This is a genomic window from Rhodoferax sp. LS1R11 (genome assembly GCF_056521395.1).
This window is the reverse complement of the sequence record NZ_JBWMAW010000011.1, coordinates 1-57,671: the sequence shown is the minus strand read 5'-3', so window position 1 is coordinate 57,671 and position 57,671 is coordinate 1. Positions and strand designations below refer to the sequence as shown.

Sequence of the window (57,671 nt, the reverse complement as noted above, 5' to 3'; positions counted from 1 at the left end):
ACGGTCGACTGGCGCATTACCTTTGCGAGCAAGCTGCGGCTCATCTGGCACGCCATGAGCCCGCAGAAGCGCTGCCGCTGCTGCAGCAGGCAATTGCCACAGCACCGACGGCACCACGCCCCCGGCTTGACCTTGCCCGCGTGCTGAATAGCATGGGCAAAGTGCAGGAGGCGTATCAGGTGCTTGGACAAGCGCTCGAAACGTCCGCTTCCGCCACGCCACTGCTCGCGGGACCGCTGGTCGAATACGCCGTAGCGTCCGGACATGCGGCTGAAGCGTTGGAACTCCTGAAAATCAATTACGAACAGTCCCACTCGCTCGACGTTCTTGATGCCATCGTCGCGCTTGAAGCCAATGTTCAAGGTCCGTCGCCCAGCGCGCGCGATTGGTACGTGCGCCATCTGGAGCAGGAACCGTCGCTCGTTGCTGCAGCGAAATGGATTGCTGGCGAAAAATTGGAACACGAACAATTTCACCCCGTGGTCCAGCGCGCGCTGGACCACGCTGTCAAGCCTTTGACCCGTTACCGCTGTGCGGCTTGCGGGTTTGAGGCCAAACAGCACTTCTGGCAATGCCCTGGCTGCCAGGCATGGGACAGCTACCCGCCCAGGCGGGTAGAAGAGCTTTGATGCACACATTGACTTCATGACTATCTCAAAAGAAAAACTATCCAAAGCACGCGTACTGGTTGTTGGCGACGTGATGCTGGACCGCTACTGGTATGGCGCCGTAGACCGCATCTCACCCGAAGCGCCCGTGCCCATCGTGCGCATCACCCGCGAGGAAGAGCGCAATGGCGGTGCGGCCAACGTGGCCTACAACGTGGTCACACTGGGTGCCCAGTCGTCGCTGCTCACGGTAGTGGGCGACGATGAAGCCAGTCACAAACTGGAGGCCCTGGTGGCCGGCACAGGCATCAGCACCCACTTCGGCCGCGATGCAGATTTGAAGACCACCGTCAAGCTTCGGGTCATTGGGCGCCAGCAACAATTGCTGCGTCTCGATTTCGAGAACACACCCAAGACAGAAGTACTGGCCTCACAAACGGCAACTTTTGCCGACCTCTTGCCGGAGCATGACGCCATCCTGTTTTCCGACTATGGCAAAGGCGGTCTGGCCCACGTGAGCGACATGATCGCGCGGGCACGGGCTGCGGGCAAACCGATTTTGATTGACCCCAAGGGCACAGATTTCTCGCGCTACAAGAACGCCAGTGTGATCACCCCCAACCGCGCTGAACTGCAACAAGTCATCGGGGCCTGGGCAGACGAAGCCGATCTTCGCAGCAAATGCCACAACCTGAGGGAACACTTGGGGCTTGAGGCGGTCTTGCTGACACGCAGTGAAGAAGGCATGACACTTTTTGATGCCCAGGGCGAGTTGCATGTCAGCGCACAGGCCCGTGAAGTGTTTGACGTCACGGGCGCGGGTGACACGGTCATTGCCACCATGGCAGCCATGGTCGCCGCCGGCATGAGCATGCGCGAAGCCCTGCCACTTTCCAACCGTGCAGGCGGGCTGGTGGTGGGCAAATTTGGTACGGCTACGGTATCTTATGAGGAGTTGTTTGCATGACCCGAATCGTTGTGACCGGCGCCGCCGGCTTTATTGGCAGTAACCTGGTCAAAGGGCTGAATGCCCGGGGCATTACCGACATCATCGCGGTTGATGACCTGACACAAGGTGACAAGTTCCGAAACCTGGCCGATTTGAAGATTGCCGACTACGTGGACGCATCAGAGTTCTACGAGATGTTTGCGTCGGGCTCTTTTGGCCAGGTCGAAGCCGTTTTTCATGAGGGTGCATGTAGCGACACGATGGAAAGCAACGGCAAGTACATGATGGACAACAACTACACCACCTCGGTCAGCTTGTTCCAGACTTGCCAGAAACGCGGTTCGCGGCTTTTGTACGCCTCCAGCGCGGCCACCTATGGTGGCTCCGACACCTTTCGGGAAGACCCGGCATTCGAGCGACCACTGAACGTTTACGGCTACTCCAAGTTGTTATTTGATCAGCGCATGCGCCGCGAATGCGGCAACGACTTTCAACGCTCAGTGGCCGGCAAGACCGGACAGGTGGTGGGCTTTCGATACTTCAATGTTTACGGACCGCGCGAACAGCACAAAGGCCGCATGGCCAGCGTCGCCTTTCACCAGTTCAACCAATTCTCGGCTGAAGGAAAAGTTAAATTGTTTGGTGATTACGGCGGGTATGAAGCTGGCGCACAAATGAGAGACTTTGTCTTCATTGATGATGTTGTCGCCGTCAACTTGTGGTTCTTTGATCATCCCGGCCTGTCCGGCATTTTCAACCTCGGAACGGGCCGGGCGCAACCGTTCAACGATGTGGCCAGCTCGGTGGTTAACGCCATGCGGGCCATCAAAGGTGGGGCGCCGCAGCCGCTGGAAGCCATTACGGCTGATGGGTCAATCGAGTACATCCCTTTCCCGGACGCCTTGCGCGGTAAATACCAGAGTTATACACAGGCCGATCTGACGGCATTGCGCGCCATCGGTTGCGATCATCAGTTTGCCGATGTGCAGACCGGTGTGACCCAGTACGTCCAATGGATGGCAGGCCAAGCGTGAGAAAAATCACTTTTCAGGAAATTCGGACCGCAGGTATCTTTGCAGGTCAACGCACCCTACGCTAATCTCGTTGTGTTGATAACCTCGTCAATTGCGAGGGGTCGTTTCTTTGTGTTGATCTTTTAACTTTCAGGAGCTTATTCATGTTGAAGAAAATTCTGGTCCTCGCGACCATGCTGTACGCCGCGGTCTGCTTTGCTGCTGTGGATGTGAACAAGGCCAGCGCGGCTGATCTGGATGGCATCAAAGGCATCGGCCCAGGCATTTCGACCAAGATCCTGGATGAACGTAAAAAAGGCAATTTCAAAGACTGGAACGACTTCATTGAGCGCGTCCAAGGTGTGGGCGAAGGCAACGCAGCCAAGTTCTCGGCAGAAGGCCTGACCGTTGGAGGCGCTGGCTTCAAGGGCATGGCTCCAGCAGCGGCACCTGCTGCCAAAAAAGAGGCCGAGAAAAAGGCCAAGGAAGAAAAACCAGCAGTCAAAGCTGACGCGACCAAACCAGCTGCCAGTGCTGCCAAGAAGTAATTACTCGGCACATAAAAAAACCCGCCCAGGCGGGTTTTTTTATGTGCGACTCAATACAAGCTCATCAGCCCGGTTGACTTGCATTCGTACATGGCGCGATCAGCAACGTAAAGCAATTCATCCATGTTGAGGCCGTCACGAGGGTACAAGGCAAGACCCAGACTCGCGCTTCGATGAATGATCACACCCGCCTCCATGGCAATGGGAGCGGCCAGCGACTCAATCAGCTTCTCGCCAATCAGAATCAATTCCTCGGCCTCGTCCACAGACTCAATCAACAAAATAAATTCATCTCCGCCGAGACGCGCAACCGTATCGGATGCACGCACGGCACCCAGCAACCGCCGGGACATGGCAATCAAGACGGCATCCCCGGCCGCATGACCAAAGCTGTCATTGACCGATTTGAAATCATTCAGATCAACCATCATGAGCGCAAATGACTTTTGACTGCGTTTGGCGCGCTCGACCGCTAAGCGAAAGCGATCCGACAGGAGCAGGCGATTGGCCAAGCCTGTCAGGTCATCGTGGTGGGCCTGTACCTTCAACACAGACTCCTTGGCCCGCAACGCATCAATTTCCATATGCATGGCTCTGATATGCGTTTTTGCGCGTTGCAACTGCTTTCGTGAGGATAGGAAAATCAAGAACAACGCCATCAAACAGACCGCCAACACGGCAAAAACCAGCAGGCCAGCCAAACCGTACAGCATCCACCCCAGCACACAGAAGCCGGGCGTGAGCAAAACGCTCAACGCCAGCCTATTGCGCCTTATGAAATTTTTCTCGGATGAGCGCGCCACAAGGGTCGGCATGGTTTTCTCCAGAATCCAGACACAAGGGGCGCCCAGACAATTTGCATATTCCAACAACGAAAGAGTCGCGCTGAACACGCGGCAATTCTCTGCCCCAACGCGCACACCGTCTATCCCACAAATGGGGGAGACAGTTTGCGGCCACGCCCATAAATTCAGCTTAGACAAATGACCATGGCAGGTCGCTGATATTTATCAACGCAGGTGCCTGGGCTTGTCACTTTGGTGTTCCTCGCCAAAAAGCCTGCCTTATCAATCAACGGTGCCGCACCGATCGATCCGCGGCTGCCCGTAGGATGGACCCATGATGACGATGTGTTTCGCCTCAAGCGTAGCCATTGCAGCGAACTGAACGTCGAGGATGCCCGGCGCTATATGATGAACGCACCATGATCTCAGTCTTCGCAATTTGTATCGGCGCCAGCATCGGCGCACTGGCCCGTTGGGGCTTGGGGCTTTGGCTTAACCCCGGTGCCGTGATTCCTTTGGGCACCCTGGCCGCGAACCTTATCGGAGGCTACCTGATCGGCCTTTGTGTGGCCGTGTTTCAGGCGCTGCCCAACCTGGATCCGGTGTGGCGTCTGGCATTGGTCACGGGGTTTCTGGGCGCCCTCACCACGTTTTCCAGCTTCTCGGCGGAAGTGGTTGGCATGCTGGGGCAGCAGCGCTACGCCATGGCGTTTGGCACGGCCGCCCTGCACTTGTTTGGCTCGCTGCTGCTGACCGTGGCCGGCATCAGAAGCGCTATGTTTTTTATAGCTGCTCGCGCTTGATTGACGGGGGCTAGAGCCTATTTTTATATAAATTTCGTGCCAACTCAACCGCCGCCGCGCTGCATGTACAGATCAAACCGCTTCATGAACAGGTAACGCTGGGCATCGTCCAGTCCCTTGAATCGAAAACTCACCAGCAAACGGGGAATACGGACCAGGGCGATGACTCGTGGTTCACCGGCACGCCAACTCAAGTTCAGCTGGCCATCACCAATGTGCACCAGCGCCACCTGGGCCAGCACCTGGCTGGCATGCGTACCGATGGCATTGGGCAGCCACATGAGCCATTCTCGCTCGGTGCAGCCCATGTCACGGTCAAAGTTTTCGGCGTAAAAAGACTGCACTCAACCGCCCGCGATGGGCGGCCAGATGGCCAACACGTCGCCTTCCACCAAGGTCTGGGTCAGGCGTTTGTCGGGTTCGATGTACTTGCCATTGATCAACACCAGGTGCACCAGTTTCGGGGGCAGACCATAGGGTTCGATGATCTGGCTGATGGTGGCATCCGGCGCAACATCTAGCGCCAGCACATTGGTGTAACGCGCCTCCACCGGCAGGTAATCGGTGAGCGAGGCAAACAGTTTGAAGGTGATTTTCATTCGAAATAATTTCTATCGTCGGCGTTCATCCTGCGCCCCCGACCAGCTGCTTTGGGCCTGGGCGCTGGCGAGGTAAGCATCCATCAATTTGGTGGGATCTTTCATGAGGGTCTGCTTCCATTCGCCGAGTTTGACCTGGCCCTCCACCAGGCCGCGCATCACGCCCACGTGGTCGGTCCAGCCAACGCTGTTGCAGCCTACCAGTACATCATCCTTGAACTGCAGGCTGAGGTGGCGACCGGCGTCCAGGTCGGTCAGCTCCACGTGCTCGCCACCGGGACGGCCTTGCCAGTCACCGAAGCTGGTGGAAATGAGCCCCAGCGTGTCCAGCACGTTGATTTGCGTCACGCCCTTGAGGTTGGCCATAGGCACTTTTTTGCGCCCAAAAGCCACCATGTTCATGGCGGCCACGCGCGCCTGCTCGGCGGCATTGGGCTGGATGGCGCTGACGATGGTCTTGCCGCTGACCTTGTCAAAGGCCTCGCAGCAGTCCCCTGCCGCGTAGATGCCGGGCACGTTGGTTTGCAGATGTTCGTCGGTCAGCACACCCAGCAGGCAGGTGATGCCGGAGTTCTCCAGAAAACCGATGGCGGGGCGCACACCGGCCGCGCTGATCACCAAATCAGCAGACATGTGTTTGCCGTTGGACAGGTGCACGGTCAAAGGGGCGCCGGGCTCGATGGATTCCACGCGCGTACCGGTAAATACCTCCACACCCTTGGCCTCGCACCAGTCGCGAATCATGCCGCCTGCGGTGGGCCCCATCATGCGCGGCACCATGCGGTCGCCCATCTCGACCACGCTCAATTTCACGCCCCGCGCGGCCAGCGCCTCCATGATGATGCAACCAATGAAACCGGCACCGAGTTGCAGCACCCTGGCCCCCTTGGTGGCCAGTGCCATGATGTTGCGTGCGTCCTCCAGCGTCCAGCAGGGGTGCACACCGGCTGAGTCAATGCCGGGAATAGGCGGACGCACGGGGTGCGATCCGGTGGCAATCAGCAACGTGTCGAAAGCAAGGACGTTGCCGTTGTCCAGCACTACACTTTTAATAGCTGTATCCACACGCTGGACGCGGGCTTGGAGCACATTTACCTTCAAATTCTGGAAATGCGTCGGGCTCTTGCGCAGGTAGGTGCCATGCTCGTCAATGTTGCCCATCAACAGGTAGGGAATGGCCATGCGCGAATAAGACGGCTCCTTTTCATCGCCCACGATGGTGATGGCATCAAGCGGCGCGTGTTTGCGAATGGTTTCGGCTGCGATGACGCCCGCGGGGCCGGCACCGAGAATGAGGTGGTGGGTCATGTTTCTCTCCAAAAAGAAAAGCGGCCACCGAGGACCGCTACTTCGTGATCAATGTCGCTGGCGGCTCGCGCTTACAGCTCCAGACGCGTGCGGGTTTCAGCGGTGGGGCGGCCTTCCGTGTCCCAACCGCGCACGGCGTAGTACTTGGGCATCATCTCGGCCAGCATGTTGACCTTGCCTTTGGACGGGCCGGTTTTGCAGGCTTCAGTGAGCAGACGCTTGGGCAGGCTGTCGTCCTTGGCGGTGAAGCCAGCACGGTTGTTGAATTCGCGCTCCATGTTCCAGATGCGCTCACCTATTTTCTCCAACTCTTCGGTCGTGTATTGGTCGCCGCAAGCCGCCGAGATTTGTGGTGCCAGGTCCGCCAGGCCCCAGGCAAAGGTCGTGAACACACACAGGCCGGATGAGTCAAAAGCAGCCGTCGCGTCCTGGAAGGCTTTGACCAGTTCAGGCTTGCCTTCGTGCTCGAGCGGATCGGTCTTGACCGGAATGCCCAACACTTCGGACGCAATGGTGTAACCGCGCAAATGGCAGCCACCCCGGTTGCTGGTGGCATACGCCAGGCCGATGCCCTGAATGGCACGGCCGTCATAGGCCGGAAACTCCTGGCCCTTGCTGGTCATGCTCAGGTCCGGCTGGCCATACTTGGCCGTCAGGCGCTTGGAGCCCTGGCCAATTTCCACGCCAAAGCCCCGGCCGTAGATCGTTTCTTCGGTCAAAAACGCCAAGGCCTGGGCCGAGCCAAACGGGGCCTCAATGCCAATCTGCTCCTTGGTCAGCACGCCCATTTCATACATTTCCATCACGGCGCCCACGGTGGCGCCAAAGCTGATGGGGTCAATGCCTTCCTCGTTGCACAGCATGGTGGCGTATTGCAGGGCTTCCAGGTCTTTGACGCCATTGGCCGCACCCAGCGCCCAGGCCGCTTCGTATTCCAGGCCGCCGGATGCCCCCCAATACTGGGGCTTGTTGGCCACCGTGAAGTGGCTCTCGTCCATCTTGCTGATGCGTCCGCACGCAATCGTGCAACCAAAGCAGGCCTGGTTGGTGACCAGTTGCTTTTTGCCGTCGGTCTTGCGCGGCGTGGCCATGGCTTCGGCCGAAATGTCCTTGGCGCTTTCAAACGCGTTGTCACGGTGATTGCGGGTGGGTAGCGCGCCCATCTCATTGATGACGTTCATCAACACTTGCGTGCCATAGGCCGGCAGGCCCTGACCGGTGACGGCGTTCTCGGCGAGAATTTTTTTCTTCTCGGCAATGGCTTTCATGAACGCCTTGGGGTTCTGGATGTTGCCCACGCCTTTGGTGCCGCGCACCGCAATCGCCTTGAGGTTTTTGCTGCCCATGACGGTGCCCACGCCCGACCGACCGGCGGCACGGTGCAGGTCGTTCACCACACTGGCGTACAAAACGCCGTTTTCACCGGCTTTACCAATGCTGGAGACACGGGTCAGCGGGTCTTGCAAGCTCTTCTTGAGCATTTCTTCGGTCTGCCAGACGCTCTTGCCCCACAGGTGGGCGGCATCGCGCAGCTCCACGATGTCGTCATTGACATAGAGGTACACGGGCTTGGCGCTCTTGCCTTCAAAAATCACCATGTCCCAACCGGCCATCTTGAACTCGGCACCCCAGTAACCACCGGAGTTGGAGCAGGCAATGGTGCCAGTCAGCGGACTCTTGGTGATCACCGTGTAGCGACCGCCTGTGGAGGCCATGGTGCCGGTCAGCGGCCCGGTGGCCCAGATGATTTTGTTGTCAGGTGACAGGGGATCAACTTTGGCATCGACCTCCTCCACCAGGTACTTGGAGCCCAGCCCACGCGAGCCGAGGTAAGCGTGCGCCCAATCCATATTGAGTGGCTCGGATTTGACGGTACCTGCGGTCAAATCAACGCGAAGAATTTTTCCTGCCCATGACATGATGCTTCTCCTTAAACAGCCGAAGGCTGGTTGCCAAGTTTGTCTGCCCACTGCGCCATCTTGCCCAGACCGGTCCAGTTGGCGTCAATGAAGGTGATGGCGCCGGTGGGGCACGCATCGGCACAGGCTGGCTCGCCACCGCACAGGTCGCACTTTTGCACCTTGCCGGTTTCCTGCACGTAATTGATGGTGCCAAAGGGGCAGGCAATGGTGCAGACCTTGCAGCCGACGCAGGTTGATTCATTCACCACCTTGGCGCCGGTGGCCTTGTCCACCGTGATGGCTTCTACCGGGCAGGCATGCAGGCACCACGCCTCGTCGCACTGGGTGCAGGTATAGGGTACTTTTTTGCCGGTGTGGTGAAAGTCAAATACCTTGATGCGGGATTTGGCGGTAGCGAAAGTGCCGTAGTTCTCGAAAGAACAAGCCATTTCGCATTGCAGGCAGCCGGTGCACTTGTCTGCGTTGATGTGCAACACTTTTTGCATGTATCTCTCCTGTGGGTAGCGGCACGCCCTATGCAATGCCTTGCCTATGAATTTAAATACATAGCGATTGTTGGACGGACACGGACTAAATCTTTCAGGGATAACCCTAGTCATGTAAGGGCATACGCATGAAATTCTCAATTTGAAACACGGCCCGGGTCAGTCCGCATCAAACCGGGCGTTATGCAGATGTTATGTACCCGTTGTGTACGAGAATTGCAGGGCATCGGCAAAATCGATGTAGCGCGAACCATGAACCCTACCGAGACACTCCACACCATGGCAGGCTCAACAGCCCCCGGCTCCTCCCTGCGGCTCGCAGGCATCGAACGCGCCCGGCGCGCTTTGATGCAGGACCACGCCCTGTTGCCCGCCGGCTGGATTGCTCCGTGGATTGAGCGTTCATGGCAACGCTGCATGAGTCTGGGACTTCAACCGCATGAACCGGTCTCGTTTGACCTGGTCACCAACCAGCAGATACGTCGCACCAACGAAGCCAACCAACGACTGGTCCAAACCGCCAAGCCGATTCTGGAGGGATTGGGACGGGCCATCGTCAACACGCGTTACTTTGCGATTCTCACCAACAGCGACGGTGTCGTGGTCGACGTGAGTGGCCCGATCGACCGCTCGGACCCCCGCGCCAACAACATCACCCGCATTGGGGCCGACCTCTCGGAACGCAGCGTGGGCACGACCGCGATTGGCACCGCCTTGACCGAATTGCAGCCGGTGTGGTTGCACCGGGGTGAGCATTTTTTCACCAGCACATCGGTCTACAGTTGTGCGGGCGCACCCCTGTTTGGTCCCGATGGTACGTGCGTGGGCATGCTGGATCTGACCGGCATTGACGCCGCAGAGCGCCCTGAACTCAAACACCTGGTAACCCAATCCGCACTGAAAATAGAAAACGCTTTGGTGCTGGGACAAACCCACAGCCTCATGGTGCGTTTGAACTGGCCCGCAAACGCATTGGGGAGTGAAGCGGACGGCATCGTCTGCCTGGATGAGGACGGCATGATCACCGGCGCCAACCCGATTGCACGCCAGATGGTGCCCCATCTCGCCGCGCCCGGCGAACCGGCGGTCCATGTGAGCGACGTCTTTGGCATTCCCTATCAGCTGCTTTTTGACGCGGCGCGGCGTACTGATGCGGTCCTTGAAATTCCGCTGTGGAATGGTTTGCGATTGCAGGCTCTGCCCATTGAGCGCTCGCGAGAGGAGTTTGCCATTCAGCCCGACTTGCGAACGCGCCGGGGTGACAACCTGCCACTCAAAGACATCGAAACCGCCTTGATTCTCAAAGCGGTTGACCAAGCCAGGGGCAATGTTGCCGACGCGGCCCGCGCCTTGGGCATCAGCCGCGCCACGGTCTACCGCAAATTGGGGCGACGCCCAGGGCAAGGGGCATGAGGAGACCTCCGGCGACCTTGCCCGCAAAGGGCTCTGAGATGTCGGCAATTCAAGCCCGATTCCGCCTTGACTGGCCTGGTTTCACACTGGACGTTGATCTGGACTTGCCCACCCGCGGCGTGAGCGCCTTGTTCGGTCCATCGGGCTCCGGCAAAACCACCGTGTTACGTTGCATCGCCGGCCTGGAACGGGTTCCCAACGGCACGGTCAGCCTGGCAGGCCAGGTCTGGCAGGACGAGCGGCAATGGGTGCCTGCCCACCAACGGTCACTGGGGTATGTATTTCAGGAGGCCAGCCTCTTTGCGCACCTCTCGGTGATGGGCAATTTGCGTTATGGCATGAAACGAACGCCCGACGGTGACGCGTCGGGGCTGGAGCAAGCCATTGAACTGCTGGGCATTGCGCACCTGCTTGATCGCCAACCCGAGCACTTGTCGGGCGGCGAACGCCAGCGCGTGGCCATTGCGCGGGCGCTGGCGGTCCGGCCTCGGCTGCTGCTCATGGATGAACCACTGGCCGCGCTGGACATGAAACGCAAGCAGGAAATCCTGCCCTATCTCGAGCGTCTGACCCGCGACCTGGACATCCCGATCATCTATGTGAGCCACTCCATTGACGAAGTCGCGCGGCTGGCCGACCATTTGGTGCTGCTCGATTCGGGTCGGGTCACAGCCAGCGGGCCTACCGCAGAACTCATGACACGTCTGGACTTGCCCCTGGCGCATGACGACACCGCCGGTGCGGTATTGATCGCCACCGTGCTCAGTCACGATGACGAAGACCACCTCAGCACCGCGAGTTTTGGTGGCGGCACGCTCACGGTCCCGCAACAAGCTGTTGCAGTCGGCAAACCACTGCGAATTCGGGTGCAGGCGAGGGATGTCAGTCTGACCCTGCACGGGCAAACCGGCACCAGCATCCTCAACATCCTCAGCGCAAGGGTGATCGCACTGTCACCCGACAGCCCCGGTCAGGTGATGGTGGCGCTGGAGGTTGGCGGCTGCCCGTTGCTGGCCCGCATCACGTCGCGATCGGTCCGAACCTTGGGCTTGGTGCCTGGGCTGGCGGTATTCGCGCAGATCAAGGGCGTCGCGATTCTCGGTTAATCGCCCTGCTTTTTGGGCTTGCCGCTGTCAAGCGCCCTGCGCACATCGCGCTGGTCCATCCCGTACATGTCAGCAAACTCTTCCAGCGTCTTGCCACTGCCTTCAAAGGCGCGACGCAACGCTTCGTGCTTGGCGAGTTTTTGATCAAGCTCGGCAAATGCCTCTGCCAGCAGTGCGTTGGCATCCACATCTTGGGTCTGCACCTTGGCCAGGTACTCCAGACGGTCCAGGCCGGAGGCTTCATAAGCCGCCATCAGCTGGCTGCGGAATTTGGGCCGCAAGTCGTCATTGGAGCGTCCCTGACGACGCCGGAACAGTTCCAGCAAAGCCAGGTACACGTGTTCTGGGGACACATCGTCCCCCGCCTGACCTTGCAGGTCATGGCGTTTTTTGCCAGCGGCCACGCTCTGCAAATAGCGTCCTGAACGGGTATGCACCCCCAAAGCGGCCTTGAGTGTGTCGCGCTGAAAAGCATCCGGGTGAGTGGCCAGCAACTCCTGAAAAATGCCGAGCTTGAGGGGAAGGAATTCGGCCCCGAACAAATGCGGATACAGCGCAAACAACTGCTCAAGCACCGGCTGGACAGTTTGTGAACGACTGGGCTTCTTGTTGGGCTCGCCGGATGGCGCGGCGTCAACGGTCTGGGCAGGTGCTTCTGGTGTGGTACTGGTCATGGAATTAAACGTTTGATCAACCCATGATTGTCGACGAAATGGCTGACGTGACCCGTGTGGGTCTAAACGCTTGGGGCGTCCAGTGATTTACGGAGCCTGACCAGGTTTTCAGTCGCATGGTTTTCCAACTCCCTCCACCGACCTGCACTGGCCTGCTTCATGTCGGCAAGACTCCCTTCTGCCGCCCTCAACTGAAACAGAACATTGACCGCCTGAGCTTCCAGACGGGTTTTGAGGTCACCCGCCGCGAGCAAGGCCTGGCTCTGCATTTCAGCGACTCGTTCTTTCGCCTTGGTGATATCTCTTTCCGCACCGGCGATGAACTTGGTGCGCAGTTCTGCGTCACTGGTGTATTCGAAGGCGGGCATGGACTCAATGGATTGCCGGGTTGCCCCAGGCATCACGATTCGTCCTTCCTGCGCCTGAATGCGGGATATCGGAATGGCCACGTCATGTCGCCCCAGTCCGATAAAACCGCCCGCGCCAACGATGACATAGGACACGTTCCTGTCTGGCGCAATGATCAGATCTTCCACTTTGCCGATCTTGACGCCGTTGTCGTTGTACACCGCCTTGCCGAAGATGCTCTTTTTGGCGCTCCAGCCATGTGCAAGCCCACTGGCCTCGCCATGGGGCGAACTGTTGATGGTTGTACCGGCCACCTGCGCCTGGACCAACCCTGCCGCACTTGAAAACCAGACGATCCCAAGCAAAACTGCAGACAGATGAGTTTTCATAGATCGAATCCTTTGTATTTCAGCAAGGAGCTATTTGAACGAAAAAGACCCAAACGATCTGTACGGCACAACACATACAGTGACCATCCCCGCCATTGAAAGGGAAACACACCGCACAGTTGTCGTGCCGCCGTTCAGGTTTTCTCAGCTTCCTGGGCCAACAGCGATATCGATTTTGAAAACAACAGGGCCTCGTCCAGGGTGTCCATGAATTCTTTCACACGAATCGGTTTGGTGAGGTAACGAAAGAACCCCGCTTCCAGCCCTTTCTCGATATCGCGGGGCATGGCGTTGGCACTGAGCGCCACCACCGGTATGTGAGCAGTAGCAATATCCTCAGACAAGATGCGCAGCGCCGTGATCCCGCTGATACCGGGCAAGTTGATGTCCATCAAGATGACATCGGGTTGTGACTTTTTGGCCATGGTGATGCCGCTGTTGCCGTCTCTGGCCGACAGCAGGCACATGTTTGATCGGCGCTCAATCAGGTCTTCGACCAGCATCAGATTGGCAGGGTTGTCTTCCACGTACAGCAGGGTGTACATCTGCGATTCAAGTTGCGCAGGCTCTGCAATGGCTGCCGAGATTTCTGCCGCACCACCGGCGTGCCGCCGCTCGGACGTCAGGTCCATCTCGAACCAGAAGACACTGCCCCTGCCGACCGTGCTTTCGACGCCGATCACGCCACCCATCAGCTCGACCAGGCGCTTGCACACGACCAACCCGATGCCGGTTCCCTCCTCCGCATTGGCTTCTTGACCCAGCCGGTTAAAGGGTTGAAAAAGCTGCGCTATTTTTTCAGTGGTCAGGCCTTCGCCCGTATCCTCAACCGACACCCGCAGCCGACCGGACGCGAGCGCGTCAAGCGTCACCGCCACCGCTCCACCGACCCGGTTGTACTTGATGGCGTTGGACAGAAGATTGATCAGCACCTGCTTCACCCGTGTGCGGTCAGCCCGCACGAAGTAAGGCGCCACCAGCGCGGGAAAAGACACATGGATGTCCCGCTTTTGGGCCTGAGGACCCACCATGGCCTCGCACTCCTGCAACACCTCAGCCAGCGACATCGGCTCTGGCGAGAGCGACAGTTTTCCAGACTCGATCAACGCCAGATCGAGGATTTCATTGATCAATTCCAGCAGGTACCAACCCGCTTGCAGAATCTGGTTGGTACTGCGCTTTTGCGAAGGCGTAAGTGCCGGAACGCCTGACTCCATGAGTTGGGCAAAACCCAGAATGGCATTGAGCGGCGAGCGCAATTCATGGCTCATGCTGGACAGGAAATCTGATTTGGCGAGGTTGGCTTTTTCTGCGGCGGACTTGGCGCTTTTCAGTTCAACATTGTTCTCCTGCAACACCTGGTCAAGCAACTTTCTCTCGGTCACGTCGCGTGCGGCGACAAACACGCCTTGCAGATTGCGGTCGCGATCATAAAAAGTGGTGGCGTTGCAGGACACCACGGTTTCCTTGCCGTCCCGCGCGCGGGCCGTGAGCTCGTAGTTGGTCAACTTGTTTTCGTTCAACACCCGTTTGATACCGGCCTCGGCCCGGTCAGGATCGGTAAAGTAGTTCTTGAACGGCGCGCCAATCAATTCGTCACGGGTACACCCGGTGAGCGCCTCCATCTGCTTGTTGACATCTGAAATGATGCCGGACGGATCCGTCGTCATGATCGCATCGATGTTGGATTCGATCAACGAGCGTGTATAGAACTGCTGGTCACGCAAACGCTGGTCCAGCTTCTTGCGCTCCTCTTCAATTTGTTTGCGTGCCGTGTTGTCGGTGCCAATCAGCAGGTAGCCAATGATGGCATCCTGCGCATCACGCAGCGCTGTGACCGACACCACTGCCGGGAAGCGGCTGCCATCCTTGCGGATGTAGGTGAGCTCATAAATATCCTCAATCCCGCGCGAGGCCTTGAACACCAGGGCATCAAAGCCCGGGGTGATCACGGTGTCGAGTTCGGCACTCAGGGTCCTGGCGCGCGCCACCAACTCCCGAGGGTCGGAAATATCCGCAGGCGTGATCTTGTTGACCACGTCCGCCGCATCAAAGCCCAGCATGCGCTCGGCGCCGACATTGAAAATCTGGATGACGCCTTTGGCATCGGTGGCAATGCTGGAAAAGTTGGCACTGTTGAAGATCGCACTCTGCAGCGCGCCGGTCTTTAGCAGTGTCTCCTGCTGCTGGGCTTCGCTCACGCCCTCATCCTTGTCAACTTCCCCGGCAAGGACGGGATTTTTTGTTTTTGTGGGCATAACCTGTTTCTGTGAAAAACGTGCAAGGGTCCGTGTGGACAGCTGCGCTTGTCGAGCCGAAATCAGGAATGTGTGGCTTCCGCGAATAGAGGGTACGAGGCAGCGCAGGGGAATACTGAATTGATGATCCCCTTTGTGGATCGTGGCGTATGTGCGCCAGCGCACATAGGCGCCCGAAAAAGGGGCACGGCGCCCCCGCATGCCACTTACTTACCGGCGTTTGGAAAGAAGAGTTGCTCGCCACCGATCTTGTATTGCGCGATAACGGCCTGCCCTGGCACTGAGACCACCCAATCGACAAACTTCTGGGCATCAGCCGCTTTGACATGGGGATGTTTGACCGGGTTGACCACCATGACGCCGTATTGATTGAAGAGCCGGGTGTCGCCCTCCACCAGCACCGTCAAATCGCCCCGGTTTTTGAAGTTGAGCCAGGTGCCACGGTCCGCCAGCGTATAGGCGCCACTGCTGGACGCGATATTGAGCGCCGGCCCCATCCCGCAACCACACTCTTTGTAGCCACCGCCCTTGGTATCAGGCAGGTCGGCCAGCTTCCAGAAACGAAGCTCGGCCGCATGGGTGCCACTCTTGTCACCACGCGAGATGAAGCTGGCGCCATGGGCGGACAGCTTTTTGAGTGCCTCCACAATGTCTTTGCCACGGGTTTTGGCCGGGTCTGCTGCAGGCCCGATCAGCACAAAATCGTTGTACATGACGGGGTAGCGTTTGACGGCAAACTCATCGGCCACAATTTTTTCTTCAGCCGCCTGGTCGTGCACAAACAGCACATCGGCATCGCCCCGGCGCCCCATGTCCAGCGCCTGGCCGGTACCGAGCGCCACCACCTTCACGTCCAGCCCACTGGCCTTTTTGAACTCTGGCAACAAATGCGAAAACAGGCCTGATTGCTCGGTCGAGGTGGTGGACGCCATCACGATGGATTGCGCATGCGAGGCGAGAGATGCTATACAAATAATAGCTACTCCCGCAAGCTGAACAATGGCTACAGCCCTAAAAGGCATAAAAATCTTCACACTGACTCTCCTTTGACAAACAAATAGGCTGCGGGGTATCTGTTTTGCAACAAAGGCCCGCTGAAAAAATCGGCCACTGGCAAATCGGCCAACACACGGCCATGCTCCAAATAAATGACCCGGCTGGCCAATCGCTTCACCTGACCCAGGTTATGGCTTGAAAACACCAGCGTCATGTCGGAGCGACCGGCGGAAAACTCATCAATCAATGCCTCCACTTCACGCTTGGCGTGGGGGTCCAGGCTGGCCGTCGGTTCGTCCAACAGGAGCATGTGCGGGCTCAGCGCCCAGGCCCGCGCCAAGGCCACACGCTGCTGCTGGCCGCCCGAAAGCTGACGCGCGCTGCGCCAGCACAGTTCTGTCAGTCCAACCCGGGCCAAAGCAGCCAGGGCCAGCCTCTTCGCCTCGCCCCAGGGGGTTCCGCGCAGCCACAAGCCGAGGGCAATATTGCCTTGTACTGAGAGACGCAGGAGATACGGACGCTGAAAGAGCATGGCCTGGCGCACGGACGGATCCCGTTCCACCTCGCCCGCCGTAGGGGAAGCCAGCCCATGCAACAGACGCAACAAGGTACTCTTGCCACAGCCATTGGCCCCCACCAGGGCCACCCGTTCACCCGGATGAATGCTCAGCGAAACATCGGACAGTGCCCGTACGGCGGTCGCCGGACGCCCAAAATGCACATTGGCCGACGTCAGGCGAATGACGGGCCTCACGGGGTCACCCCCAACGCGGGCAAGGCCCGTACCGGGTCAGGCTCCCGCGTCGCCTGCGCGCCGTCGACCAACTCCGAGCGCTCGCGCCAGCGCCGCACCAGCGCAATCAGAACATTGAGCATCAGCACCACAGCCAGCAGGATCAAGCCCAGGCCCAAGGCAAGTGGCAAGTCGCCCTTGCTGGTTTCCAGCGCAATGGCGGTGGTCATCACGCGGGTGAAGCCATCGATATTGCCGCCCACGATCATCACCGCGCCCACTTCGGAAATCGCGCGCCCAAAGGACGCAATCACCACCGTGAGCAAGGCATAGCGCTCATCCCATGCGAGCAGCAGGCTGCGCAGAAAGGGCCTCGCTCCCAGCGATTGCAATTGTTCACCATGGGTATTTTCAGCATCTTCAACCGCCTGGCGCGTCAGGGCCGTGACCACGGGCAGCACCAGCAAGGCCTGCGCCAGCACCATCGCCTTGAATGAAAAAAGCCAGCCCAGATAACCCAGCGGCCCGGAGCGGGACAACAACAGGTAAACCAGCAGGCCCACCACCACCGAGGGCACGGCCAGAAACGTATTGAGCAACGTAAGCACCACCGTGCGACCAGCAAAGCGCACCACACCCAGCCAGGCCCCCATACCCAGCCCCACCACGCAGGCGATGGCACAGGCCAAAGCGCTGACCGACAGCGAGCGCCCGACGATCGACATCAGGCCGGGATCCAAAGACCCGATGAGTTGCAGCGCCGTACTCGCGCTGCTGGTGATGGTTGTCATGTCCGAATGCCTTGCTGAACTTGTCGCCACGCCCTGGCGCGATGGCGTCGTCCGATTGCGGTATCGTAGCTTTCGATTTAATTACCTGCGATATGAACCGCCGTGCATAGGCTCCAACTCCACTACACCCTCTCTCGCGACATCAGTCCCGCGCTGGTGCGCAACCCCTTGATCGATCTGCTGCAGGCGGTCTCGGCCCATGGATCCATTTCGGCGGGCGCCCGCGCACTCAACCTGTCGTACCGCCACGTCTGGGGGGAGCTCAAGCGCTGGGAAAAAGAACTGGGCAACGAACTCGTGGTGTGGGAAAAAGGCCAATCAGCGCGCCTGACCGAATTCGGCGCCAAGCTGATGTGGGCCGAGCGCCAGGCCCAGGCCCGCCTGGCCCCCCAAATAGAAGCCCTGCGCGCCGAACTTGAACGAACATTCGCCGTGGCCTTTGACGACTCCAGCCACGTCGTCACGCTGTACGCAAGCCACGATGACGCCCTGAGCGCCTTGCGCGAACATGCCCTGATGCAGGGCCCTCGCCAGGGCCGCGGCCAGTTGCATCTGGACATCCGTTTTACCGGGAGCGTGGACGCCATTCGCGCCCTCAACGAAGGCCGCTGCGTCATGGCGGGCTTTCACACCTTGCACAACACAGGCAGCAAAACGCTGACCGAGCGCACCTACAAACCGCTGCTGCAGCCTGGCCAGCACAAGATCATCGGGTTTGCCCAGCGCACGCAGGGACTGATGGTGGCGAAGGGAAACCCGCTGGGTCTGCAATCACTGCAAGACATCGCTCGCCAGCGCGCCCGTTTTTCCAATCGCGCCTTGGGGGCAGGCACGCGCGTGATTCTGGAAGAGTTGATGGTGCAAGCCCATTTGGCTGCCATTGACATCCATGGGTATGAGCACACGGAGCCCTCGCATGCCGCCATTGCCAATGCCGTGGCATCAGGTCAGGCCGATGCAGGGCTGGGTATTGAAGTAGCCGCCCGTCGCGCCGGCCTTGACTTTGTGCCATTGGCCGATGAGCGTTACCACCTCGTCTGCCTCAAGTCGGCGCTGGTGCAACCCTGCATTCAGGCCCTTTTGACGCTGCTGAAAACGACCGAGTGGCAGCAGGAAATCGCCAGGATTCCGGGCCATGTTGCCCTGCAAAGCGGAGAGGTTTTGTCTATGCGCCGGGTGCTGCCGTGGTGGGACTACCGACAGCAAAAAGCACATGCACACGACGAGGTCTAGCGTACTGATCTTTACCTCAATTTTGCGACACGAACCTATGAAATGACATGCCTATTGCAGGCCGCGTCATTTGTTGAGGACTGTGACAGTGTGTCTCCTTTTGGAGCAATGCCAAGTCGGCGCCTGGCGGTGTCATGCATGACAAAAGTTGTTTGAAATCAAGCGACTTACGCCTTTGCCGTGTGTTGGCACGAGACTTGATATAGAGATTGGCCCGCAAGGGAAAACTTTGAAAAATTATCAACAACGAGGACACACAATGATCTACGCAGCTCCCGGTACCGCCGGCGCAAAAATCGCATTCAAAGCTCGCTACGACAACTTCATCGGCGGCAAATTCGTTGCTCCGCTCAAAGGTGAATATTTCGACGTCATCACCCCCGTTTCTGGCAAGGTCTACACCCAGGCAGCACGCTCCACCGCCGAAGACATTGACCTCGCACTCGACGCGGCCCATGCAGCGGCCGACCAATGGGGCCGTACCTCCCCCACCGAGCGCTCCAACATTCTGCTCAAGATCGCCGACCGTATTGAGGCCAACCTCGAACTTCTGGCTTACGCAGAAACCATCGACAACGGCAAACCCATTCGCGAAACGTTGAACGCCGACATTCCTTTGTCGGTCGACCACTTCCGCTATTTCGCAGGCTGCGTGCGCGCACAAGAAGGCGGCTTGAGCGACCTCGATGGCGACACCGTGGCTTACCACTTTCAGGAACCCCTGGGCGTGGTCGGTCAGATCATTCCCTGGAACTTCCCCATCCTCATGGCCGCCTGGAAACTGGCGCCTGCCATTGGTGCGGGCAACTGCGTGGTATTGAAGCCTGCCGAGTCAACCCCGATCAGCTTGCTGGTCCTGGCCGAACTCATTGCCGACTTGCTGCCACCGGGTGTCCTCAATATCGTCAACGGTTATGGGCGCGAAGCCGGCATGCCTCTGGCCACCAGCCGCCGCATTGCCAAGATCGCGTTCACCGGTTCCACCACCACAGGCCGTGTGATCGCCCAGGCCGCTGCCAACAACCTGATTCCTGCCACGCTGGAACTCGGTGGCAAATCACCCAACATCTTTTTTGCCGATGTGATGGACAAGGACGACGGCTTCCTGGACAAAGCGATTGAAGGCATGGTGCTGTTTGCCTTCAACCAGGGCGAGGTCTGCACCTGCCCGTCACGTGCGTTGATTCAAGAGTCGATCTATGACAAGTTCATGGAACGCGTCCTCAAACGTGTTGCGGCCATCAAGCAGGGCAACCCCTTGGACACCGACACCATGATGGGTGCACAAGCCTCCAAAGAGCAAATGACCAAGATCATGTCCTACCTGGACCTGGGCAAGCAGGAAGGCGCTGAGCTGCTGATCGGTGGCGGCCAGGCTCACCTGGGTGGTGACCTGGAGGGTGGCTACTACGTGCAGCCCACCCTATTCAAGGGGCACAACAAGATGCGCATTTTCCAGGAAGAAATCTTTGGACCCGTGCTGGCCGTCACCACGTTCAAGGACGAGGCCGAAGCGCTTGAAATCGCCAATGACACCTTGTACGGATTGGGTGCCGGCGTGTGGAGCCGCAACGGCAATGTGGCTTACCGCATGGGCCGTGCCATCAAGGCAGGCCGTGTGTGGACCAACTGCTACCACGCCTACCCGGCACACGCAGCCTTTGGTGGCTACAAGGAATCAGGCGTGGGCCGCGAAAACCACAAGATGATGCTCAACCACTACCAGCAGACCAAGAACTTGTTGGTCAGCTACAGCGAGCAAAAACTCGGCTTTTTCTGATCACGGGCCACGCAACGGTTCAATCCCAAAGGGGGCGGGCAACCGCCCCCCTTTTTACATGGAGATTCACATGGTTGAAAAAGTCATTGCGACCGACGCGGCACTCGAACTGGTCGAGTTTCTCAAGACAAAACATGGCAACCTCATGTTCCATCAATCGGGCGGCTGCTGCGACAACAGCGCGGCCAATTGCTACCTGCCCGGCGAAATCACCATGGGTGCCGGTGATGTGTACCTGGGGGACATCGGCGGATGCCCTTTCTACATCGGAAAATCGCAATATGAGTACTGGAAGCACACGCAATTGATCATCGACGTGATCGACGGCCACGGCGGCACGTTCTCGCTTGAAGGACCGGAAGGCAAAGCCTTTCACACCCGCTCACGGGTGTTCAGCGATTCAGAACTGGCCGAAGTTTTGGCAGAAGACGCGAACCGGGGTAGCTAGAGCGCACAAGACCGAAAGCCGGTAAAGATATCGTTGCGCCCAGGCGCATAGAAATTGCGGTATTTCGGGTGCTTCATGCGGGCGCGCGTCGCAAAAGAGGCGCCCCGCAACACCTTGTGGGTGTCAAACCAGGGCTCGGAATAGTCGCGGTAGGGGTCCGCAGAAAACCCGGGGTAGCCCCGGAAAGTGGTCCCAGTCCACTCCCAGACCTCACCCCATCGAAAGCCACGCCGCCCTGCGGTGTGCGCAGCCACCTCCCACTCCACCTCGGCGGGCAGGCGTCGCCCCGCCCATCGGCACCAGGCATCAGCTTCCCACCAGCTCACATGCATCACGGGCTGGCCGCCCTGCATGCGCCTGAGCGTTCCGAAACGGGTTTGCATCACCGCACCACTGGCCACACCAATCTGGTCCACGTAGCGAGGCGCCCGGTGTTCGCCAGCGGAAGCCTTGCCCTGAACCCACTGCCAACCCTGGGGGTGCCACAATTCGGGGCGATCATAGCCACCATCATCCACAAACTCCACGAATTGCGCCCAGGTCACCACCTGCGCATCAATCTCAAACTCAGGCACCGGGACCTCGTGGGCTGGACACTCGTTGTCGAATGCGAAACCAGGGTCCACATCCCGGCCAAGTTGCCAGCGCGTGGCGGGCACCAGCAAGGGCTCCCGCGCCGGGCCCGGGCCCGGCATGTTCAAGCCCAAGGGCAAGTCCAGCGTCTGTGCTGAGTAAATCAGGGCCTCGGCATGCATGTCTTCATGAAACAGCGCCAGCCGGTAGAAGTACAGCGCATTGTCCTCGTCCGGGGCTTTTTCCAGAAGGTCCAGCGTGGATTCAAGCGTGTCCAGCAGATAGGATTTAAGGCCGGACAAATCCGGCAAATCAAGTGTCCATCGTCTGTCGTGCGGTACCTGCGATGAGTTCCACCATCGGTCAGCGTGCGGCTCGATGGAGGCCAATCGGGGTCCGGAAGGGTCGCAGTGCCGCCCCAGATGGCGCTGAAGATTGCGGCCTAGCCACCACTCCTGAAACCAGCCGATGTGCCCAAGCTCCCACAAGGGTGGGTTGAGTTCAGCCAGACAAGGCACCGTCAGACGTGGAGACCCCAATGCGGCTTCATACTGCCCGATCAAATGCAAGGTGTGATTGCGTGCGTCCATGAGGGCCAGCGAAAGCAAGTCGCCGCTGGCGTGTCGCATGGCTGGTGAATCTATATTTGATACCAGGGATACAGGAAAAGTAGACACAAAAAGATAGGGGATTAACGCAACACAAGCACAGGAATACTTGTGTGAGCTAACACCCGCTGAGTCTGACTGCCCACCAAAAGGCGCTCCAAGGCTCCAGCCCCGTGAGAACCCATGATGATCAAGTCGGCTTCCGATTTTTCAGCGGCCTCCAAAATGCTCTGGTAAACACTGCGGTCCTGCAATATTAAATGCTTGGCCTGGATAGCGTATTTCGTTAAAACGGCTTGCGCTGCGGCCAGCCAATGGAGTGCCGCATCCCGAGCTGCCTGATGCATGGGGTTATCCTCTGCACGATAGCTTCTACCCATCATGCCTACCGGGTATTGTTCAATAGCCGTCATCAAAGTGACGTCAGCACCTAAGGCGCGCGCCAGCTCTGCGCCTTTCTCAACAGCACGCATGGAGGAGTCTGAACCGTCGGTGGGTAAGAGAATGTGTTTAAACATGGTGGGGCTCAAAGTTCTTTCTAAGTTGAGCCATCTTATCCTTGGGACAGATCACCTTGAGCAAAACCAAGGGTAAACACTGAGATCAAGCGTCAGGTTTTCAACAGGGCTTTCAGGCACCATCCACGCGTTGACCGTGACGATGAAGCATCGTGCGGCTATTTATAAATGACTATTGGAGAATAACTGTGGCAGCCTTATTGAAATTCGCGCTCGGCATGGACTGGATCAGCGAAAAATTTGGCGTATTGGCGTCATGGACTGTACTTTTCGCAGCCCTGATCAGCGCGGCAAACGCCTTTGTGAGGTACGGGTTTGACTGGAGTTCTAACTCCTTCATCGAAATTCAGTGGTACCTGTTTGCCTACATGGTGATGGTAGGTGCGCCGATTGTGCTCAAACTCAATGAGCATGTCCGCGTGGACCTGATTTACGGCAAGCTGAAGGGCAACCGGCCTGTGTATGTTGACTTGTTTGGGCTCGTCGTTTTCTTGCTGCCCGTAGTCACCCTTCTGCTCTACCTGTCTTGGTCATATTTCATGAATGCCCTGATGTCGGGCGAAATGTCGCAAAATGCGGGCGGGCTGATCCGGTGGCCTGCAGTGATGGCACTGCCTCTGGGATTCGCGATGATGCTGATGCAAGGGCTGGCTGAAATTATCAAGCGCATTGCGTACCTCCAAGGCCATTTCCAGATGGACACACATTACGAAAAGCCCCTGCAGTAAGGTCTTTTTTTCGCCACCTGGTCGTCTTACGCCAGCAGCGCGTCAAGCCCACTCCCCCGATTTGAGATTCAGGAACTAGATATGCAAATGGAAAATTTCCCACCCGTCATGTTTGCGGGCTTGGTGGTCATCATGTTGATCGGCTTTCCGGTCGCCTTTTCGCTGGCGGCACTGGGCCTGGCCAGTGGCTTTTACGCGATACAAATGGGTTGGTTTCCGGCCGCATTCATGGGCAACCTGCCGATTTCAATCTTCTCAATATTGAACAATGAGTTGCTGCTGGCGATTCCCTTCTTCACGTTCATGGGAACGATTCTGGAGAAATGCGGATTGGCTGAGGATATGCTGGACTCCATGGGCCAGCTTTTTGGCCCCAAACGCGGCGGTATTGGCTATTCAGTCATCATCGTCGGCTTCATTCTGGGCGCAATTACAGGCACAGTAGCGGGACAGGTGATCGCTATGGCGCTGATCTCACTTCCGGTCATGATGAAGTACAACTACAACATGCGTTATGCCACCGGGGTGTTGGCTGCATCGGGCACCATCACCCAACTGGTCCCGCCGTCACTGGTTCTGGTGGTACTGGCTGACCAGTTAGGTCGTCCAGTGGGCGATATGTACAAGGGGGCATGGGGGCCATCGTTGCTGCAGGTAGGCATGTTTGCACTGTACACATTCATGCTGACCAGAATCAAGCCGACCTATCTGCCGGCGATTCCCGTCACAGAGCGAACGCTGAATGGCTGGGCACTCTGGAGGAAATGTTTGCGCGGCATCGTGCCCTCGGCCGTTCTGATTTTTACGGTGCTCGGCTCCATGGGTGGATTGCCGCTTCAGGAAACCGCCATTGCAACGCCGACAGAAGCGGGCGCCATGGGTGTCGTGGGCGCATTGATTCTGGCTGCAATGTCAAAACGACTGACCAAAGCCTTAATCTGGGAGGCAATGTCCGGCACCATGCGGCTGACCGCCATGGTCGTTTTCATATTGATTGGCTCAAGGGTGTTCAGTCAGGTTTTTCAAGGGGTGGATGGCGCCAAGTGGGTCGAGCACTTGCTTACAGGTCTGCCAGGTGGCCAAATCGGCTTCCTGATCGTTGTCAACGTTTTTGTCTTCTTTCTGGCCTTCTTCCTCGACTTCTTTGAAATTGCCTTCATCATCGTACCCATGCTTGCCCCGGTGGCAGACAAGATGGGCATTGACCTGATCTGGTTTGGAGTGCTGCTATGTGTCAACCTGCAGACCAGTTTTATGCACCCGCCGTTTGGCTTTGCATTGTTTTACCTGCGTGGTATTGCAGACACTCTTTTCAAAGACAAACGCATTCCCGTACCCGTCAAATCGAACGATATTTACATGGGCGCCATTCCTTGGGTCATCATGCAAATCATCTTGGTTTTCGTGGTGATCTTCGTGCCACAGTCCGTCACCATGTTTCTCGATAAGGACGTTGTCGTTGACATTGACAAGGTCACGATTGAAATGCCTGCTGATGAACCTGTGCAAGGCGCAGCAATGAAATCAGGTGAATTACAACCGTCAGCAGAAGGTACGCCAGAGGATGCTGAGGCTGCTGAAAAAGAAGCTGAAAAAACAGCGGCTGATGAGCAGAAAAAGATCGATGATCTCTTCAAAAAATAAGTGCATTTGACTGTGAACGATTCACCGAAATTCATGTTCAACCCGTCAGGCGGGCGCCTTGTATGCAGCGCGTTTTCAACGCCTTTCAAGGTCATTGCAGTGCTCCTTGTGACACTGGCTGCAGGCTGGACCTGGCAGATGTGGGCTGATGGGATATTGGTACTCACGCTGCAGTCCAGTGGGTGGCTACTGGCGGCCCTGGGCATGATGGTCTTTACAGAATGGCATATCCTGCGCGGCACAACTTCGCTGGACAGCACAGCATTGCAACAGAGCTGGATCTGGGACAAGCACGTCAAATTGAACGACTTGGCCTACACCAAACTCATTCGTCTCCGGGGATTGGACTGGTTGATTGCGCCCCGGCTTTACACCAAGACTTTTTCAGGAAAACTGGCGGTTTTCTATGCTGCGGCACCGACCATGCTGGCTGAATTTCAACGGCTTGAAAGTGAACTAAAAGCGCTGCGCAATCAGCGTTAAGCGAGATTGCTGAAACCTGGTAACCGGAAATACAGGCATAAAAAAACCGCGCTAAGCGCGGTTTTTTTATTGACCTGGCTGATTACAGTTTTTGTGCCTGCATGAAACTGTCGAACTTGGCCTCAGTAAAGCGGAACCATAAGTTGGAGTCAGCACGGAACTTGGAATAATCCGTGTAGATTTTCTTCCAATCCTGGTTCGTTGAAGACAACTCGTCATAGAGAGCCATGGCTTCCTTGAAGGCAAGCGTCATCACATCATTCGGGAAAGGCCGCAACTTGGTACCAGAGCCAACCAATTGCTTGAGCGCTGCCGGATTTTTGGCATCGTACTTGGCTTGCATATCAAGGTGGGCATAAGCAGCAGCGTTTTCTACGATAGCCTTGTTCTCGGATGACAAGGCATCAAACGCCTTCTGGTTGATCATCAAATCCAACTGGGGACCACCTTCCCACCATCCAGGGTAATAGTAGAAGGGCGCAACTTTGTTGAATCCGAGTTTCTGATCGTCATAGGGGCCAATCCACTCGGCAGCATCAATGGTTCCTTTTTCCAGTGCGGTATAGATTTCACCGCCAGGAATATTTTGAGGAATGACGCCCATGCGCTCCATCACTTTTCCAGGGAATCCACCGGTGCGGAACTTCAAGCCTTTGAGGTCTTTCACAGACTTGATTTCCTTGCGATACCAACCACCCATCTGGGCACCCGTGTTACCCATCGGGAAACTGGTCATGCTGTATTTGGCATAGAACTCGCGCATGAGCTTCAGGCCGTTGCCCTGGTACATCCAGGCCGTCATTTGACGGCTGTTCAGGCCAAAAGGTATGGCACAACCCAGAGCAAAGGCCTCATTTTTTCCAAAGAAATAGTAAGGCGCGGTGTGCGCGCACTCCACGGAGCCTTGTTGCACAGCATCGACAACTCCAAAAGGAGGCGTAATCTCACCACCTGCGTGGACAGAGATTTCAAACTTGCCCCCTGACATATCCTTGACATGCTTGGCGAAGGTTTCAGCTGCACCAAAGATGGTGTCCAACGCCTTGGGGAAACTTGACGACAGACGCCAGCGAACTGCAGCCTGCGCATGCACTGCAGGCGCAGCGCCAACAGCCAGCACGCCAGCGATACCAGCGTTTTTAATTACGGAACGACGATCCATCGAGATCACTCCTTGAGAGTTGTTAAATGCTTGTCTCATCTTGCGATCAAGCAAGACAAGGCCTGGTGAAAATCACAACAGATTGTAGAAACCTGCACGACCGTCATCGTTGGGGGTTTTCCCTTGCGGGGCTGACGGGATGCTGTCGAGTTCAGGCCACAGCCTTCAGCACGGGACGGCCAGGCTCCATCAAGGAGGCGAATCGCTGGGCGATAGAAGCCTGAATGCCTGCAGCATCCAGCCCCTGCAAGGCCAGCAAATGGGTCACGTCGCCATGCTCAATGAACTCATCGCGCAATCCCAACTGCAGCAATGGTTTGGCAAGGCCAGCGGCACTCAGAGCCTCCAGAACAGCGCTGCCCGCGCCGCCCATGATGGCGCCCTCTTCCACGGTCACCAGCGCGTCATGTTCGGCCGCTACCTGGAGCAGCAGCGCGACATCCAGCGGCTTGGCCCATCGCATGTTGACCACGGTGGCATTGAGTGCCTTGGCCGCCTCCAGAGCCGGGTACAAGAGCGAACCAAAAGCCAGAATCGCGACGCCTTTTCCGGCCAGTTTGACTTCCCCTTTGCCAAACGGCAAAGCGGCCAGGCTGGTCTGCACGGCCACGCCAGCACCCGCACCGCGCGGATAGCGCACCGCCACGGGATGATCCTGCTCAAACGCGCACGACAGCAGCTGGCGGCATTCATTTTCGTCCGACGGACAGGCCACACTCATGTTGGGGATGCAGCGCAGGAACGCAATGTCGTAGGCGCCTGCATGCGTGGCACCATCAGCACCCACCAGACCAGCCCGGTCCAGGGCAAAGACCACCGGCAGGTTTTGAATCGCCACATCGTGAATCAACTGGTCATACGCACGCTGCAAGAACGTGGAGTAAATGGCCACCACCGGTTTCAGCCCCTCGCACGCCAAGCCTGCGGCAAAGGTAACCGCATGCTGCTCGGCGATGCCGACATCGAAGTAACGTGCGGGAAAACGCTTCTCGAACTCCACCATGCCAGAACCCTCACGCATGGCTGGCGTAATGCCCACCAACCGAGGGTCATGAGCCGCCATGTCACACAGCCACTGGCCAAACACCTGGGTGAAAGTCAATTTGCCAGGCGTGCTGGGCTTTTGCAGACCCACCGCAGGATCAAACTTGCCGGGACCGTGGTAGGCCACAGGATCTGCCTCGGCCAGTTTGTAACCTTGCCCCTTTTTCGTCACCACGTGCAGAAACTGCGGGCCCTTGAGATGCTTGATGTTTTCCAGCGTGGGAATCAGCGAATCCAGGTCATGGCCGTCAATGGGCCCGATGTAGTTAAAACCGAATTTCTCGAACAACGTGGCAGGGACCACCATGCCTTTGGCGTGCTCTTCAATTCGCTTGGCCAACTCGAACAGGGGCGGTGCGCCTTTGAGCACCGTCTTGCCCGCATTCTTGGCAGCAGCATAAAACTGCCCGCTCATGAGCTTGGCCAGGTAGCGGTTCAGCGCGCCCACGGGCGGGCTGATGCTCATGTCGTTGTCGTTGAGGATGACCAGCAAATTGCAGTCGGCCACGCCCGCGTTGTTGAGCGCCTCAAAGGCCATGCCGGCCGTCAAGGCACCGTCGCCAATGATGGCGATGGAGTGCCGGTCTTCGCCTTTGATTTTGGCGGCCAGCGCCATTCCCAGTGCAGCAGAAATGGAGGTGCTCGAATGCGCCGTGCCAAAGTCATCGTATTCGCTCTCCGCGCGCTGGGGAAACCCGCTCAGCCCCCCCAGTTGACGCAAGGAGTCCATGCGATCGCGCCGCCCGGTGAGTATCTTGTGGGGATAGGTCTGGTGACCCACGTCCCACACCAGGCGATCTTCGGGCGTGTTGTAAACGTAATGCAACGCAACAGTCAGCTCGACCGTTCCCAGGTTGGAACTCAAGTGACCACCGGTTTTCGAAACGCTATGGAGCACATAGGCGCGCAATTCAGCAGCCAGCACGTCCAATTGACCACGCTCCAATCGGCGCAAGTCGGCGGGGTCATTGATGGTTTGCAGCAATGGATACAGTTTATTCGACATATGCTATCTTTTTTATAGCTACTGGCGCACTATTCACGGGCGCTAGCAGCCTATTTCCCTAATATTCATCAACAAACCTCAAAGCGGTCAGCTGACGCGGTTGACCACCATCTCGGCCAGCCCCTGCAGCGCCTGCGTCTGGACCAAGCCACTATGGGCCAGCGCTTGCAGCGCTTGATCCAATAATTCCTGCGCGTAAAGGCGCGAACGCTCCAACCCGAGCAAAGCCACATAAGTGGGCTTGTCCTGATCGGCGTCCTTGCCCGCTGTTTTACCCAAGGTCGCAGAGTCAGCAGTGACGTCCAGAATGTCATCGACCACCTGAAACGCCAAACCAACCACCGCGCCATAACGATACAAGGCCGCACGTGCGGTCTCTGACGCATCCCCACAAGCAGCACCCATCATCACGCTGGCCTGCAGCAGCGCACCCGTCTTGAGGCGATGCATCTGGCGCAACTGGTCTTCGGTCAACGCAAGGCCCACACTGGCCAGATCAATGGCCTGGCCCCCGGCCATGCCAACGCTGCCTGCAGCCCGAGCCAGCAAACGACACAGACGGGCTTGCCGGTCTGCCGGCATCACAGCAATTTCAGGTGTCAACAACTCAAACGCCAAGGCCTGCAGGGCATCGCCCGTGAGCAAGGCACTGGCTTCACCATATTTCACGTGCACCGTGGGTTTGCCGCGGCGCAACACATCGTTGTCCATGCAGGGCATGTCGTCATGCACCAGCGAATAGGCATGAATCAACTCCACCGCACATGCGGCGCGCAATGCGGTCTCATTGTCCTGAACTCCGGGCGCCATGGCATCGTCACCAACGGCCTCCCAGGCAGCCATCACCAGCAAAGGACGCAGCCGCTTGCCACCGTCAAGTACAGCGTAACGCATGGCATCGACCAGCCCGGCTGGCGCCCCATGGTCGAGACCATAGGGCGCATCGGTTGTGACCCAGCGATCCAAGGCCCGCTCGACACGTTGAAGATGCACCGCGCTCCAGGCAGTCAGATCCATCGTGGCGGATGGATTCACTCGGGCGTCCATGTTTTGAGTGCTCCCTGGTCAAGAACTTTGACTTGTTCTTCGACCGCTTCAAGGCGATCACGACAAAACTTGAGCAACTCAGCGCCACGTTGGTACTGGGTCAGCAGTTGCGCCAGCGGCATGTCACCGGACTCAAGCCGGGCAACCAGTTGCTCAAGCTCCTCCTGAGCGGCTTCAAAACTGACCGGGGCGGTTGAAACAGGACGGGGGGCAGAAGCCATAGGGCGGATGTGGGGTTGGATCAAAAAAAGATCCTATTTTAGGCGCTGGGGTACAGCGAGACCAAAACAGCGGGTAAACCCACCCTGTTACCCCTCAAATTCATATGAATGAATCACAAAATTTCTTGAAACACAGGAGGACAGTTGTTCAATCAGGGGGCTTGCAAAAGCTGAACAAACTCAACTGTGACGGAAAAAATACACGCAGGGCATACAATAGCTGTCCCGGCAGCTCTCAAGGTAGCTGCCCTTCAAGCCCCTCTCTGAGGGGTTTTTTGCATCCTAGAAGGACCGAGTTGTGCAAAAATTGTGCAAAAACAGCAGCAATGAGATTCGCGAGAAGAGCGCAAACGTAGTACCCATGCGGCTTCCAAGTGTTGCTTCAAAAGGCCCCTCCCAACTGCCCGTTTCAAGCTATTTCGACGAAGCGCTTTACCAGCGTGAACTCAAGGAAATTTTTCAGCGGGGACCACGTTATGTGGGACACGCCCTGAGTGTGCCCAACGTGGGCGACTATGCCACCTTGGCGCAAGAGGCCCAGGGACGCGCTCTTGTGCGCACGCCAGGAGGTATTGAACTCATCTCCAACGTCTGTCGCCATCGCCAGGCGCTGATGCTGCAGGGCCGCGGCTCCATTCAGAATACCCAGCCCGGCACGGCCGCGGGCAACATCGTGTGCCCCCTTCATCGCTGGACCTACAGTGGTGGTGGCGCGCAGCCCGCAGGCACGCTTCTGGGCGCACCCCATTTCCCGCAAGACCCCTGCCTTAACCTGAATAATTATCCCTTGCGCGAATGGAATGGCCTGCTGTTTGAGGACAACGGCCGCGACATCCACGCCGATCTGGCGGGCATGGGGCCACGCGCTGACCTGGACTTCAACGGCTTCGTACTCGACAAGGTCGAAATGCATGAATGCAACTACAACTGGAAAACCTTCATCGAGGTTTATCTGGAGGACTACCACGTGGGGCCCTTTCATCCCGGTCTGGGCGGATTTGTGAGTTGCGACGACCTGCAATGGGAGTTCAAGGAGAATTATTCCGTCCAGACCGTTGGCGTGGCACCGCAAACCAGGCAGGCAGGCACGCCCACTTACCAACGCTGGCAAGACGCACTCAACGCTTACCGCCAGGGCGAGGCCCCAAAATATGGCGCCATCTGGCTCACCTACTACCCACACATCATGGTGGAGTGGTATCCCCATGTGCTGACCGTCTCCACCCTGCATCCCATGGGGGTGAACAAGACCATGAACATGGTTGAGTTCTATTACCCGGAAGAAATCCAGGCCTTCGAGCGCGAGTTTGTTGAAGCGCAGCAGGCGGCTTACATGGAAACCTGCCTGGAAGACGACGAAATCGGCGAACGCATGGATGCGGGTCGCAAGGCGCTGTTGATGCGCGGCGACAACGAAGTGGGGCCTTATCAGAGCCCCATGGAAGACGGCATGCAGCACTTTCACGACTGGTATCGCCGCCAGATTCAGCTGTGACACGGGGCTGACCCTCATGCAAGCACTGTGGATGGTTCTGGCCTCCTTCTTTTTTGCCACCATGGGTGTAGGCATCAAGGTGGCGTCGGCCAGCTTCAGCACCTCGGAACTGGTTTTTTACCGCGGCGTGGTAAGCGTGATTTTCATGGGGCTGGTCATGCATGCCCGCGGCACGCCCCTGCGCACCCCGGTGCCCATGATGCATGCCTGGCGCAGCGCCATTGGTGTGCTGTCGCTGGGCTCCTGGTTTTACGCCATCGCCCATTTGCCTCTGGCCACAGCCATGACCCTGAACTACATGAGCGGCGTGTGGGTGGCAGCGTTCATCGTCGGCGGTGCCGTCCTGTACGGCCAGGCACAACGTCAGGGTCCGTTGATGGCCACGGTGCTGGCCGGTTTTGTCGGCGTAGTCATGATGCTGCGCCCCACCCTGGACCAAAACCAGCTCTTTGCCGGCCTCATTGGCCTGCTGTCGGGGCTGGGGGCTGCGCTGGCTTATATGCAGGTGACCGCCCTGGGGAAAATCGGCGAGCCTGAAGGTCGCACGGTGTTTTACTTCTCGGTCGGCTCTGCCGTGGCGGGCAGCCTGGGCATTGCTTTCACCGGACTGACCCCCTGGTCATCGGTGAGCTGGCAAGCCACGGCCTGGTTGGTGCCCATTGGCGTGCTGGCGTCACTGGGCCAATGGTCCATGACCCGCGCTTACAGCCGGGGCTCCACCCTGCTGGTGGCCAACCTGCAATATTCAGGCATTGTCTTTGCCGCCATCTACAGCCTGGTGTTGTTCGGCGACCAGATTCCCCTTCTGGGCTGGGCCGGCATGGGCGTGATTGTGCTCAGCGGATTGGCTGCCACGGTCTTGCGTACCCGAACCCTGCCCGACACCCCGGCTGAAGAACACTGAGTCCGACCCTTGTTGAAGGAAACCCCTCCCATGTACACGACCCTGATTTCCGCAGCGCAGCTGCAATCCCTGCAAACCAGCAAACAACCCTGCATAGTGTTTGACTGCAGTTTCGAGTTGATGGAGCCTGGCGCCGGTGACCGCCAGTATGAGCAGGCGCATATTCCTGACGCCGTGCGGGCCGATCTGGACCGGCACCTGAGTGCGTCCAAAACAGCCACGGACGCGGCGTCAGGTGGACGCCACCCTCTGCCCTCGCGCGAGACCTTGGCGGCCTGGCTGGGCAGCGTGGGTTTTGCCAATAACATGCAGGCCGTGGTCTATGACCGCCAGGGCGCCAACTACTGCGGCCGCCTGTGGTGGATGCTCAAATGGGCAGGCCATGAGGCGGTGGCCGTCCTCGATGGTGGCTGGCAGGCATGGCAGGCCACCGGAGGCGCGGTAGCCACCGGAGGCGCGGTAGCCACCGGAGAAAATCCTCAAAATTTCGTATCAAACTACCTTCTGGCGCCCGCCAGAGCTACGCTGACAGCTACTGAAAAAATAGCAAAAAACCTGGGGCATCCCACGCAGTCCCTCATCGACGCCCGTGGCACACCGCGTTTTCGTGGCGAGGTCGAACCGTTGGATCCGGTGGCAGGTCATATCCCGGGTGCACTCAACCGCCCGTTCAACCAGAACCTGGGGGCCGACGGCAAATTCAAGCCTGCCAGCCAGCTCCAAGCCGAATTTGAGACCCTGCTGGGCGGACGAGACCCCGCCACGGTGGTGCACCATTGCGGCAGCGGCGTGAGCGCCGTACCCAACCTCATTGCCATGGAGGTGGCTGGCTTGGGGCGCACGGCTCTGTATGCGGGCAGCTGGAGCGAGTGGTGCAGCGACCCGGCACGCCCCATGGCCCAGGGATAGGTAACCGGGCGGCGGCCGGACACGTCGCTCCTGACGTTTGTCCCACACCCACTTTTTAAAGTGGCATGATGCAAAAACCTGACTGGCCGGATAATTCAACTGTCAATGAGCACCTCACGAAACGCCGAAAAACCTCTCTGGCTGCTTCTGCTGGCCGTCTTGGCGTTCGCGCTGGGCGCTGCGGCGTGGTGGTGGGCTACCCATTTGGGAAGCTCGAAATCCATGGCAGGACCAGCCATGCTGGGGCTGGCTGGCACAGCCTGTGCCTTGGGTGCGGCACTGTTGTTGTGGTTTGGTAAAAGCCCGGCCCGTGACGCCTCCCGAACATCAAAGCGTCAAGCGCGTGGCACCTTGACGGCGAACGAACACCCCCCTAAACCCGAGATGCTGCAAGCCCACCAATTGCTGGCGTCCACGCTGGAGACCATGGATGTGGGTCTGGAAATTTGGGACGCACAAGACCGGCTGGTCATGTACAACAACAAAATCAACCGGTTGCACAGCGGTTTTCCCCACACACCGGAGCACATCGGTCAAACCTTTGAGTCCCTGATGCGGGCCAGCCTGAACCAACACCTGATCACCGCGGCGATCGGGCATGAAGACGCCTGGTTGGCCCAGCGTCTGACCACACGTGGCATGCACAAAGAGCCCCTGTTGCAGGAAATTGCAGGCAACCAGTGGATCAATACCTACGAGACGCGTACCCCAGAAGGCTATCTGGCCACCACGCTGGTGGACGTCACGGACCTCGTGCGCAAAGGCAAAGTGCTGGAGGCCCGCAACCAGCAACTGACGCAACAATCCGCCACTGACGAATTGACCGGGCTGGCCAATCGCAGGCGCTTCTACCAATCGCTGACGACCGAATGGCAACGCGCCGCCCGCAGCCTCACACCCTTGAGCCTGTTGATGGTTGATATTGACCATTTCAAGAGTTACAACGACTGCTACGGGCATCTGGCTGGAGACGACTGTCTGCGGCAGGTGGCCGCTGTGTTGAGTCAATGTGTGCGCCGTGCCGGCGAACTGGTTGCACGCTACGGTGGCGAGGAGTTTGTACTGTTGCTCCCCGGTGCCGACATGGCGCATGCCTGCGAAACCGCCCAAAAATGCCTGGACCGAATGCGTCACGCCGCCCTGCCACACAGCACCTCGCCAGTGGCGCCTTACGTGACGCTCAGCATTGGCGTGGCCTGCCTCCTGCCTGATCCCTCGCTGGACCCGGCTGCCATGGTCAATGCGGCAGATGCGGCCATGTACCGGGCCAAGACAGGGGGACGGGCCCGCTTTGAAATTGCCGACCAGGCGGATTGGGACATCGACAAAGACACCCCCCGAACAAGGCCAAGTCCTTTGAGTTGACGTGCCCTAAACGTCAATAGCCTGCGTGGGCGAGACCACTCACCCAGGTCACCAGCCCGATACCAATCAAGAGCCAGGCAATCTGCGCGGCGGTTTCCCGCGCGGTGAGGCGTTTTTGCAATTGCGGAATCAAATCGGCCAGCGCCACATAGACGAAGCTGCTGCTGGCCACCACCAGAAAATACGGCAGGTAGTCTTCCAGCTGCTCCACCAGCCAAAACCCCAACAAACCTCCGAGTGCGGTGACAGCCCCCGCCAGGGTGACCTTGATCAAGGCCGCACGTTTGTTGCTGGTGCCGGAGCGCAACACCATCAGGTCCCCCATGTGGTGAGGCACCTCATGGGCCAGAACAGCCAGTGACGCGATCACGCCCAGGCGCAGATCGGCCATGAAGGCGGAGGCAATCAGCACCCCGTCGCCAAAACAGTGCACGCTGTCGCCGGTGAGCACTGCCCAGGTCCCACCATGGGCGCCGTGGCTGTGCGCTTGGGCGACGTTGGCGTGCGGCGCATGCGCCTGGTCGTGGTCGTGGTCGTGGTCGTGGTCGTGGTCGTGATCGTGGTGGTGGTCCGGTGTGTATTCAGGTACCGCGCTGTGGTGATGTTCATGACCGTGGTGCCACAACTCCGCTTTGTCGAGCAGGAAAAAGAACACCAGCCCCACCAGCAGCGTCATGAACAAATCATGCGCACTGGCCTGGCTCTCGAACGCCTCGGGCAGCAAGTGCATGAAAGCCGTGGCCAGCAAGGCACCCGCAGCCAGGCTCAGCATGTGTTGCGTGTAACGCGCCAGCACGCCAAAACTCAGCAGTGCCGCCACCCACACGCTGCCAATACCGGCGGCCAGGGTACCCATCAATATTGCTATCAAAGTCATAGCTACTTCCGCTTATTCTGCGTGCGCCAGGGCACTTTTTCTTATAAATTTCTGAGATAACGATGGCGCCATCAATGCGCCTTGTCCCAGTTCGGGCCAACACCTACCTCGGCCAGCAAAGGCACTTTGAGATGCGCCACACCGGCCATCAGCCGCGGAATCTCATGCCGGACCCAGTTCACTTCGGATTCTGGCACCTCAAACACCAGCTCGTCATGCACCTGCATGATCATTTTGGTGCCGCGCTTTTCTTCGTCCAGCACCTTCTGCACCTTGACCATGCTGAGCTTGATCAGGTCCGCCGCTGTGCCCTGCATGGGCGCGTTGATGGCCGCGCGCTCGGCACCGCTGCGGCGTGGACCGTTGGGAGAATTGATCTCGGGCAGGTAGAGGCGGCGGCCGAACACGGTCTCCACATACCCATGGGCCTTGGCCAGCAGCCTGGTTTCATCCATGTAGTGCTTCACACCCGGGTAGCGCTCAAAGTAACGCTGGATGTAATTTTTGGCCGCGGTGTTGTCGATGCTCAGCGCCCGGGCCAGGCCGTAGGCACTCATGCCGTAAATCAGGCCGAAGTTGATGACCTTGGCATACCGGCGCTGCTCGCTGGTGACCTGGTCAGTGGTCAGGCCAAAAATCTCGGCCGCGGTGGCGCGGTGCACGTCCATGTTGTCATGAAAAGCCAGCAGCAAGGCCGCATCCCCACTGATGTGCGCCATGATGCGCAACTCGATCTGGCTGTAATCGGCGCTCGCAATCACACAACCGGGCGGTGCCACAAAGGCTTCGCGCACCCGGCGCCCCTCTGGCGTGCGAATCGGGATGTTTTGTAAGTTGGGGTCGTTGCTGGACAAACGTCCGGTTACTGCCACGGCCTGCGCATAGTGGGTGTGCACGCGGCCCGTGCGGGGCAGCGCGAGCTGGGCCAGCTTGTCGGTGTAGGTGCCCTTGAGTTTGGCCAGGCCGCGGTGCTCCAGCAGTTTGGCAGGCAGAGGATAGTCCTCAGCCAGTTTTTCCAGCACTTCTTCGTCGGTGCTGCGTGCGCCGGTGGCGGTTTTTTTCACAACCGGCATCCCCAGCTTGTCGAAAAAAATCTCGCCCAGCTGCTTGGGGCTGCTGAGGTTGAAGGGCTGCCCGGCAATCTCATAGGCCTCGGTTTCCAGCTGCAGAATGCGCGTGCCAAGCTCATGGCTCTGGGTGGCCAGGGTGGGCGCGTCAATCAGCACGCCGTTGCGTTCAATCCGGTACAGCGCCTCGCTGCTCTCGATTTCCAGCTCGTAAATAAAGCGCAGTTTGTCGTCCGCCTGCAGCTGTGGCCACAGAACCCGGTGCACGTCCAGCGTCTGGTCCGAGTCTTCGCACGAATACTCGGCCGCCTTGGCCATGTCCACCTGGGCAAACGGGATCTGGCTGGCGCCCTTGCCGCACAGGTCTTCATAGGAGATACCGCTGCGCCCCAGATGACGTTCGGCCAGGCTGGCCAGGCCATGCGGCTTGTGCACTTCCAGCACGTAGCTTTGCAGCATGGTGTCGTGAGCGTAGCCCTGCACCTCAATGCCGTGGTTGGCAAACACATGGCGGTCGTACTTGATGTGCTGGCCCAGCTTCTTCTTGTGGCCGTCTTCCAGCCAGGGCCTGAGTTTGGCCAGCACCTCGTTCAGCGGCAATTGCGCGGGCGCATCCGGGTAGTTGTGCGCCAGTGGAATGTAGGCCGCCTCGCCCGGCATCACACTGAAAGAAATACCCACGATCTCGGCCCGCATCCCGTCCAGCGAGGTGGTTTCGGTGTCCACCGCCACAAGATCCGCCGCCTGCACTTTGGCGAGCCAGCCGTCAAAAGCTTCCCAGGTCAGAATCGTGTCGTAAGCCAGGTTGGACACCTTCAAGGCGGGCGCCGGACCGGGTTCTTCTGGCTCGTCAAACAGGCCGGGCTCGGCCTTGTTGGGGGTCACCGCCTTGGGGGCCTTGTCGGAGGCGCTGCGCGGCGCCGCGGCAGACTCGGGGCCTGCTGCGCCACCACTCGCCATCATCCGGGACAGCCCCTTGAACCCATATTTTTCATAAAAAATGGCCAGGGCCGCCGTATCCATTGTGCCAATAGCTATTGAATCCATAGCAGGCAAGTCAGGCACCCAGCCGTTCAGGCCGCAGTCCGTCTTGATGGTCAGCAACTGGCGGCCCATGGGCAGCCAGTCCAATGACTTCTTCAGGTTCTCGCCCACCACGCCCTTGATGGCATCGGCATTGGCGACTACCGCGTCCAGCGAGCCGTATTGCTGCAGCCACTTGGCCGCCGTCTTGGGGCCTACCTTGGGCACACCGGGCACGTTGTCAATCACATCCCCCACGAGGGTCTGAAAGTCCACCATCAAACTGGCGGGCACGCCAAACTCGGCCTCCACACCGGCCACATCGCGCCGCTTGCCGTTCATGGTGTCGATGATGGTGATGTGGGCGTTGACCAACTGGGCCAGGTCCTTGTCGCCGCTGCTCACGATCACTTCAATGCCCTGGCGCGCCGCGATGACGGCGAGCGTGCCAATCACGTCGTCGGCTTCCACACCCGGCACGTCCAGCACCTTCCAGCCCATCAGGCGCACCACCTCATGGATGGGCTCGATCTGGGCCCGCAAGTCGTCTGGCATGGGCGAGCGATGCGCTTTGTACTCGGGGTACAGGTCGTCGCGAAAAGTCGGGCCTTTGGCATCAAACACGCAAGCGGCAAAGTCCGCAGGCACCTCCTTGCGCAGGCTCTGCAGCATGTTGATCATGCCGCGAATGGCCCCCGTGGGCGGGCTGGTGGGGTCACCGGCCACCGCCCGCAAATCGGGCATGGCGTGAAAAGCGCGGTACAGGTAGCTGGAGCCGTCCACCAAAAGCAGGGTTTTGGGCTTGTTTTGAGAGTCATTCATGCGCCCATTTTGCCTGCTGCAGAGACCGGGGCGGTGGTTCTACAATCGAGCCATGCGCTCTGCCCTCCTCCTTACCCTCTCGCTGTCTTGTGCCGGCCTGTGCCTGGCGCAGTCGCCCGCCTCGTCCGCCGCGACGTCCGACACGCTTAAAACAGCGGCTGCCATCGCCCCCGGTGGCGTCGAAAAACGCACCGAACGCATTCGCGTGGAAGACGCGGGTTCCCGCATTGACGAGCTGCGCATTGGCGGCGAGACACGGAGCATTTCCGTGCAACCCAAGGGACGCATGCCGGCCTACCAAATTCAACCCGAAAGCGGCGAACGCAGCTGGAAAATCCTGGGTTTCTAAGTCATGGCGGTCTACACCAAAGTCTCTGACAAAGAGGCCAGCACCCTGATGCGCCAGCTCAAACTGGGCGAACTCACCTCCCTGCAGGGCTGCTCTGGCGGCATCGAGAACACCAACTATTTTGTCAGCACGGAGCTTGAGGGCATTGCCCACGACTACGTGCTCACCTTGTTCGAACGCCTCACTTTCGAGCAACTGCCATTTTATTTGCGCTTGATGAAGCACCTGTCCGTGCACGGCATTCCGGTACCGGACCCCACCGCCGACCGCCATGGCGATCTGGTGTTTGAGCTCAAAGGCAAACCCGCCGCCGTGGTCAACAAGCTGCGCGGCAAAAGTGAACTGGCCCCCACGCCCGCGCACTGTGCCGCGGTGGGCGCCACGCTGGCCCGAATGCACCTGGCCGGACGCGACTTTGCCATGACGCAACCCAACCTGCGCGGCCTGGACTGGTGGAACGAGACCGTGCCCGTGGTCCTGCCCTATCTGGAAACCCCACAAGCGACCCTGCTCAAAAGCGAGCTGGCCTACCAAAACCACGTGGCGGCCTCATCGGCCTACGCAGCGTTGCCGCGCGGGGCCATTCACGCCGACCTGTTCCGCGACAACGTGATGTTTGAAACCGTAGACGGCGAACCCCAGTTGACGGGCTTCTTCGATTTCTATTTCGCAGGCATTGACACCTGGCTGTTTGACATTGCAGTCACGCTGAACGACTGGTGTGTCAACCTGGAAGACGGCAGCCATGACAGCGAGCGGACCCACAGTTTCATCGACGCCTACAGCGCCGTGCGACCACTCACGGCCGCAGAACGCGAACTGCTCCCGGCGATGTTGCGCGCCGGTGCGCTGCGGTTTTGGATTTCACGCCTGTGGGACTTTCATTTGCCACGCGAAGCCAGCATGCTCAAAGCCCACGATCCCGGTCATTTTGAGCGCATCCTCCAGCAACGGGTGAATCACCCCCTACTCATGAGCGCCCTCGCGGCCTGACCATGCAACTCAATATCGTTCCCGCGCGCACCGGCATTGTGTGGGTCAAACTGGGGATACGGACCTTCTTCAAACAGCCGCTGGCACTCGCCGGTCTGTTTTTCATGTTCATGGCCGTGATGACGGTGGCCAGCCAGATTCCCGTCATTGGCTTTGTGATCGCCATGATGCTGCTGCCCGCCGCCACATTGGGCCTGATGGCCGCGACCCGCGAGGCCATCGATGGCCGCTTTCCCATGCCCGTTGTCCTGGTCGCGGCCTTTCGCGCGGGCAAGCAGCAGGGCCGGGCCATGCTGGTGCTGGGCGCCTTGTACGCCGTGGGCTTCATGGTAGCCATGGGGGCCTCCTACCTGGTGGATGACGGCGCATTTGCCCGGGTCTACCTCGGCGGCGCCAATCCCTCGCGCGAGATGATGATGGAGGCTGACTTTCAGGGGGCCATGTGGGTCTTCATTGGCCTGCACTTGCCTTTGTCGCTTTTGTTCTGGCATGCGCCTGCGCTGGTGCACTGGCATGGTTTGCCACCCGTGAAAAGCCTGTTCTTCAGCATCGTGGCCTGCTTGCGCAACTTCTGGGCGTTTGCCGTCTTTGGCGTGATGTGGTTGTCCGTGCTGGTGCTGGTGGTCGTGGTCGTCACCACGCTGGCGACATTGGCGGGCAACCCCGGGCTGGCGGGCGACCTGCTTTTCCCCGCCTTGCTGCTGATGGCCTCGATGTTCTTCACGTCGCTTTATTTCACGTTTCGCGACTGTTTTGAGTTGGTGGAACCAACACCGCCCTGATTTCCCAGAAATGTCACTGGCGCGTCACAGGCGTTTTGTAAGCTGCAGGCTGTTATCGACAACTGCATCTTTCAAGATGCCTGTGGCCCATGCCTACCTTCTCTTCACTCCTTCAGGATGCCAACCGGCATGCCGGGTTCACCACCCCGTTGCGCCTTCTTCTGGCGACCACCGCAGCCCTTTGGATGGGCGCAGCACAGCCGCAATTGGCCTCCACTCCAGCCTCTCGTCAAGCCACTGACCTGCGTTTCAGGCAAACCTTCACGGTACAGGGACAAAACGGTGACCTGGAGATCAGCCACATGCTGCGCCAAGCCGACGGTCAAACCGTGAGACTGATCGGCCACATGGTCAAGAACGAGACGCCTGTACCTGGGCAATTTCTACTCGTGCCACATCAGGGCGTTGCGCGTGCCGTGATGGTGAAGCTCGACCCGAGCCAGCAGGACTGGACAGTCCCTCATGTGCCGGGCCTGGTCAGAGTCAGCGGGGTACTCCAGGTGAACCCGCAGGACGGGCCGGACGGCATCTTGGCGGTGATCCATCTGCTGCCAGGGCCTGAGGCCCTGCGAAGCGCGAACGCCTTTGAGCTGTCAGGTTATGTCCATCGTCTGCAAGTGGCCCGAACCACCAACACGGGGCGGCGCCATCAAAGCGCGCCATGGTCGCCTGGCTCGCAACGAGCTGACGCCCAGGCCTGAAGTTTATTTACTCGCCGCCTTGTAGGCCGCAATAACGCGAGACAGGAATGGCAGTGCGTGCTGCACCCAAACGTTCACTCACGGTGGGCTCGCTGGCAGCTGGCGAATCTGCAGCCAGCAAGGGGCCCGACAGGCAGAGGCACAAACACAGGGCAGCAATTTTCATAAAAATATCTTTCTTGTAAAAGAGGATATTTTGAACTCAAGCCGACTAGCCATATTCGCAAAAATGTCATCGTTTTGTCACAAGCGAACGGCATGCTCACTGGGTTCCTCACACTACCGCACCATGACATCCATGAATAACGAATCTCAACGCGCTGCCGATTTCTTCAATAACGAAGACTCCAACACAACGAACAACCCTCACTTCGACGCAGTGCTGAACGCGCGCCTGAGTCGCCGCAAGATGCTTCTCGGCAGCGCTGGCGTGGCCGCCACTTCGGTGCTGGGTGCCACGGCACTCACAGGCTGTGCCACCGGCTTGGCAGGTGGGGAACAAGGTGCTGGCAGCATGGTTGCCCCATTGAACAAACTGGGCTTCACCGCAGTCGCCAAGAGCCTGGCGGACGTAGTGAGCGTGCCCGCGGGTTACCAGTTTCAAGTGCTGTACGCCTTGGGCGACCCACTGAGCGCGGGCACCGCAGCCTTCAAGAACGACGGCACTGACACCGACTTTGACCGCCGCGCGGGCGACCACCACGACGGTATGGAATGGTTTGGGCTGGACGCCAATGGCCAGCCATCGGCCAGCAGCGTCAATCGCGCCCTGCTCGCCATGAATCATGAAGCCACGACGGACGAAAAGCTTTCGTCTTTTTTCATCCACGCCAACGGCGGCAAGGCCACGCTGCCTCGCCCCGCCGCCGAAGTCGAGAAAGAACTCGCGATTCACGGCTTGTCCGTGGTCGAGATTGCCGTCCAGGGCAAGCAGTGGGCCTACAGCGCGTCGTCCCCTTTCAACCGTCGCGTCACCAGCATGACAGAAGTGCAGATCACCGGCCCGGCGCGCGGCAGTGAGCATCTGGTCACCGCCTTCAGCCCTGATGCCACCAAAGGCCGCGGTACGCTGAACAACTGCGGCACAGGCAAGACGCCGTGGGGCACGTTTGTATCAGGCGAAGAAAATTGGTTTGGCTACTTCCACCGCGACGCCAAGGACGACGAGCGCCGCGGTAAAAAAGACAAGTCCGTGGCCGGGCTTAACCGCTATGGCCGCAAGGCCGGCGACGCCAGCCGCCACGGCTGGGAAAGCGCCGGCACGGACGACAAGTTCGTCCGCTGGAACAATGGCGCCCTGGCCGCCAGCGCCAAAGCCGACTACCGCAATGAGATGAACACCTTTGGCTTTGTGGTGGAGATGGACGCCTATGACTCGCGCCTGGCCGTGCGCAAGCGCACAGGCCTGGGCCGCTTTGCCCATGAGAGCGTGAGCTTCGCCGCACCAGTGGTGGGCCAGCCCATCGTCGCCTACATGGGCGACGATGCCCGCGGTGAATACATGTACAAATTCGTCTCTACAGCCAAGTGGGATGCCACCGATGCCAACGCCAGCAACCGCCTGGCCGCAGGCGACAAATACCTGGACAAAGGAACACTGTATGTGGCCAAGTTCAAAGACAACGGCACGGGTGAATGGATGGAACTGTCCATGAGCAACCCGATTGTTGCGGCCAACCCTGATTTTGAATTCACCTCGGACGCGGACATCGCCATCTTTACCCGGCTTGCAGCCGATGCCGTGAACGCCACCAAAATGGACCGTCCCGAGTGGGGTGGCATTCACCCGCGCACCGGTGAGTTCTATATGTCCCTGACGAACAACAGCAACCGCACGGTGGACGGCGAAGTGGCCGTAGACGCGGCCAACCCGCGTTACTACACGGACATGAAAGGCAGCAAGGAAAGCAAAGGCAATGTGCACGGTCACATCATCCGCGTGGCCCAGGCCAACCCTGCTGGCAAGGCCTTTACCTGGGACATCTACCTTTTTTCATCGGAAGCCGACGCCGACAAGAGCCGGGTCAATCTCTCCAACCTGACCGACGAAAACGACATGTCAGCCCCCGATGGACTGGCGTTCAGCCAGGCTACCGGCCTGTGCTGGATCCAGACCGACGATGGTGCCTACACCGATGTCACCAACTGCATGCTGCTGGCGGGCATTCCCGGCCAGGTGGGCGATGGGGGCAAGAAAACCTTGTCTTACCAACGTACCGATGGCAGCGAAAAGCAAGTCGACACATTTGTTGGCAAGAGCCAGTCACCAGACGTGCTCAAGCGATTCCTGGTCGGGCCGAAAGACTGCGAAATCACCGGCCTGTGCGAGTCGCCTGACGGGCGTGCGATGTTCATCAACATCCAGCACCCCGGTGAAGGCACCAAGATGGCGGATGTGAATGACCCCGCCAAGTACAGCAGCCAGTGGCCCTCCAATATGGGCTACGGCGCAGGCAAGCGGCCCCGCTCGGCCACCATCGTCATCACGAAGATCGACGGAGGTGTGATCGGCAGCTGACCGTCGATCCGCGGGTGCGACTGGGGCAGCCCAGCACCGCCTCGATGTATTCCGTCGGCGTCAGGGCACCGGCGTCAGCTTGGCCACGCTCAGCGCCAGCCATTTGACACCGTGGCGCGGGAAGCTGATCTGCGCCCGGGCGTCGTCGCCCACCCCTTCAAGCGAAATCACCGAACCCTCGCCAAACTTGGCGTGAAACACCTTCATACCCGCGCGCAGACCGTGGGACGGCGCGGCTTTCTGCACCGGTACGGGCGCGGCGGTGTATTTGGAGAAATCAGTGCCAAATTGGCCTCTAGCCCCCGTGTAGCCTGCGGAAGCAGCTCCTGAATTAGGAGCAAAACCAGAACTGAAGCCCTGGTTCTTCGGCGTGATCCACTTCAGCGCAGCCTCGGGCAGCTCTTCAAAAAAGCGGCTTTTCAGGTTGTAGCGGGTCTGCCCATGCAGCATGCGGGTTTGGGAGTGGCTCAGGTACAGGCGCTTGCGCGCGCGGGTGATGGCCACGTACATCAGGCGGCGTTCTTCTTCCAGGCCGTCGCGATCGCTCATGGAGTTTTCGTGCGGAAAAAGGCCCTCTTCCATGCCGGTGATGAACACACAGTCAAACTCCAGGCCCTTGCTGGAATGCACGGTCATGAGCTGAATGGCGTCTTGCCCGGCCTGGGCCTGGTTGTCGCCCGCCTCTAGCGCGGCGTGAGACAAAAATGCGGCTAGCGGCGAGAGCGTTTCGCCCGTCTCGGCATCGGGCGCAGGCTCGTCCAGCAGGGCTTGGTTCAGGTCCAGCCCCTGCGATGCGGGCGACTGGGTCAGGGCGAGGCCCTGCTCGTCCACCGGCTGCGCAGAGAGGTCACGGCCAAAGTTCTCCAGCGACACAAAACTCTGTGCGGCGTTGACCAGTTCTTCCAGATTTTCTACCCGGTCAGCGCCTTCGCGGTCAGCCGTGTAGTGGGCAATCAAGCCGCTGTGGGCCAGCATCTGCTCCACGGTTTCGCTGAGTTTCATGCCCATTGTCTGCTCGCGCAACACATCGATGCCCGCCAGGAACGAACCAATTTTGGTGCCCGCCTTGCCACCCAGACCACTCACCGCGTCGCTCAAGGCACAGCCCGCGGCGCGCGCCACGTCCTGCAACTGCTCGATGCTGCGCATGCCGATGCCGCGCGGCGGAAAATTCACCGCCCGCAGAAAGCTGGTGTCATCGCGCGGATTTTCGAGCAGGCGCAGGTAAGCCAGCGCATTCTTGATTTCAGCCCGCTCGAAAAAGCGCAGTCCGCCGTACACCTTGTAGGGCAACCCCGCATTGAACAGCGCGGTCTCGATCACCCGGCTTTGTGCATTGCTGCGGTACAAGACCGCAATTTCCTTGCGCGCCACGTCTTCGCGCACCAGCTGCTTCATCTCGTCAATCATCCACTGCGCTTCGGCAAAGTCGCTGGTGGCCTCGAACACACGCACCGGTTCGCCGGGGCCCTGGGTGGTGCGCAGGTTTTTGCCCAGGCGCTTGCTGTTGTGGCTGATCAGCTCGTTGGCCGAATCCAGGATGTTGCTGCCGCTGCGGTAGTTTTCTTCCAGCTTGATCTGGTGGCGCACCTTGAACTCGCGCACAAAGTCGGCCATGTTGCCCACGCGCGCACCGCGAAAGGCGTAAATACTCTGGTCATCGTCGCCCACGGCCAGCACACAACCGCTGGGGTTGAAGCTGGAGGCGTCGTCCACCGAGCCGTGGGCGCCGGTGCCCGCCAGCATCTTGATCCACGCGTACTGCAGCTTGTTGGTGTCCTGAAACTCGTCGATCAGGATGTGCCGGAAACGCCGCTGGTAGTGCTCACGAATCGGGTCGTTGTCGCGCAGCACTTCAAAGCTGCGCAGCATCAGCTCGCCAAAATCCACCACGCCCTCGCGCTGGCATTGCTCTTCATACCACTGATAGATCTCGACCTTCTTGCGGGTTTCGTCATCACGAATCTCCACCATGTTGGCGCGCAAGCCATCTTCCTTGCAGCTGCCAATGAACCATTGCATCTGCTTGGCCGGAAAACGCTCGTCATCTACATTGAACTGTTTGTACAGGCGCTTGATGCTGGAGAGCTGGTCTTGTGTGTCCAGAATCTGGAAGCTCTGCGGCAGGTTGGCCATCTTGAAGTGGGCACGCAAAAACCGGTTGCACAGCCCATGAAACGTGCCGATCCACATGCCATGCACGTTCACCGGCAGCATGCTGGAGAGCCGCGTCATCATCTCCTTGGCCGCCTTGTTGGTGAAGGTCACTGCCATGATGCCGCCAGGCGACACCTGCCCGCTTTGCAGCAGCCACGCAATGCGGGTGGTCAGCACACGGGTTTTCCCCGAGCCGGCACCTGCCAAAATCAAGGCATGTTCGGCTGGCAGCGTCACCGCAGCCCGCTGCTCCGGGTTGAGGTTATGCAAAAGTGGGGACTCCGCCCCGCCCGTTTGTGTATTTTCTGAGAACATCCAAGCATTGTAGAAAGCCCCGGATGAGAAAAATTTTGTTATTGATCGGCCTGACCATGGGTTTGGCACACAGCGCATCGGCCCAGTCTTTTTGCGCTAGTGATGGTCAAGCGACCCCCCTGACCCTGAATGAACGCTTCATCAGCGCCGACTGTGAGACCTGCTGGAGCAGCCCGACAACCGCCAAGCCAGCTCCCGGTGCGCTCACCCTGGACTGGATCGTGCCCAGTGCCCGGGGGGACGATGCCCCCCTGTCGGCAGCCGCCACCCCCGACGCCGTGATGCGGCTCGCCACACTGGGACGCGCCGTGCCAACCAGCGCTGATACGGTTGGTAAACCCATTAAAGGAGGCCCCGGCGGCACCCTGCGCGTCGCCCATGGCGTGGCGTTGGGCGGCTATATCGGCGCCTCCATTGAATTCAAGTCAAGCCTTGCGCCAGCCGATATGGAAAGCATCAACGCCTGGCTGGTTCTGGTGGAAACCATTGCGGCCGGTACCGACGGCACCCTGGTGGAGAGAAATTTGATAAGAAACGTGCTCCAGCCCCCGTGGAATCTTCGTAACCAGCTATCAAAAAAGGAGCAACCAATTTATCGTGAAACCCGTCCCCTGAGCATCCCGCCCGGCACGACGCCTGCGCGTCTGCGGGTGGTGGGTTGGGTCGAGGACGCGCAGGGGCAGGTGCTGAGCGCGGCCCAATCCATCTGCGTGGCGTCCGAATGAAACAAACGCTGAGCGTCACGCCGCTGCAACGAGCGGCTTTGGTCCTGGTGATCGGACTGGCGCTGACCACCTGGGGCGTTTTGACCGTGTGGGGCGCCATTCAATCCGACGTTCAGCAGCAATTCAACCGGCAGTTTGACCAGCTTGAAAGAGACCTTAAAACCCAGTTTGAGCGGCACCTCTCCGTTCTCAAAGGCGGCCAGGGTTTGTACGCCGCCAGCCAAAGTGTGGAGCGGGCCGAGTTTCGGGCTTTTGTCGGCAGCCAAAACATGGCGCTCGAGTTTCCGGGCGTTCGAGGGTTCGGATTTATCCAAAAGGTCAACCGCGCAAATCTGGACGCTTTTGTCAGCGCCGTACGGGCTGACGAGGCCGCCGACTATGCCGTCAACACCCGTGGCGATGCCGCTGATCTGTACCTCATCAAATTCATCGAGCCCCTGGTCAACAACCGGGCAGAGTGGGGCCTGGATTTAGGGTCAGAGACTGTGCGGCACGAGGCGGTCGAACGGACCATCCAAACGGGCGAACCCACCCTGACCGGGGTGATCACACTGTTACAGGACAGCCAGAAACGCCCGGGCTTTCTCTACCTTCTGCCGGTCTACAAAAAAGGGACTGCGCCAGCCAGCGCCGCAGAACGAAATGCGGCCTTGCTCGGTTTTTTATATTCCCCCATCGTGTGGGAGGAACTGGTGAGCGCCACGGCGGCCACGGCCCAGGGCCTGATTGATTTTGAGATTTTCGACGGTCCGAATGTGTCAGACAGCCCCCGGCTTTACGACACACGTCAAACTGTGACGACAACGTCCGCCCCGGCCAGCGCCCGGGACGACATGAATCGTCTTTTAAACAAGGCACAGCCGATCATGATTGGTGGCCGGATCTTGACCATACGCGCTGTCAGCACGCCGAGCCTGGAAGCCTTTGCCAATTGGACCACCCCGCTGCTGCTGGGCGCCGGGGGCGCCATTTTGAGTTTTTTTCTGGCACTCACCGTCTGGTTGCTGGGCGCCGGCCGAAACCGTGCCGAGGCGCTGGCAAGGACCATGACCGCCGACCTCGACCGCTTGGCGAAGGTCGCCCGACACACCTCCAACTCGGTGTTTATCACCGACAAGGACTTCAAAATCATCTGGGTCAATGAAGCCTTTATTGCGCTGACAGGTTATTCCCTGGAAGCCGCAGCAGGAAAAACGCCCGGCGAACTGCTCAACACCGGGGAGACCGACCTCACCGCGGTCAACCACCTCAACACGACGCTGGTTCAGGGGCAGAGTGTGCGCACTGAAATCCAGAACATCTCCCGCGCCGGAAACCCGGTCTGGATTTCCGGCGAAATGCAACCGCTGATGGATGCAGACGGCCAGTTCGCAGGCTACGTGTCGATTGAAACGGACATCACGGAACGCCGCCAACTGGAAGACGAACTCCAACGGAAAAATGAGGTCCTGAAAAACATTCTGGCCAACATTCCGGTCGGCTTGAGCGTGATGGACAGCAACCTCAATGTGGTGGTGGAGAACCCACTGTTTCGCAGCCTGCTGGAGTTTCCGGATTCGCTGTTTGCCAAACCCGTGACGACTTTTGAAGACATCATCCGGTTCAACGCACTGCGCGGGGAGTATGGCGACGGCGACCCCGAGACCCTCATCGCAGCCATCGTGACACGGGCCAAACGGGCCGAGCACCACAAGTTTGAGCGCCAGCGTGCCAATGGCGCCACGCTGGAGGTGCGCGGCGCGCCCATGCCCGATGGCGGTTTTGTCACCACCTACGCTGACATCACCGAGCTCAAGACCGCGACCCGCGTGGCCGAAGAAGCATCGCGCGCCAAAAGCCAGTTTCTGGCGAACATGAGCCATGAAATCCGCACGCCCATGAACGCCATTCTGGGCATGCTGCAGCTGCTGCAAAACACCACCTTGAGCCCGCGCCAGCTGGACTATGCCAGCAAGGCCGAGGGGGCAGCCCAATCGCTGCTGGGGCTGCTCAATGATATTCTGGATTTTTCCAAGGTGGAGGCTGGCAAGATGACGCTGGACGTGCACCCGTTCCAGATCGAACAAATCATGAATAACCTCTCGGTCATTTTGTCCGCCAGCATCGGCAACAAACCGGTGGATGTGCTGTTTGATGTGGACCCGCTGATACCCGCCACACTGTCTGGTGACGCCATGCGCTTGCAGCAGGTGCTGATCAACCTCGGTGGCAACGCGCTCAAGTTCACCGAAAAAGGCGAAGTGATTGTTCAGGTTCGCCTGCTCGAACAACAGGACCGCAAGGTGCTCTTGCAGGTCAGTGTTCGCGACACAGGCATTGGCATATCCACCGAGAACCAGGTCCATATTTTTGACGGCTTCTCGCAGGCCGAAGCCTCCACCACCCGGCGCTTTGGCGGCACAGGCCTGGGGCTGGCCATCTGCAAACGACTGGTGAATCTGATGGGCGGGCAGTTGATGCTGGAGAGTACACCGGGCGAGGGGAGCAACTTCCATTTCACCCTTCCCATGCTGTCCACCAAGGATCGGGGGGCATCTCTCACCCCCCCAGAGAAGATGATCTGCGACGTGTTACTGGTGGACGCCAGCCCGACAGCCTGCGATGTGATGGTGCGGATGATGCAGTCTTTGGGCATGCGCACGGACGTAGCTTCCAATGGAGACGACGCCCTCGCGTTGATCGAATCCCGCTTGGCCACAGGCGCTCCACCCTACCGGGCTGTCTTTGTGGACTGCAAAATGCCACAGATGGAAGGCTGGCAAACCGCCCAGCGCATTCGCCAGCGGCTCGACGGTGTACCGCTACCGATCCTGCTGATGGTCACAGCCCATGGACATGACCTGCTCGCCAGACGCAAACAACCCGGCACCTCACCCCCAGCCGGTTATCTGGTGAAGCCCGTCACGGCATCCATGATGCTCAACGCCGTGAACCGCGCTCTCCCCCAACCGGGTATGACGGTGCCCGCCCCCACAGCGCCGGGCGCCCGACGGCTGGTGGGCATGCGCCTGCTGCTGGTGGAAGACAACTTGATCAACCAGCAAGTGGCACAGGAGCTGCTGACGGCCGAGGGCGCGAGCGTAACCATTGCGGATAACGGCCAGTTGGGCGTGGACGCCGTCGCTGCCGCCAACCCACCTTTTTCAGCCGTGCTGATGGATCTGCAAATGCCGGTGATGGACGGCCTCACGGCCACCCGTGTCATCCGCACGGAGTTGGGCGAAACCAGCCTGCCCATCATCGCCATGACAGCCAATGCCATGCAAACGGATCGCGAAGCCTGCCTGGCGGCAGGGATGAATGGCCATGTGGGCAAACCCTTCAACCTGACCCATCTGGTGGCCACCTTGCGGGAACACACAGCCTGGGACAAGCTGACGACGCCAGCCACGACAAGCACCCTGTCGGCGGCTCTCTTGCCAGTGTCTACCACGGTGACGAAGGACATTGACGCGCAGAGTGCCCTGCTGCGACTGGGGGGCAACCAGGCACTTTATGTGAAGCTGTTGAAGACGTTTCTGTCCGAGACAGCAGAGACCTCACAACAACTCGCTGACCTGATGCAGGAGAAGCGGCTGGACGAAGCCCGGCGCCTGCTGCACACCCTCAAAGGCACGTCTGCCACCCTGGGGTTGCAGAAGATGGCATCGGTTGCAGCCCAAGCCGAGGCGGCGATGCACCCGGCAGGCACACCAGTCCATAGCGCCCCCATGCTGGCTACCATGGCGGCAGCGCTGTCGCAGGCACGTATCGCGACGGAAAAACAGATTGGTCTCCTCGAACCAGATACCGATACCACCTTCCCACCTGAACGAATGATGGCCATGGACAAACGTGACAGTCAGTCCAGCAACCACCGTTTGAAGGACCAGCTGCACCTGTTGGTCACCTTACTGAACAGCTCAGACATGAACGCCGTTTTGGTTCATGCCGAGCTGAGGCAGACCCACGGTACGGGTATCCAGACCATTGCCAACGGGCTGGAGACCGCCATGGCTGCGCTTGATTTTGCGCAGGCTCGCCGTCTGTGCATGACCTTGATCGACGGCCTGCCGGAATAAGTCGATAGAATCAATCACCGGGCCCAAGCAATTGCGGCCCGGTTTTTTGTTTCTGCCACTGCTGACAAAAACAAAACCCGGGCCCAGTCCAAGCGCTCTTCTATCAACTTTATTGACCAGGAGACCGGACCATGGAAATTTTTGACTACGACAACATTTTGTTGCTGCCCCGCAAATGCCGCGTGGAAAGCCGTTCAGAGTGCGACGCCAGTGTTGAGCTGGGCGCACGCCGCTTTCGCATCCCGGTGGTACCGGCCAACATGAAAACGGTGGTGAGTGAGGCCACCTGCGTCTGGCTGGCGCAGAACGGCTACTTCTACGTGATGCACCGCTTCGATCTGGACAACGTGCAGTTCGTCAAGGACATGGCTACCCAGGGTCTTTTTGCCTCGATTTCACTGGGTGTCAAACAGCCCGACTACGACACCGTGAACCAACTCGTGTCCCTGGGCCTGACCCCCGACTATGTGACGATCGACATTGCCCATGGGCACGCCGACAGTGTCAAGAACATGATCGGCTATCTGAAGGAAAAAATGCCTTCGACCTTCATCATCGCGGGCAACGTGGCGACGCCTGAAGCCGTGATTGACCTGGAGAACTGGGGCGCTGACGCCACCAAAGTCGGCATCGGCCCCGGCAAAGTCTGCATCACCAAACTCAAGACCGGTTTTGGCACCGGGGGCTGGCAACTCAGTGCGGTGAAATGGTGTGCCCGCGTGGCAACCAAGCCCATCATTGCGGATGGCGGTATTCGCGAGCATGGCGACATTGCCAAATCCATCCGCTTTGGCGCCACGATGGTGATGATTGGCTCCATGCTGGCCGGACACGAAGAAAGCCCGGGCCAAACCGTTGAAGTCGACGGCAAGCTGTACAAGGAATACTACGGCTCGGCCAGCGACTTCAACAAGGGCGAGTACAAGCACGTGGAGGGAAAGCGCATTCTGGAACCCATCAAAGGCAAGCTGGCCGAAACCCTGGTGGAGATGGAGCAGGACGTGCAAAGCTCCATCAGCTATTCAGGCGGCAAGAAGCTGATGGACATCCGCAAGGTGAACTACGTCACACTGGGTGGTGACAACGCGGGTGAACACCTGCTGATGTAAAGGCGGTCTGTCCGACAATCGAAATTCGCTTCACTGTTGCGAAATTTCGGCAGATTGGCGCCGTCAAACAGAGGAAATCCCTGATAAGATCGTGACCCTCAGCAAGCTTGAGATTCTCTGAAAAGCACATATCTGCATCTGCAGATTTTGTGTTTTCAGGCAAGCTTATTTCTCTGAGTCACACCAGGTTTTCAAAGTGGGTCCTTAGCTCAGTTGGTAGAGCAGCGGACTTTTAATCCGTTTGTCGTGGGTTCGACCCCCGCAGGACCCACCACTTATTAAAAAGTTTAGATTTTTCCTCGATAGCTCAGTTGGTAGAGCGCCGGACTGTTAATCCGTAGGTCCCTGGTTCGAGCCCAGGTCGAGGAGCCAAAAACACCAATGAAATCAAGCCCTTACGCCAAAAGCGTTGGGGCTTTTTTCTTTGTGGCTCGCCGTTGCTACTGCGTTGCTACCATCTGCAATGATATGGAGTGATCTAGCTGCACAAGGAGCCCTCTTGAAAAACTCATTCTTGGAAGAACTTCATACGCTGGCCAAAGACGTTGAAGTTAGGCTGGATTGGGAAAATCCTCAGCCTTACCCTGATGCGCAAAGCATCGACAGCGCAATGTGGGCGTGGGAATTTTTGCGACGAAACCGTCATTACGTCCGTGACTTCAATTCCTTCGTCAAGAAAAAAGACCAAGAGGTACATGACAAGCTGGCCGTCGCTTGGGGCATATCGAGACTCGCTAACCCCGGTCACGCCTACTCAAAACTACGCGAAGAAGACGTAAGTATCAAAAGTGCCTTCGTCTTTGACGGAAGCGAGCCTTACATCGTATTTCCGTATTTTCAAGAAGGCGAACTTTTCGAGGAGAGTCGCCCTAATTTCCGGGGTATTCATAGCGTGAGTGAGCACACCATACTGCTTGCCCCTAACCAGATTGCTGTGATCCTCAACCTAGACGGAAGCATTGCGGGCCAAATCGAGTCGCTGAAGACACAACTCAAGCAGCCGAAAAGGTCCGGCCAATCAAGTCGGGACACACGTTGCTATCTCTATGAGGTTGAAGCTCCAGGAAATCAGCCATTGGGAGATAGTGAGATTCATCTAGTTGGGTTTGAACACGAATATCCAACGGTACGAGTGCATCTGTCGCATCTTTGGCTTGCGCTGCGCTGTGTAGACGCGATGGGGGTATTCCAACCAACCAGCGCGGCAGTCAAATCAGAGCATTTTGTCGATCAATTGGTTGCAAAATTCAATGCTGAACTTGCAACTGGTGAAATTGCCGCTTCACCAATGAAAACATATCCTGACGAAAACTGGCGCAGGCAAGAAATAGTGGACGCACTGCGATATGGGTTGCGCTATGCCCTCTCCATGAGGCACATCACCGTCGCGTCAACTGATCTTGAGAGTCAGGCAAAAAAATTGCGTTCAATCAAAAAGAAGTCATCCAAATAGGCGTTCCACCAGTCCGGCGGGGCGTACATTTGGTCGGTGCCACGAGAAATAACTTTCTGACTTATTCTGCTAGTTCACATCATCCGACTAGGGCAGAATTCACCCTGTACCAACAAAAGCCCCGCTTTGGGATGCGCGAAAGCACATCGCCAATTCAAACGCGGTACACGTCTCGGCGCTTAACGGCGCTATGAGACTAAAGGGTCAAACCTAAGTCGCTTTGCATCGGCATCGCGCAGAACAACGTATTTCGCGTTGCAACCTTCACTGCTTGTTGCATCCACTTACGACACACGCCTGCGGCTCTCGACCTTAGCTTAATTGAAAAGTTTTGGCGACGTTTTACGTCGCCAAGGAGTAGCTATGTCTTTAAAAAATATGCCGTCCCCAGTGGCACCACCGCGCCTACTTGACAGCGTTCTTGCATCCAAATTACTAGATATGGATGCTGGCACCCTTGCGCAATGGCGCTATCTCGGGCGCTTCACCGATGAACTCCCTTGGATCAAGATCGGTCGCAATGTCCGCTACCGCGAGGCTGACGTACTCGCATTCATCAGCAACAACCAAACTTCCTGCACCGGAATAGGAAACCAAAAATGAACACCACATCAATTCAAACAGGTCTCACTACTTCCATCGACCAGATTGAGGTAATGGTGATTTCATCACCGCAAGACTTGAAGCGCCTCGATCTCAGCGCCATAAAAACGGACAACTCACTATCGCTGCACAAGTCGTTGAAGACGCGGGTCGCCCATGACAGCATCATTGCGCTTATCACGGTCATCGACCTCGATCATGTTTACATGTCAGATGAGGCCGCTGCCGCTCTAACCCGTAGCTACTTGACCCCCGCATTCTTGATTGACAAGTTTGGCAGTCACTACAAGAAAAACATCGTTGCCGTCGCTACCAGTGGAAAGCTCAAGGGCATGAAGTACATCAACTCTGAGGCCAATGAGTATGCACATGCAAGCGACGATGGCATAGATATTGTGGTGGCTGGAAAGTGCGTTGAACTGGAGGGGAAGAAAACACGCCAGATTCACATCACATGTCGCCCCCAAAAGCTCGTGGTAGTGCCTGAATCCGTTGGTCAGTAGCCGTGACCGCAATTTGTAAATAAGCCGTGTATCAACCAAAAGAGCGTGGTGTTTTCGGATGCCACGCCTTTCAAGGAATTTCAATGAACATTAAACGCAAAGCTACCGAAAAAGGACGCATGTCTCGCGCTCCAAAGGAGCGAGTGGTGCCACCGGTTTTCGATGTCAAGGCGGCGCACTTTCAGCCCAGTGAAAACATGGAACTGATCCCAGCAAACGAACTGGTCACTTTGTCCGTTCCTCCGCGCAAAAAACATTGGGCAGACTTTATTAAATCCAACCAAACTGGGATGATTTTTGGAGAACGAGGTCGTGGCAAGACTTGGTTTGCCATGGGCATCGCACTATCAATGAGTTGCCGTGTCGAGTTCTTGGGGCATAAACCATATAAGGCACGTCGCGTCAACTACTTGGATGGCGAGATGGACCTCGTCACTTTTCAGCAACGTATGCGTCAAATTTGCAAAAGTTTGGGAGTGAAGCCCCCCGCAAACCTAAAGGTGTTCACCCCCGAAGCTTTCACCGACTTGTTGCCGTCGATAAATACGCTGGACGGACAAAAGGTCATCGACAAAATGATCGGAACAGCTTGGGACATTCTGATTGTTGACAACTATTCGGCATGGAGCAGCGACGGGCGGGAAACAGCCGAAGCATGGGCACCCTTCATGCGCTGGATGCTTGGTCACAAACGCGCTGGCCGTACTGTCATTGTCATTCACCATTCCGGCAAGGCAGGCAAACAACGTGGAAGCAGCAAACATGAGGATGCTCTTGACTGGTCAATCAACCTGATGTCGGACAAGCAATCCCCACAGGATGGCGCACTCCGCTTTAGTCTCGTTTGGGAAAAATCGCGTCACCTTGCAAGCGACCAAATTGCACCTATCGCCGTCACCATGCAACGTGGCGAAAACGGTGCTTTGGTGTGGGATTACCAGCACGGCGCGCACAAAGACCCCAAGATCGTCAAAGCAGAAAAGTTAAAAGCTGAAGGTGCAACCAACACTGAAATAGCCCAAACGCTCGATGTTGACCGCACAACCGTGGGCCGCTGGCTAAAAGCCGCCTGATGCAGCCGTGCAAACACTAGCACACGCGCCGATGCACGCACTCGCAGCCATAAGCACGCTGACGGTCATGCGCGGTGCCGTGTGCGAAGTAGAGCTATGGCTATTACTCTCATATTAACTATAGGCATAGATAAGCCATGATTGACCATTTCGACATAACCATAGATGGAGACGACTTTCCGGTTCTTGGCAAAGAGTTCACTACCAAGCAGCCCAGTGGAGTGGAATCAAAGTCGTTTACTGAGGTCAAAGTTAGCGTCACCAGCGATGCCCCATCATTTCGAGCACGAGTTGAGACCAAGCAAAAACGGATGCGATTCAAGGGATCACCAGCCCAGTTTCTGCAAGGTCACAACGGCATGGGCAGCAACGATTTCCGACCGCTGGTTAAGGCAAGCGTTTTGCTGGTTTTTGAGACATTGGGAATGAAATGCCCGACCTCAGTTTTGGAAGCAATTTCCACGGGGGAATACGACGTTCACGAGGTACACGTTGCGGAGCAATATCGCATGCCTCACCAGCTAGTAGGGTCACTATGTGACAACATTCGACGGTACGGTAATTCTTCCCTGCAAGCGGTGCCCATCGAGCAGGGAATTGGTGTTCGCTTGTGGCCGAATTCTCATTACACCAAAGTGCTGCTATACGATAAGCATCACTACTTTTTGGATGACCTTGAGAAGCACAAAATCAAGCTCTTGGGCAATATGCCGATGGACTTTGGGCGCTTTGGTACAAGCCTTGAATTTGGGCGAATGATGGATGAAGTGCTGGCGCAGGGTATCCGCATCGAAACGCGCTCGAAGCTGGCGTTGAACAGCAAGTTAAATCCGCTCAATAGGGGCGTGCATTGGACACTGCAAACGGCACGCGAACTGCATCGCAAAGTGGTGGAAGACATCCCGCTTTCTGACCTTCCTCCAATTCATGTCCAGGAACAGCTTTTGGCAACTGCAAATGCTGGCCACAAGATGTTGATTGCGCTGTGGCTTACGGGGCGGGACATGCGTCAGTTCTTCAATAGCGATGCCACCTACTACCGACGGCGCACAGAAATGATTAAGCGGTACGGTTTCGATATGTCCATACCCCCTATGCCTGAGTGTGGAATTCGCTGGGCAGACGTGATTGAACCCAGCTCAATTATTGAAGTACCAGAGTGGGCAAAAGCGAGCGGCTTTGTGTATGAGTCGGAACGGTGGGGTGGGTGGAAGAATCCAACTCAAAATCACCGTGCTTGGTTGCGGCCTGAGCCTGAAATCCGCTTCGGCAAGGCGAGAAAAGCAACCGCTCAATCTAGCCGAATGGCCGCGTAAACATGTTGCCGCGCACTGTAACAAGTGCGGCGGCATGGTTCACATTTTTCCGACTATTTCGACAAGTGGTTCCAGTCCTTGGCAAGCTCGTAAACGTCCGGCATCCAGCTTTCAACGTTGGAGAAAGTAATGACCATCCGATTGTTGTTCGGGTCTGTATTCCAGCCAATGCGTTGACCACCCCAGCCAGAAGCCCACGCCGTATTTGGTACTAAGGCAATGCTGATTAAGGTCCACGCCACCCGAGGGTGAAACGTTACATGTCAATGAAACAACAAACCTTGGCGATGGCCGCCGATCAAGGCTCAGGATACGAGCAGTACCGCAA

Annotated in this window: 52 protein-coding genes and 2 tRNA genes (1 of these 54 running past the window's edge); 32 read left to right on the top strand and 22 right to left on the bottom strand. The window is 58.2% G+C overall.

What is annotated here, in order from left to right; translation table 11 throughout:
• The 4 genes from lapB to AC097N_RS13895 form a co-directional block, all read left to right on the top strand.
• Positions 1-629 carry the 3' portion of a lipopolysaccharide assembly protein LapB gene (gene lapB / locus AC097N_RS13910; protein WP_479581838.1) on the top strand. The gene continues 529 nt to the left of window position 1, outside the view, so the window shows 629 of its 1,158 coding nt (coding positions 530-1,158); its start codon lies off the left edge, out of view; its stop codon occupies positions 627-629.
• Positions 630-645: 16 nt separating this feature from the next.
• Positions 646-1,575 carry a D-glycero-beta-D-manno-heptose-7-phosphate kinase gene (rfaE1, locus tag AC097N_RS13905; protein WP_479581836.1) on the top strand — a complete coding sequence of 310 codons (930 nt, stop codon included), beginning with the start codon at positions 646-648 and terminating at the stop codon, positions 1,573-1,575.
• Positions 1,572-2,591, top strand: a complete 1,020-nt coding sequence (gene rfaD, locus AC097N_RS13900; RefSeq protein WP_479581834.1) for an ADP-glyceromanno-heptose 6-epimerase — start codon at positions 1,572-1,574, stop codon at positions 2,589-2,591. The genes rfaE1 and rfaD overlap by 4 nt, the downstream gene beginning before the upstream one ends.
• Positions 2,592-2,734: 143 nt before the next feature.
• Complete coding sequence (locus AC097N_RS13895) at positions 2,735-3,118, top strand: ComEA family DNA-binding protein (RefSeq protein WP_479581832.1); 384 nt, start codon at positions 2,735-2,737, stop codon at positions 3,116-3,118.
• A gap of 50 nt (positions 3,119-3,168) precedes the next feature.
• On the opposite strand, the gene AC097N_RS13890 is transcribed toward AC097N_RS13895, so the two are convergent.
• Positions 3,169-3,702 carry a diguanylate cyclase domain-containing protein gene (locus tag AC097N_RS13890; protein WP_479581830.1) on the bottom strand — a complete coding sequence of 178 codons (534 nt, stop codon included), beginning with the start codon at positions 3,700-3,702 and terminating at the stop codon, positions 3,169-3,171.
• Between the two features lie 620 nt (positions 3,703-4,322).
• Here AC097N_RS13890 and crcB point away from each other — a divergent pair.
• A complete protein-coding gene (gene crcB, locus AC097N_RS13885) occupies positions 4,323-4,706 on the top strand; it encodes a fluoride efflux transporter CrcB (protein WP_479581828.1) in 384 nt (127 codons plus the stop codon).
• 44 nt (positions 4,707-4,750) lie between these two features.
• Here the strand turns inward: crcB and AC097N_RS13880 are convergent, their stop codons facing one another.
• From AC097N_RS13880 to AC097N_RS13860, 5 genes are all read right to left on the bottom strand, one after another.
• Positions 4,751-5,050, bottom strand: a complete 300-nt coding sequence (locus AC097N_RS13880; protein WP_479581826.1) for a hypothetical protein — start codon at positions 5,048-5,050, stop codon at positions 4,751-4,753.
• Positions 5,051-5,305: a MoaD/ThiS family protein gene (locus AC097N_RS13875; RefSeq protein WP_479581824.1), complete on the bottom strand. Its 255-nt coding sequence runs from the start codon at positions 5,303-5,305 to the stop codon at positions 5,051-5,053.
• Positions 5,306-5,317: 12 nt separating this feature from the next.
• Complete coding sequence (locus tag AC097N_RS13870; protein ID WP_479581822.1) at positions 5,318-6,613, bottom strand: NAD(P)/FAD-dependent oxidoreductase; 1,296 nt, start codon at positions 6,611-6,613, stop codon at positions 5,318-5,320.
• Positions 6,614-6,684: 71 nt separating this feature from the next.
• A complete protein-coding gene (locus tag AC097N_RS13865) occupies positions 6,685-8,532 on the bottom strand; it encodes an aldehyde ferredoxin oxidoreductase family protein (RefSeq protein WP_479581820.1) in 1,848 nt (615 codons plus the stop codon).
• Positions 8,533-8,543: 11 nt separating this feature from the next.
• The gene (locus tag AC097N_RS13860) at positions 8,544-9,020 is read right to left on the bottom strand and encodes a 4Fe-4S dicluster domain-containing protein (RefSeq protein ID WP_479581818.1); all 477 of its coding nucleotides are present in this window, start codon (positions 9,018-9,020) and stop codon (positions 8,544-8,546) included.
• Positions 9,021-9,299: 279 nt separating this feature from the next.
• Here AC097N_RS13860 and AC097N_RS13855 point away from each other — a divergent pair, with 279 nt between their 5' ends.
• Entirely contained in the window at positions 9,300-10,433 is a 1,134-nt protein-coding gene (locus tag AC097N_RS13855; protein WP_479581815.1) for a helix-turn-helix domain-containing protein, read from the top strand.
• Positions 10,434-10,471: 38 nt separating this feature from the next.
• Positions 10,472-11,539, top strand: a complete 1,068-nt coding sequence (gene modC / locus AC097N_RS13850; RefSeq protein WP_479581813.1) for a molybdenum ABC transporter ATP-binding protein — start codon at positions 10,472-10,474, stop codon at positions 11,537-11,539.
• On the opposite strand, the gene AC097N_RS13845 is transcribed toward modC, so the two are convergent.
• From AC097N_RS13845 to AC097N_RS13820, 6 genes are all read right to left on the bottom strand, one after another.
• A complete protein-coding gene (locus AC097N_RS13845) occupies positions 11,536-12,213 on the bottom strand; it encodes a ProQ/FINO family protein (protein ID WP_479581812.1) in 678 nt (225 codons plus the stop codon). The two genes, modC and AC097N_RS13845, sit on opposite strands and share 4 nt — an antisense overlap.
• A 62-nt stretch (positions 12,214-12,275) precedes the next feature.
• Entirely contained in the window at positions 12,276-12,950 is a 675-nt protein-coding gene (locus tag AC097N_RS13840; protein WP_479581809.1) for a PRC-barrel domain-containing protein, read from the bottom strand.
• 134 nt (positions 12,951-13,084) lie between these two features.
• On the bottom strand, positions 13,085-15,208 hold the full coding sequence (locus AC097N_RS13835) for a PAS domain S-box protein (protein WP_479581806.1): 2,124 nt from the start codon (positions 15,206-15,208) through the stop codon (positions 13,085-13,087).
• 206 nt (positions 15,209-15,414) lie between these two features.
• Positions 15,415-16,230 (bottom strand): ABC transporter substrate-binding protein, encoded by an 816-nt coding sequence (locus tag AC097N_RS13830; RefSeq protein ID WP_479582040.1) that lies wholly within the window; start codon positions 16,228-16,230, stop codon positions 15,415-15,417.
• An 8-nt stretch (positions 16,231-16,238) separates the two neighbouring features.
• Positions 16,239-16,958, bottom strand: a complete 720-nt coding sequence (locus AC097N_RS13825; RefSeq protein WP_479581804.1) for an ATP-binding cassette domain-containing protein — start codon at positions 16,956-16,958, stop codon at positions 16,239-16,241.
• Entirely contained in the window at positions 16,955-17,728 is a 774-nt protein-coding gene (locus AC097N_RS13820; protein ID WP_479581803.1) for an ABC transporter permease, read from the bottom strand. The genes AC097N_RS13825 and AC097N_RS13820 overlap by 4 nt, the downstream gene beginning before the upstream one ends.
• Positions 17,729-17,830: 102 nt before the next feature.
• Between AC097N_RS13820 and AC097N_RS13815 the strand changes: the two genes are divergently transcribed.
• The 3 genes from AC097N_RS13815 to AC097N_RS13805 all read left to right on the top strand — a co-directional run bounded on the left by AC097N_RS13815 (position 17,831) and on the right by AC097N_RS13805 (position 21,189).
• On the top strand, positions 17,831-18,961 hold the full coding sequence (locus AC097N_RS13815) for a substrate-binding domain-containing protein (RefSeq protein ID WP_479581801.1): 1,131 nt from the start codon (positions 17,831-17,833) through the stop codon (positions 18,959-18,961).
• Between the two features lie 259 nt (positions 18,962-19,220).
• On the top strand, positions 19,221-20,741 hold the full coding sequence (gene adh / locus AC097N_RS13810) for an aldehyde dehydrogenase (protein ID WP_479581799.1): 1,521 nt from the start codon (positions 19,221-19,223) through the stop codon (positions 20,739-20,741).
• A gap of 70 nt (positions 20,742-20,811) precedes the next feature.
• The gene (locus AC097N_RS13805; RefSeq protein WP_479581798.1) at positions 20,812-21,189 is read left to right on the top strand and encodes a DUF779 domain-containing protein; all 378 of its coding nucleotides are present in this window, start codon (positions 20,812-20,814) and stop codon (positions 21,187-21,189) included.
• On the opposite strand, the gene senA is transcribed toward AC097N_RS13805, so the two are convergent.
• Together senA and AC097N_RS13795 are read right to left on the bottom strand one after the other, a co-directional pair.
• On the bottom strand, positions 21,186-22,391 hold the full coding sequence (gene senA / locus AC097N_RS13800) for a selenoneine synthase SenA (RefSeq protein WP_479581796.1): 1,206 nt from the start codon (positions 22,389-22,391) through the stop codon (positions 21,186-21,188). The genes AC097N_RS13805 and senA overlap by 4 nt on opposite strands.
• Positions 22,392-22,453: 62 nt before the next feature.
• Positions 22,454-22,888, bottom strand: a complete 435-nt coding sequence (locus AC097N_RS13795; RefSeq protein WP_479581793.1) for a universal stress protein — start codon at positions 22,886-22,888, stop codon at positions 22,454-22,456.
• Between the two features lie 188 nt (positions 22,889-23,076).
• Here AC097N_RS13795 and AC097N_RS13790 point away from each other — a divergent pair, with 188 nt between their 5' ends.
• The 3 genes from AC097N_RS13790 (at position 23,077) to AC097N_RS13780 (ending at position 25,743) form a co-directional block, all read left to right on the top strand.
• Positions 23,077-23,616: a TRAP transporter small permease subunit gene (locus AC097N_RS13790; protein ID WP_479581791.1), complete on the top strand. Its 540-nt coding sequence runs from the start codon at positions 23,077-23,079 to the stop codon at positions 23,614-23,616.
• An 81-nt stretch (positions 23,617-23,697) separates the two neighbouring features.
• Positions 23,698-25,260, top strand: coding sequence for a TRAP transporter large permease (locus AC097N_RS13785; RefSeq protein WP_479581789.1), 1,563 nt, complete (start codon positions 23,698-23,700; stop codon positions 25,258-25,260).
• Positions 25,261-25,464: 204 nt separating this feature from the next.
• Entirely contained in the window at positions 25,465-25,743 is a 279-nt protein-coding gene (locus AC097N_RS13780; RefSeq protein WP_479581787.1) for a hypothetical protein, read from the top strand.
• An 82-nt stretch (positions 25,744-25,825) separates the two neighbouring features.
• Here the strand turns inward: AC097N_RS13780 and AC097N_RS13775 are convergent, their stop codons facing one another.
• The 4 genes from AC097N_RS13775 to xseB form a co-directional block, all read right to left on the bottom strand.
• Positions 25,826-26,905 (bottom strand): TRAP transporter substrate-binding protein, encoded by a 1,080-nt coding sequence (locus tag AC097N_RS13775; RefSeq protein ID WP_479581784.1) that lies wholly within the window; start codon positions 26,903-26,905, stop codon positions 25,826-25,828.
• A gap of 151 nt (positions 26,906-27,056) precedes the next feature.
• Positions 27,057-28,955 carry a 1-deoxy-D-xylulose-5-phosphate synthase gene (dxs, locus tag AC097N_RS13770; protein WP_479581782.1) on the bottom strand — a complete coding sequence of 633 codons (1,899 nt, stop codon included), beginning with the start codon at positions 28,953-28,955 and terminating at the stop codon, positions 27,057-27,059.
• An 87-nt stretch (positions 28,956-29,042) separates the two neighbouring features.
• Entirely contained in the window at positions 29,043-29,972 is a 930-nt protein-coding gene (locus AC097N_RS13765) for a polyprenyl synthetase family protein (protein ID WP_479581781.1), read from the bottom strand.
• Positions 29,973-29,986: 14 nt separating this feature from the next.
• Positions 29,987-30,223, bottom strand: coding sequence for an exodeoxyribonuclease VII small subunit (gene xseB / locus AC097N_RS13760; protein WP_479581779.1), 237 nt, complete (start codon positions 30,221-30,223; stop codon positions 29,987-29,989).
• Positions 30,224-30,584: 361 nt separating this feature from the next.
• Here xseB and AC097N_RS13755 point away from each other — a divergent pair, with 361 nt between their 5' ends.
• The 4 genes from AC097N_RS13755 (at position 30,585) to AC097N_RS13740 (ending at position 34,896) form a co-directional block, all read left to right on the top strand.
• Positions 30,585-31,718: an aromatic ring-hydroxylating oxygenase subunit alpha gene (locus AC097N_RS13755; RefSeq protein ID WP_479581777.1), complete on the top strand. Its 1,134-nt coding sequence runs from the start codon at positions 30,585-30,587 to the stop codon at positions 31,716-31,718.
• Between the two features lie 16 nt (positions 31,719-31,734).
• Entirely contained in the window at positions 31,735-32,622 is an 888-nt protein-coding gene (locus tag AC097N_RS13750; RefSeq protein WP_479581775.1) for a DMT family transporter, read from the top strand.
• A gap of 30 nt (positions 32,623-32,652) precedes the next feature.
• Complete coding sequence (locus AC097N_RS13745) at positions 32,653-33,531, top strand: sulfurtransferase (protein ID WP_479581774.1); 879 nt, start codon at positions 32,653-32,655, stop codon at positions 33,529-33,531.
• 105 nt (positions 33,532-33,636) lie between these two features.
• On the top strand, positions 33,637-34,896 hold the full coding sequence (locus AC097N_RS13740) for a GGDEF domain-containing protein (protein ID WP_479581772.1): 1,260 nt from the start codon (positions 33,637-33,639) through the stop codon (positions 34,894-34,896).
• 13 nt (positions 34,897-34,909) lie between these two features.
• On the opposite strand, the gene AC097N_RS13735 is transcribed toward AC097N_RS13740, so the two are convergent.
• Both AC097N_RS13735 and polA read right to left on the bottom strand, forming a co-directional pair.
• The gene (locus tag AC097N_RS13735) at positions 34,910-35,773 is read right to left on the bottom strand and encodes a ZIP family metal transporter (RefSeq protein WP_479581769.1); all 864 of its coding nucleotides are present in this window, start codon (positions 35,771-35,773) and stop codon (positions 34,910-34,912) included.
• A gap of 71 nt (positions 35,774-35,844) precedes the next feature.
• The gene (polA, locus tag AC097N_RS13730) at positions 35,845-38,685 is read right to left on the bottom strand and encodes a DNA polymerase I (protein ID WP_479581768.1); all 2,841 of its coding nucleotides are present in this window, start codon (positions 38,683-38,685) and stop codon (positions 35,845-35,847) included.
• Positions 38,686-38,737: 52 nt separating this feature from the next.
• Between polA and AC097N_RS13725 the strand changes: the two genes are divergently transcribed.
• From AC097N_RS13725 to AC097N_RS13710, 4 genes are all read left to right on the top strand, one after another.
• On the top strand, positions 38,738-39,034 hold the full coding sequence (locus tag AC097N_RS13725; RefSeq protein WP_479581766.1) for a hypothetical protein: 297 nt from the start codon (positions 38,738-38,740) through the stop codon (positions 39,032-39,034).
• A gap of 3 nt (positions 39,035-39,037) precedes the next feature.
• On the top strand, positions 39,038-40,027 hold the full coding sequence (locus AC097N_RS13720; RefSeq protein WP_479581765.1) for a homoserine kinase: 990 nt from the start codon (positions 39,038-39,040) through the stop codon (positions 40,025-40,027).
• Positions 40,028-40,029: 2 nt separating this feature from the next.
• Entirely contained in the window at positions 40,030-40,809 is a 780-nt protein-coding gene (locus AC097N_RS13715; protein ID WP_479581763.1) for a BPSS1780 family membrane protein, read from the top strand.
• A gap of 89 nt (positions 40,810-40,898) precedes the next feature.
• The gene (locus AC097N_RS13710) at positions 40,899-41,510 is read left to right on the top strand and encodes a hypothetical protein (protein WP_479581761.1); all 612 of its coding nucleotides are present in this window, start codon (positions 40,899-40,901) and stop codon (positions 41,508-41,510) included.
• A gap of 7 nt (positions 41,511-41,517) precedes the next feature.
• Here the strand turns inward: AC097N_RS13710 and AC097N_RS13705 are convergent, their stop codons facing one another.
• Entirely contained in the window at positions 41,518-41,676 is a 159-nt protein-coding gene (locus AC097N_RS13705; protein ID WP_479581758.1) for a hypothetical protein, read from the bottom strand.
• A 132-nt stretch (positions 41,677-41,808) separates the two neighbouring features.
• Between AC097N_RS13705 and AC097N_RS13700 the strand changes: the two genes are divergently transcribed.
• On the top strand, positions 41,809-44,028 hold the full coding sequence (locus AC097N_RS13700; RefSeq protein ID WP_479581755.1) for a PhoX family protein: 2,220 nt from the start codon (positions 41,809-41,811) through the stop codon (positions 44,026-44,028).
• A 60-nt stretch (positions 44,029-44,088) separates the two neighbouring features.
• Here the strand turns inward: AC097N_RS13700 and AC097N_RS13695 are convergent, their stop codons facing one another.
• Entirely contained in the window at positions 44,089-46,500 is a 2,412-nt protein-coding gene (locus AC097N_RS13695) for a UvrD-helicase domain-containing protein (RefSeq protein ID WP_479581753.1), read from the bottom strand.
• A 23-nt stretch (positions 46,501-46,523) separates the two neighbouring features.
• Here AC097N_RS13695 and AC097N_RS13690 point away from each other — a divergent pair, with 23 nt between their 5' ends.
• From AC097N_RS13690 to AC097N_RS13645, 10 genes are all read left to right on the top strand, one after another.
• Entirely contained in the window at positions 46,524-47,225 is a 702-nt protein-coding gene (locus AC097N_RS13690) for a hypothetical protein (protein WP_479581752.1), read from the top strand.
• Positions 47,222-51,286 carry a CHASE domain-containing protein gene (locus tag AC097N_RS13685; protein ID WP_479581749.1) on the top strand — a complete coding sequence of 1,355 codons (4,065 nt, stop codon included), beginning with the start codon at positions 47,222-47,224 and terminating at the stop codon, positions 51,284-51,286. Before AC097N_RS13690 ends, AC097N_RS13685 begins: the two co-directional genes overlap by 4 nt.
• A 131-nt stretch (positions 51,287-51,417) precedes the next feature.
• Entirely contained in the window at positions 51,418-52,395 is a 978-nt protein-coding gene (locus AC097N_RS13680; protein ID WP_479581747.1) for a GMP reductase, read from the top strand.
• Positions 52,396-52,593: 198 nt separating this feature from the next.
• Positions 52,594-52,669: transfer RNA gene (locus AC097N_RS13675), tRNA-Lys, on the top strand.
• Between the two features lie 22 nt (positions 52,670-52,691).
• Positions 52,692-52,767: transfer RNA gene (locus AC097N_RS13670), tRNA-Asn, on the top strand.
• A gap of 127 nt (positions 52,768-52,894) precedes the next feature.
• Positions 52,895-53,848, top strand: coding sequence for a transcriptional regulator domain-containing protein (locus AC097N_RS13665; RefSeq protein ID WP_479581745.1), 954 nt, complete (start codon positions 52,895-52,897; stop codon positions 53,846-53,848).
• A gap of 363 nt (positions 53,849-54,211) precedes the next feature.
• On the top strand, positions 54,212-54,451 hold the full coding sequence (locus tag AC097N_RS13660) for a helix-turn-helix domain-containing protein (protein WP_479581743.1): 240 nt from the start codon (positions 54,212-54,214) through the stop codon (positions 54,449-54,451).
• Positions 54,448-54,954 (top strand): hypothetical protein, encoded by a 507-nt coding sequence (locus AC097N_RS13655; protein ID WP_479581741.1) that lies wholly within the window; start codon positions 54,448-54,450, stop codon positions 54,952-54,954. The genes AC097N_RS13660 and AC097N_RS13655 overlap by 4 nt, the downstream gene beginning before the upstream one ends.
• An 83-nt stretch (positions 54,955-55,037) precedes the next feature.
• Positions 55,038-56,027, top strand: a complete 990-nt coding sequence (locus AC097N_RS13650; protein WP_479581739.1) for an AAA family ATPase — start codon at positions 55,038-55,040, stop codon at positions 56,025-56,027.
• Positions 56,028-56,164: 137 nt separating this feature from the next.
• The gene (locus tag AC097N_RS13645; RefSeq protein WP_479581737.1) at positions 56,165-57,343 is read left to right on the top strand and encodes a phage/plasmid replication domain-containing protein; all 1,179 of its coding nucleotides are present in this window, start codon (positions 56,165-56,167) and stop codon (positions 57,341-57,343) included.
• The last annotated feature ends 328 nt before the right edge of the window (positions 57,344-57,671 follow it).

Bases quoted from the DNA above. Each gene is read 5' to 3' on its own strand.
- rfaE1 (WP_479581836.1), top strand. From the start codon at position 646: ATGACTATCTCAAAAGAAAAACTATCCAAAGCACGCGTACTGGTTGTT.
- rfaD (WP_479581834.1), top strand. From the start codon at position 1,572: ATGACCCGAATCGTTGTGACCGGCGCCGCCGGCTTTATTGGCAGTAAC.
- AC097N_RS13895 (WP_479581832.1), top strand. From the start codon at position 2,735: ATGTTGAAGAAAATTCTGGTCCTCGCGACCATGCTGTACGCCGCGGTC.
- AC097N_RS13890 (WP_479581830.1), bottom strand. From the start codon at position 3,702: ATGGAAATTGATGCGTTGCGGGCCAAGGAGTCTGTGTTGAAGGTACAG.
- crcB (WP_479581828.1), top strand. From the start codon at position 4,323: ATGATCTCAGTCTTCGCAATTTGTATCGGCGCCAGCATCGGCGCACTG.
- AC097N_RS13875 (WP_479581824.1), bottom strand. From the start codon at position 5,305: ATGAAAATCACCTTCAAACTGTTTGCCTCGCTCACCGATTACCTGCCG.
- AC097N_RS13870 (WP_479581822.1), bottom strand. From the start codon at position 6,613: ATGACCCACCACCTCATTCTCGGTGCCGGCCCCGCGGGCGTCATCGCA.
- AC097N_RS13865 (WP_479581820.1), bottom strand. From the start codon at position 8,532: ATGTCATGGGCAGGAAAAATTCTTCGCGTTGATTTGACCGCAGGTACC.
- AC097N_RS13860 (WP_479581818.1), bottom strand. From the start codon at position 9,020: ATGCAAAAAGTGTTGCACATCAACGCAGACAAGTGCACCGGCTGCCTG.
- AC097N_RS13855 (WP_479581815.1), top strand. From the start codon at position 9,300: ATGGCAGGCTCAACAGCCCCCGGCTCCTCCCTGCGGCTCGCAGGCATC.
- modC (WP_479581813.1), top strand. From the start codon at position 10,472: ATGTCGGCAATTCAAGCCCGATTCCGCCTTGACTGGCCTGGTTTCACA.
- AC097N_RS13845 (WP_479581812.1), bottom strand. From the start codon at position 12,213: ATGACCAGTACCACACCAGAAGCACCTGCCCAGACCGTTGACGCCGCG.
- AC097N_RS13840 (WP_479581809.1), bottom strand. From the start codon at position 12,950: ATGAAAACTCATCTGTCTGCAGTTTTGCTTGGGATCGTCTGGTTTTCA.
- AC097N_RS13835 (WP_479581806.1), bottom strand. From the start codon at position 15,208: ATGCCCACAAAAACAAAAAATCCCGTCCTTGCCGGGGAAGTTGACAAG.
- AC097N_RS13830 (WP_479582040.1), bottom strand. From the start codon at position 16,230: ATGCCTTTTAGGGCTGTAGCCATTGTTCAGCTTGCGGGAGTAGCTATT.
- AC097N_RS13820 (WP_479581803.1), bottom strand. From the start codon at position 17,728: ATGACAACCATCACCAGCAGCGCGAGTACGGCGCTGCAACTCATCGGG.
- adh (WP_479581799.1), top strand. From the start codon at position 19,221: ATGATCTACGCAGCTCCCGGTACCGCCGGCGCAAAAATCGCATTCAAA.
- AC097N_RS13805 (WP_479581798.1), top strand. From the start codon at position 20,812: ATGGTTGAAAAAGTCATTGCGACCGACGCGGCACTCGAACTGGTCGAG.
- senA (WP_479581796.1), bottom strand. From the start codon at position 22,391: ATGCGACACGCCAGCGGCGACTTGCTTTCGCTGGCCCTCATGGACGCA.
- AC097N_RS13795 (WP_479581793.1), bottom strand. From the start codon at position 22,888: ATGTTTAAACACATTCTCTTACCCACCGACGGTTCAGACTCCTCCATG.
- AC097N_RS13785 (WP_479581789.1), top strand. From the start codon at position 23,698: ATGCAAATGGAAAATTTCCCACCCGTCATGTTTGCGGGCTTGGTGGTC.
- AC097N_RS13780 (WP_479581787.1), top strand. From the start codon at position 25,465: ATGATGGTCTTTACAGAATGGCATATCCTGCGCGGCACAACTTCGCTG.
- AC097N_RS13775 (WP_479581784.1), bottom strand. From the start codon at position 26,905: ATGGATCGTCGTTCCGTAATTAAAAACGCTGGTATCGCTGGCGTGCTG.
- dxs (WP_479581782.1), bottom strand. From the start codon at position 28,955: ATGTCGAATAAACTGTATCCATTGCTGCAAACCATCAATGACCCCGCC.
- AC097N_RS13765 (WP_479581781.1), bottom strand. From the start codon at position 29,972: ATGGATCTGACTGCCTGGAGCGCGGTGCATCTTCAACGTGTCGAGCGG.
- xseB (WP_479581779.1), bottom strand. From the start codon at position 30,223: ATGGCTTCTGCCCCCCGTCCTGTTTCAACCGCCCCGGTCAGTTTTGAA.
- AC097N_RS13755 (WP_479581777.1), top strand. From the start codon at position 30,585: ATGCGGCTTCCAAGTGTTGCTTCAAAAGGCCCCTCCCAACTGCCCGTT.
- AC097N_RS13750 (WP_479581775.1), top strand. From the start codon at position 31,735: ATGCAAGCACTGTGGATGGTTCTGGCCTCCTTCTTTTTTGCCACCATG.
- AC097N_RS13745 (WP_479581774.1), top strand. From the start codon at position 32,653: ATGTACACGACCCTGATTTCCGCAGCGCAGCTGCAATCCCTGCAAACC.
- AC097N_RS13740 (WP_479581772.1), top strand. From the start codon at position 33,637: ATGAGCACCTCACGAAACGCCGAAAAACCTCTCTGGCTGCTTCTGCTG.
- AC097N_RS13735 (WP_479581769.1), bottom strand. From the start codon at position 35,773: ATGACTTTGATAGCAATATTGATGGGTACCCTGGCCGCCGGTATTGGC.
- polA (WP_479581768.1), bottom strand. From the start codon at position 38,685: ATGAATGACTCTCAAAACAAGCCCAAAACCCTGCTTTTGGTGGACGGC.
- AC097N_RS13725 (WP_479581766.1), top strand. From the start codon at position 38,738: ATGCGCTCTGCCCTCCTCCTTACCCTCTCGCTGTCTTGTGCCGGCCTG.
- AC097N_RS13720 (WP_479581765.1), top strand. From the start codon at position 39,038: ATGGCGGTCTACACCAAAGTCTCTGACAAAGAGGCCAGCACCCTGATG.
- AC097N_RS13715 (WP_479581763.1), top strand. From the start codon at position 40,030: ATGCAACTCAATATCGTTCCCGCGCGCACCGGCATTGTGTGGGTCAAA.
- AC097N_RS13710 (WP_479581761.1), top strand. From the start codon at position 40,899: ATGCCTACCTTCTCTTCACTCCTTCAGGATGCCAACCGGCATGCCGGG.
- AC097N_RS13705 (WP_479581758.1), bottom strand. From the start codon at position 41,676: ATGAAAATTGCTGCCCTGTGTTTGTGCCTCTGCCTGTCGGGCCCCTTG.
- AC097N_RS13700 (WP_479581755.1), top strand. From the start codon at position 41,809: ATGAATAACGAATCTCAACGCGCTGCCGATTTCTTCAATAACGAAGAC.
- AC097N_RS13695 (WP_479581753.1), bottom strand. From the start codon at position 46,500: ATGTTCTCAGAAAATACACAAACGGGCGGGGCGGAGTCCCCACTTTTG.
- AC097N_RS13690 (WP_479581752.1), top strand. From the start codon at position 46,524: ATGAGAAAAATTTTGTTATTGATCGGCCTGACCATGGGTTTGGCACAC.
- AC097N_RS13685 (WP_479581749.1), top strand. From the start codon at position 47,222: ATGAAACAAACGCTGAGCGTCACGCCGCTGCAACGAGCGGCTTTGGTC.
- AC097N_RS13680 (WP_479581747.1), top strand. From the start codon at position 51,418: ATGGAAATTTTTGACTACGACAACATTTTGTTGCTGCCCCGCAAATGC.
- AC097N_RS13660 (WP_479581743.1), top strand. From the start codon at position 54,212: ATGTCTTTAAAAAATATGCCGTCCCCAGTGGCACCACCGCGCCTACTT.
- AC097N_RS13655 (WP_479581741.1), top strand. From the start codon at position 54,448: ATGAACACCACATCAATTCAAACAGGTCTCACTACTTCCATCGACCAG.
- AC097N_RS13650 (WP_479581739.1), top strand. From the start codon at position 55,038: ATGAACATTAAACGCAAAGCTACCGAAAAAGGACGCATGTCTCGCGCT.
- AC097N_RS13645 (WP_479581737.1), top strand. From the start codon at position 56,165: ATGATTGACCATTTCGACATAACCATAGATGGAGACGACTTTCCGGTT.